Origin of the sequence: Novosphingobium sediminicola, assembly GCF_014196525.1 — a bacterium.
Taxonomy (GTDB): Bacteria; Pseudomonadota; Alphaproteobacteria; order Sphingomonadales; family Sphingomonadaceae; genus Novosphingobium; species Novosphingobium sediminicola.
In genome coordinates this window covers 393,010-448,713 of record NZ_JACIDX010000001.1, presented here as the reverse complement: position 1 = coordinate 448,713, position 55,704 = coordinate 393,010, and the positions used below count along the sequence as shown (strand labels likewise).

Annotated in this window: 52 protein-coding genes and 3 tRNA genes (2 of these 55 cut by a window edge); 33 read left to right on the top strand and 22 right to left on the bottom strand. The window is 63.7% G+C overall.

The window, feature by feature from the left end; all coding sequences use genetic code 11:
* Positions 1-2,638 carry the final stretch of a hypothetical protein gene (locus GGR38_RS02225; RefSeq protein ID WP_183622195.1) on the top strand. It extends 3,557 nt beyond the left edge of the window, so only the last 2,638 of its 6,195 coding nucleotides appear in the window; the start codon falls outside the window, past its left edge; the stop codon is at positions 2,636-2,638.
* Positions 2,639-2,689: 51 nt separating this feature from the next.
* Here GGR38_RS02225 and GGR38_RS02220 read toward each other — a convergent pair whose 3' ends face one another.
* Entirely contained in the window at positions 2,690-2,947 is a 258-nt protein-coding gene (locus GGR38_RS02220; protein WP_183622193.1) for a helix-turn-helix domain-containing protein, read from the bottom strand.
* 202 nt (positions 2,948-3,149) lie between these two features.
* Between GGR38_RS02220 and GGR38_RS02215 the strand changes: the two genes are divergently transcribed.
* Positions 3,150-4,463 carry a glycosyltransferase gene (locus tag GGR38_RS02215; protein ID WP_221226955.1) on the top strand — a complete coding sequence of 438 codons (1,314 nt, stop codon included), beginning with the start codon at positions 3,150-3,152 and terminating at the stop codon, positions 4,461-4,463.
* A gap of 149 nt (positions 4,464-4,612) precedes the next feature.
* Here the strand turns inward: GGR38_RS02215 and GGR38_RS02210 are convergent.
* Positions 4,613-4,687: transfer RNA gene (locus tag GGR38_RS02210), tRNA-Val, on the bottom strand.
* Positions 4,688-4,797: 110 nt separating this feature from the next.
* Between GGR38_RS02210 and GGR38_RS02205 the strand changes: the two genes are divergently transcribed.
* Positions 4,798-5,106, top strand: a complete 309-nt coding sequence (locus tag GGR38_RS02205) for a DUF3297 family protein (RefSeq protein WP_183622192.1) — start codon at positions 4,798-4,800, stop codon at positions 5,104-5,106.
* Between the two features lie 73 nt (positions 5,107-5,179).
* Here GGR38_RS02205 and GGR38_RS02200 read toward each other — a convergent pair whose 3' ends face one another.
* The gene (locus GGR38_RS02200; protein WP_246404173.1) at positions 5,180-5,896 is read right to left on the bottom strand and encodes a CHAP domain-containing protein; all 717 of its coding nucleotides are present in this window, start codon (positions 5,894-5,896) and stop codon (positions 5,180-5,182) included.
* 189 nt (positions 5,897-6,085) lie between these two features.
* On the opposite strand from GGR38_RS02200, the gene der reads away from it, so the two are divergent.
* A complete protein-coding gene (der, locus tag GGR38_RS02195; protein ID WP_183622190.1) occupies positions 6,086-7,471 on the top strand; it encodes a ribosome biogenesis GTPase Der in 1,386 nt (461 codons plus the stop codon).
* Positions 7,472-7,528: 57 nt separating this feature from the next.
* Here the strand turns inward: der and GGR38_RS02190 are convergent, their stop codons facing one another.
* The gene (locus GGR38_RS02190; protein ID WP_183622189.1) at positions 7,529-8,947 is read right to left on the bottom strand and encodes a tetratricopeptide repeat protein; all 1,419 of its coding nucleotides are present in this window, start codon (positions 8,945-8,947) and stop codon (positions 7,529-7,531) included.
* A gap of 289 nt (positions 8,948-9,236) precedes the next feature.
* On the opposite strand from GGR38_RS02190, the gene GGR38_RS02185 reads away from it, so the two are divergent.
* Both GGR38_RS02185 and GGR38_RS02180 read left to right on the top strand, forming a co-directional pair.
* Entirely contained in the window at positions 9,237-10,394 is a 1,158-nt protein-coding gene (locus tag GGR38_RS02185) for an SPOR domain-containing protein (RefSeq protein WP_183622187.1), read from the top strand.
* A gap of 28 nt (positions 10,395-10,422) precedes the next feature.
* The gene (locus GGR38_RS02180; RefSeq protein WP_246404197.1) at positions 10,423-11,682 is read left to right on the top strand and encodes a DUF418 domain-containing protein; all 1,260 of its coding nucleotides are present in this window, start codon (positions 10,423-10,425) and stop codon (positions 11,680-11,682) included.
* Between the two features lie 20 nt (positions 11,683-11,702).
* Here the strand turns inward: GGR38_RS02180 and GGR38_RS02175 are convergent, their stop codons facing one another.
* Positions 11,703-12,518, bottom strand: a complete 816-nt coding sequence (locus tag GGR38_RS02175; protein ID WP_246404172.1) for an EF-hand domain-containing protein — start codon at positions 12,516-12,518, stop codon at positions 11,703-11,705.
* A gap of 145 nt (positions 12,519-12,663) precedes the next feature.
* Here GGR38_RS02175 and recO point away from each other — a divergent pair, with 145 nt between their 5' ends.
* From recO to GGR38_RS02160, 3 genes are all read left to right on the top strand, one after another.
* Positions 12,664-13,290, top strand: coding sequence for a DNA repair protein RecO (gene recO, locus GGR38_RS02170; RefSeq protein WP_183622184.1), 627 nt, complete (start codon positions 12,664-12,666; stop codon positions 13,288-13,290).
* Between the two features lie 13 nt (positions 13,291-13,303).
* Positions 13,304-14,362 carry a 3-isopropylmalate dehydrogenase gene (gene leuB / locus GGR38_RS02165; protein WP_183622183.1) on the top strand — a complete coding sequence of 353 codons (1,059 nt, stop codon included), beginning with the start codon at positions 13,304-13,306 and terminating at the stop codon, positions 14,360-14,362.
* A gap of 148 nt (positions 14,363-14,510) precedes the next feature.
* Positions 14,511-15,653: a glycosyltransferase gene (locus GGR38_RS02160; RefSeq protein ID WP_246404171.1), complete on the top strand. Its 1,143-nt coding sequence runs from the start codon at positions 14,511-14,513 to the stop codon at positions 15,651-15,653.
* A 21-nt stretch (positions 15,654-15,674) separates the two neighbouring features.
* Here GGR38_RS02160 and GGR38_RS02155 read toward each other — a convergent pair whose 3' ends face one another.
* Complete coding sequence (locus GGR38_RS02155) at positions 15,675-16,937, bottom strand: phospholipid carrier-dependent glycosyltransferase (protein WP_183622180.1); 1,263 nt, start codon at positions 16,935-16,937, stop codon at positions 15,675-15,677.
* Between the two features lie 93 nt (positions 16,938-17,030).
* Between GGR38_RS02155 and GGR38_RS02150 the strand changes: the two genes are divergently transcribed.
* A complete protein-coding gene (locus GGR38_RS02150; protein ID WP_183622178.1) occupies positions 17,031-18,239 on the top strand; it encodes a trans-sulfuration enzyme family protein in 1,209 nt (402 codons plus the stop codon).
* A gap of 6 nt (positions 18,240-18,245) precedes the next feature.
* Here GGR38_RS02150 and GGR38_RS02145 read toward each other — a convergent pair whose 3' ends face one another.
* Positions 18,246-18,677 (bottom strand): DUF6628 family protein, encoded by a 432-nt coding sequence (locus tag GGR38_RS02145; RefSeq protein WP_183622176.1) that lies wholly within the window; start codon positions 18,675-18,677, stop codon positions 18,246-18,248.
* A gap of 173 nt (positions 18,678-18,850) precedes the next feature.
* Between GGR38_RS02145 and apaG the strand changes: the two genes are divergently transcribed.
* Together apaG and GGR38_RS02135 are read left to right on the top strand one after the other, a co-directional pair.
* Entirely contained in the window at positions 18,851-19,264 is a 414-nt protein-coding gene (gene apaG, locus GGR38_RS02140; protein WP_183622365.1) for a Co2+/Mg2+ efflux protein ApaG, read from the top strand.
* Between the two features lie 41 nt (positions 19,265-19,305).
* A complete protein-coding gene (locus tag GGR38_RS02135; RefSeq protein ID WP_183622174.1) occupies positions 19,306-20,088 on the top strand; it encodes a LysR family transcriptional regulator in 783 nt (260 codons plus the stop codon).
* Here the strand turns inward: GGR38_RS02135 and GGR38_RS02130 are convergent.
* The 4 genes from GGR38_RS02130 to GGR38_RS02115 form a co-directional block, all read right to left on the bottom strand.
* On the bottom strand, positions 20,085-20,417 hold the full coding sequence (locus tag GGR38_RS02130; RefSeq protein ID WP_183622172.1) for a hypothetical protein: 333 nt from the start codon (positions 20,415-20,417) through the stop codon (positions 20,085-20,087). The two genes, GGR38_RS02135 and GGR38_RS02130, sit on opposite strands and share 4 nt — an antisense overlap.
* A 161-nt stretch (positions 20,418-20,578) precedes the next feature.
* On the bottom strand, positions 20,579-21,361 hold the full coding sequence (locus GGR38_RS02125) for a 3-hydroxybutyrate dehydrogenase (protein ID WP_183622170.1): 783 nt from the start codon (positions 21,359-21,361) through the stop codon (positions 20,579-20,581).
* A 78-nt stretch (positions 21,362-21,439) separates the two neighbouring features.
* Positions 21,440-22,045, bottom strand: a complete 606-nt coding sequence (locus tag GGR38_RS02120; protein WP_183622168.1) for a nucleotidyltransferase family protein — start codon at positions 22,043-22,045, stop codon at positions 21,440-21,442.
* Positions 22,045-23,559 carry a hypothetical protein gene (locus tag GGR38_RS02115; protein ID WP_183622165.1) on the bottom strand — a complete coding sequence of 505 codons (1,515 nt, stop codon included), beginning with the start codon at positions 23,557-23,559 and terminating at the stop codon, positions 22,045-22,047. The genes GGR38_RS02120 and GGR38_RS02115 overlap by 1 nt, the downstream gene beginning before the upstream one ends.
* A 400-nt stretch (positions 23,560-23,959) precedes the next feature.
* Between GGR38_RS02115 and pstS the strand changes: the two genes are divergently transcribed.
* The 4 genes from pstS to pstB are packed head-to-tail and all read left to right on the top strand — an operon-like array spanning position 23,960 to position 27,622.
* Positions 23,960-24,973 carry a phosphate ABC transporter substrate-binding protein PstS gene (gene pstS, locus GGR38_RS02110; RefSeq protein WP_183622163.1) on the top strand — a complete coding sequence of 338 codons (1,014 nt, stop codon included), beginning with the start codon at positions 23,960-23,962 and terminating at the stop codon, positions 24,971-24,973.
* Positions 24,970-25,908, top strand: coding sequence for a phosphate ABC transporter permease subunit PstC (gene pstC, locus GGR38_RS02105; RefSeq protein WP_183622161.1), 939 nt, complete (start codon positions 24,970-24,972; stop codon positions 25,906-25,908). Before pstS ends, pstC begins: the two co-directional genes overlap by 4 nt.
* Positions 25,908-26,768 carry a phosphate ABC transporter permease PstA gene (gene pstA, locus GGR38_RS02100; protein WP_183622159.1) on the top strand — a complete coding sequence of 287 codons (861 nt, stop codon included), beginning with the start codon at positions 25,908-25,910 and terminating at the stop codon, positions 26,766-26,768. The genes pstC and pstA overlap by 1 nt, the downstream gene beginning before the upstream one ends.
* A 50-nt stretch (positions 26,769-26,818) precedes the next feature.
* Complete coding sequence (gene pstB, locus GGR38_RS02095; RefSeq protein WP_183622363.1) at positions 26,819-27,622, top strand: phosphate ABC transporter ATP-binding protein PstB; 804 nt, start codon at positions 26,819-26,821, stop codon at positions 27,620-27,622.
* Between the two features lie 245 nt (positions 27,623-27,867).
* On the opposite strand, the gene hemA is transcribed toward pstB, so the two are convergent.
* Both hemA and murI read right to left on the bottom strand, forming a co-directional pair.
* The gene (gene hemA / locus GGR38_RS02090) at positions 27,868-29,082 is read right to left on the bottom strand and encodes a 5-aminolevulinate synthase (protein WP_183622157.1); all 1,215 of its coding nucleotides are present in this window, start codon (positions 29,080-29,082) and stop codon (positions 27,868-27,870) included.
* Positions 29,083-29,242: 160 nt separating this feature from the next.
* The gene (gene murI, locus GGR38_RS02085; protein WP_183622155.1) at positions 29,243-30,058 is read right to left on the bottom strand and encodes a glutamate racemase; all 816 of its coding nucleotides are present in this window, start codon (positions 30,056-30,058) and stop codon (positions 29,243-29,245) included.
* A 132-nt stretch (positions 30,059-30,190) separates the two neighbouring features.
* Here murI and plsY point away from each other — a divergent pair, with 132 nt between their 5' ends.
* The 3 genes from plsY to topA all read left to right on the top strand — a co-directional run bounded on the left by plsY (position 30,191) and on the right by topA (position 34,952).
* Positions 30,191-30,808, top strand: coding sequence for a glycerol-3-phosphate 1-O-acyltransferase PlsY (gene plsY / locus GGR38_RS02080; RefSeq protein WP_183622153.1), 618 nt, complete (start codon positions 30,191-30,193; stop codon positions 30,806-30,808).
* On the top strand, positions 30,805-32,031 hold the full coding sequence (gene dprA, locus GGR38_RS02075) for a DNA-processing protein DprA (RefSeq protein ID WP_183622151.1): 1,227 nt from the start codon (positions 30,805-30,807) through the stop codon (positions 32,029-32,031). Before plsY ends, dprA begins: the two co-directional genes overlap by 4 nt.
* Before the next feature lie 308 nt (positions 32,032-32,339).
* A complete protein-coding gene (gene topA, locus GGR38_RS02070; protein WP_183622149.1) occupies positions 32,340-34,952 on the top strand; it encodes a type I DNA topoisomerase in 2,613 nt (870 codons plus the stop codon).
* A 79-nt stretch (positions 34,953-35,031) separates the two neighbouring features.
* Here the strand turns inward: topA and GGR38_RS02065 are convergent, their stop codons facing one another.
* The 4 genes from GGR38_RS02065 to lepB form a co-directional block, all read right to left on the bottom strand.
* Positions 35,032-36,615, bottom strand: a complete 1,584-nt coding sequence (locus GGR38_RS02065; protein ID WP_183622147.1) for an ArnT family glycosyltransferase — start codon at positions 36,613-36,615, stop codon at positions 35,032-35,034.
* A 244-nt stretch (positions 36,616-36,859) separates the two neighbouring features.
* The gene (era, locus tag GGR38_RS02060) at positions 36,860-37,765 is read right to left on the bottom strand and encodes a GTPase Era (protein ID WP_425497036.1); all 906 of its coding nucleotides are present in this window, start codon (positions 37,763-37,765) and stop codon (positions 36,860-36,862) included.
* Between the two features lie 5 nt (positions 37,766-37,770).
* Positions 37,771-38,544 (bottom strand): ribonuclease III, encoded by a 774-nt coding sequence (gene rnc / locus GGR38_RS02055; protein ID WP_183622143.1) that lies wholly within the window; start codon positions 38,542-38,544, stop codon positions 37,771-37,773.
* Positions 38,499-39,347, bottom strand: a complete 849-nt coding sequence (gene lepB, locus GGR38_RS02050; RefSeq protein WP_183622141.1) for a signal peptidase I — start codon at positions 39,345-39,347, stop codon at positions 38,499-38,501. Before lepB ends, rnc begins: the two co-directional genes overlap by 46 nt.
* A 240-nt stretch (positions 39,348-39,587) precedes the next feature.
* On the opposite strand from lepB, the gene pgi reads away from it, so the two are divergent.
* From pgi to gorA, 3 genes are all read left to right on the top strand, one after another.
* Complete coding sequence (pgi, locus tag GGR38_RS02045) at positions 39,588-41,117, top strand: glucose-6-phosphate isomerase (protein WP_183622139.1); 1,530 nt, start codon at positions 39,588-39,590, stop codon at positions 41,115-41,117.
* Positions 41,118-41,275: 158 nt separating this feature from the next.
* The gene (locus tag GGR38_RS02040) at positions 41,276-43,312 is read left to right on the top strand and encodes an alpha/beta hydrolase family protein (protein WP_183622137.1); all 2,037 of its coding nucleotides are present in this window, start codon (positions 41,276-41,278) and stop codon (positions 43,310-43,312) included.
* A gap of 90 nt (positions 43,313-43,402) precedes the next feature.
* On the top strand, positions 43,403-44,749 hold the full coding sequence (gene gorA, locus GGR38_RS02035; RefSeq protein WP_183622135.1) for a glutathione-disulfide reductase: 1,347 nt from the start codon (positions 43,403-43,405) through the stop codon (positions 44,747-44,749).
* Between the two features lie 203 nt (positions 44,750-44,952).
* On the opposite strand, the gene aroB is transcribed toward gorA, so the two are convergent.
* Positions 44,953-46,059, bottom strand: a complete 1,107-nt coding sequence (gene aroB, locus GGR38_RS02030; RefSeq protein WP_183622133.1) for a 3-dehydroquinate synthase — start codon at positions 46,057-46,059, stop codon at positions 44,953-44,955.
* A gap of 7 nt (positions 46,060-46,066) precedes the next feature.
* Entirely contained in the window at positions 46,067-46,729 is a 663-nt protein-coding gene (locus tag GGR38_RS02025) for a shikimate kinase (protein ID WP_246404168.1), read from the bottom strand.
* 89 nt (positions 46,730-46,818) lie between these two features.
* Here GGR38_RS02025 and GGR38_RS02020 point away from each other — a divergent pair, with 89 nt between their 5' ends.
* The 4 genes from GGR38_RS02020 to GGR38_RS02005 are packed head-to-tail and all read left to right on the top strand — an operon-like array spanning position 46,819 to position 50,819.
* Positions 46,819-47,040 carry a hypothetical protein gene (locus GGR38_RS02020; RefSeq protein WP_183622129.1) on the top strand — a complete coding sequence of 74 codons (222 nt, stop codon included), beginning with the start codon at positions 46,819-46,821 and terminating at the stop codon, positions 47,038-47,040.
* A complete protein-coding gene (locus GGR38_RS02015; protein WP_183622127.1) occupies positions 47,040-48,926 on the top strand; it encodes a hypothetical protein in 1,887 nt (628 codons plus the stop codon). The genes GGR38_RS02020 and GGR38_RS02015 overlap by 1 nt, the downstream gene beginning before the upstream one ends.
* The gene (locus tag GGR38_RS02010) at positions 48,923-49,822 is read left to right on the top strand and encodes a tyrosine recombinase (protein WP_343058956.1); all 900 of its coding nucleotides are present in this window, start codon (positions 48,923-48,925) and stop codon (positions 49,820-49,822) included. The genes GGR38_RS02015 and GGR38_RS02010 overlap by 4 nt, the downstream gene beginning before the upstream one ends.
* A gap of 49 nt (positions 49,823-49,871) precedes the next feature.
* The gene (locus GGR38_RS02005; RefSeq protein WP_183622125.1) at positions 49,872-50,819 is read left to right on the top strand and encodes an acetyl-CoA carboxylase carboxyltransferase subunit alpha; all 948 of its coding nucleotides are present in this window, start codon (positions 49,872-49,874) and stop codon (positions 50,817-50,819) included.
* A gap of 141 nt (positions 50,820-50,960) precedes the next feature.
* On the opposite strand, the gene GGR38_RS02000 is transcribed toward GGR38_RS02005, so the two are convergent.
* The 3 genes from GGR38_RS02000 to GGR38_RS01990 form a co-directional block, all read right to left on the bottom strand.
* Entirely contained in the window at positions 50,961-51,140 is a 180-nt protein-coding gene (locus GGR38_RS02000) for a Flp family type IVb pilin (protein ID WP_172341544.1), read from the bottom strand.
* A 238-nt stretch (positions 51,141-51,378) separates the two neighbouring features.
* Entirely contained in the window at positions 51,379-51,558 is a 180-nt protein-coding gene (locus tag GGR38_RS01995; protein WP_172341543.1) for a Flp family type IVb pilin, read from the bottom strand.
* Positions 51,559-51,770: 212 nt separating this feature from the next.
* Positions 51,771-51,968, bottom strand: a complete 198-nt coding sequence (locus GGR38_RS01990; RefSeq protein WP_183622123.1) for a Flp family type IVb pilin — start codon at positions 51,966-51,968, stop codon at positions 51,771-51,773.
* Between the two features lie 107 nt (positions 51,969-52,075).
* Here GGR38_RS01990 and GGR38_RS01985 point away from each other — a divergent pair, with 107 nt between their 5' ends.
* The 7 genes from GGR38_RS01985 to GGR38_RS01955 all read left to right on the top strand — a co-directional run.
* On the top strand, positions 52,076-52,507 hold the full coding sequence (locus GGR38_RS01985; protein ID WP_183622121.1) for a (deoxy)nucleoside triphosphate pyrophosphohydrolase: 432 nt from the start codon (positions 52,076-52,078) through the stop codon (positions 52,505-52,507).
* A 69-nt stretch (positions 52,508-52,576) separates the two neighbouring features.
* Positions 52,577-52,653 (top strand) — tRNA-Arg (locus GGR38_RS01980).
* 61 nt (positions 52,654-52,714) lie between these two features.
* A tRNA-Arg gene (locus GGR38_RS01975) sits at positions 52,715-52,791 on the top strand.
* Positions 52,792-53,005: 214 nt separating this feature from the next.
* Positions 53,006-53,629, top strand: coding sequence for a GTP cyclohydrolase I FolE (gene folE / locus GGR38_RS01970; protein ID WP_183622120.1), 624 nt, complete (start codon positions 53,006-53,008; stop codon positions 53,627-53,629).
* A gap of 30 nt (positions 53,630-53,659) precedes the next feature.
* Complete coding sequence (locus GGR38_RS01965) at positions 53,660-54,556, top strand: alpha/beta hydrolase family protein (protein ID WP_183622118.1); 897 nt, start codon at positions 53,660-53,662, stop codon at positions 54,554-54,556.
* A gap of 88 nt (positions 54,557-54,644) precedes the next feature.
* A complete protein-coding gene (locus GGR38_RS01960; protein ID WP_183622116.1) occupies positions 54,645-55,442 on the top strand; it encodes a right-handed parallel beta-helix repeat-containing protein in 798 nt (265 codons plus the stop codon).
* 129 nt (positions 55,443-55,571) lie between these two features.
* Positions 55,572-55,704, top strand: partial view of a ParA family protein gene (locus GGR38_RS01955; protein WP_183622114.1) — the 5' end (the start) only. It continues 611 nt past the right edge of the window; 133 of the gene's 744 nt are visible here — the first part of the coding sequence; the start codon lies at positions 55,572-55,574; its stop codon lies beyond the right edge, outside the window.

Below are 55,704 nucleotides of genomic sequence, written 5' to 3'. Positions count from 1 at the left end.
CGATCCGCCAGACGTGACCGTCACCAGCGCGGGCGATGTCTACGGCGTTTACAGTTCCGGCCAGACCGGCGCGCAGAATGTGACGCTGGGCACGGTTTCGGCCACTTCGACGGGTGCGACGGCCAATGGCGTGTCGCTTTCGGGCAATGGTGCGATCACTCTGATCGATGCGGCCGGGATCACCGCCAATTCGGCCACCGGCGGCAATGGCGTCAACCTGACCCAGACCGGCACCAGCGGGGCGATCAGCGCCACGCTGAACACGGTCGCCACCACCGGGCCCGCCACCATCGGCGTCAATCTGGCCCAGAGCAATGCGGCGGGCACGACCGGCGCGATTGCCGCCACGATCCAGTCGGTGAGCACCACCGGCGCGGGATCGACCGGCATTGCGATCACCGGATCGGAAAGCGGGGCGGCCGCCCTCACGCTGGGTTCGGCGTCGCATACGGGCGGCGTGACCACCACGGGCGCGGGCGCGCATGGCGTGGTCTTGGCCACCACCAATGGCGCGGGCACGATCACCAACAACGCCACCATTGCCGTTTCGGGCAGTGGCAGCGAGGGCATCGTGGCCACCGGCGCGGGGCCGATCACCATTGCCAACTGGAACCTGACCACGGCGGCGGGCAAGGGCATTGACGTGACCGGGGCAGGCGGCGCGGTGGCGATCACCTCGACCACGGTGAGCGCGGCGGGCGGCGATGCGATCAGCGCGGTCAATACCGGGGCTGGGATCATTGGCATCAATGCCACCACCACCGGGGCCACCGGCGGGCGCGGCATCTATGCCAGCAGCGGGACGGGCGCGATCACCATCGCGGCCAAGACCACCACCGCCACGGGCGCGAACGCGATTGCCGTCTCGTCGACGGGCGGCAATGTCACGGTCAATCTGGCCGATGGCGGCGCGACCAGCAGCAGCACCGGGGCGGGTCTGAGCATCAGCACCGGGGGCACGGCCACGATCAATCTGGGCAGCGCGGCGACCTCGGCCACGATCACGGGCGCGACGGCGGGCATCAGTTCGACCGCCGCCGGGGGCCAGAGCGTCACCCTGTCGGGCATTGTGGGCGCGGGCAACAATGCCGCCGTGCTGCTGTCGGGCGGGGCGGTCACGTTGGTCAACAAGGGCACGATCAACGGCTATATGACGCTGTCGAGCGCGGGCAATACCGTGAGCAACAGCGGCACATGGAACGCCTTTGGCGGCGACACCACCTTTGGCGGCACATCGACGCTGAACAATTCGGGCACGATCAACATCAATCCGGCGGCGGTCGCGGCCTCCACCGCGCGTTTCCTCAACCTGACCTCGATCACCAACAGCGGCACGATCTCGCTGGCCAATGGCCATACGGGCGATGTGCTCGATGTTGGCGGGGCGGCGGTGACGGGCGCCTCGGGCAAGCTGGTGCTGGACGCCAATCTGGGCGTGGCGGCCGTGGGCGTCAGCGCTGCGCAAAGCGCCGACATGCTGCGCACCACCGGGGCCAGCGGCGGCACCACCACCATCGTCATCAACGACCTTGGCGCGGCGCAGGCCGGTCAGTTCAACTTCAACGGCATCCGCGTGGTCACCAATGGCGCGTCCTCGTCGGGGGCCTATGTGTTGCAGGGCGGGCCGATCAACAAGGGCTTTGTCCAATATGTGCTGGCCCAGGATTCCGGGTCAAACTGGAACCTTGTGGGCCTGCCCTCGACGGCGGCGTTTGAATTGGTGCGCACCGCATCGCAGGCGCAGAAGTTCTGGCGCCGTTCCGGCGATACCTGGGCCGAACAGGTCCGCGCCACCGATCTTTCGCGCGGTAATTCGATGTGGATGCAGGTCTATGGCGGCGGCCAGACCGACAAGTCCGCGCCGGTCTATAATCTGACGGTGCTGGGCAAATCGGTTGGCTTCAACCCCAATCTGGACATTCGCAACACATGGCAGGGCGTCCAGATCGGCTATCAACTGGGCCGCGAGAACTGGGGCGTGGGTCTGACGGGCGGCTATGGCGAACAGACCGGCAGGTTGAACGCCACGAGCGACCAGATCAAGATCAAGGGCGGCAATGTCGGCGCCTATCTGCGGCTGCTCTCGCAGGAAGGGCTCTATGCCAATGTGCTGGTCAAGGTTGATCGCTTCAGCGTGAATTACAACTTCAACGGCCTTGCCTCGGCGCCTTCGTTCAACGGTACGACCTATGGCGCCAATGTCGAGGTGGGCGCGCATCTGCGTTCGGGCACGATGTTCTTCGAGCCTTCGGCGGGCATTTCGGCCACGCATACTGATCTGGACGGCTTTAGCGGCGGCGCGGGCGGCATGGCGGTGCAGTTCACCAACAACGGCAGCGCCTATGGCCGGGTCGGCCTGCGGGCAGGGGTTGAAACCAAGTCGGCCAACTGGGTGGTGCGCCCCTATGTCGGCGTCGGCTGGGAAGGCGAACTGTCGGGTCAGGGCCATGCGCTCCTGTCCTCGGGCGGGACGGGCGTTGATTTTGCCGATGCATCGGAAGGCGGCCGCGCCCGGATTGAGGCGGGCATTCAGGGCGCCCGCACGAGCGGCCTGTCGATCTTTGCCAAGGTCGATGTGGTGGAAGGCAGCAAGGCCCATGGCGTGGCCGGACGCGCGGGCATCGCGCTGCGCTGGTGATGGATGGCGCATCGGTCGGCCCGGATACAGGGCCGACCGATGCAGCCGGATTTACGAAGCGTCGGGCGCGGGGCCGAAGGCGGCGGTGATGCGCGCCTCGGCCTCGCTCGCCTGCGCGATCATCAGGCTGAGCGCCTTGGCGGTGTCATGCATCAGGCCCGCGCTGATCGGCCTTTCGCCATTGATGAAGCGGCGAAGCGCCCTTTCATCGATCCCCAGCCGCCGCGAGGCCGCCGTGGTGCCGCCCAGCACCTGAATGCAATGGGCGAAATGTTCTTGCGGGTCCGGCATGGTGGATGATGCGGTCATGGTCCCCTCTTTCCTTCAGATGATGCGATGTTGACGCGCGATTGCGGCATGGCGGGCGGGCGCGTCAATCCCGGGATGTGCGAATGGATCTTTTATGGTTCAGTCCATGATTGCCGAAGTCTAAAACAGGCATAATAATCATGGGCTTTGACGTCATGCCCATCGCTCAGGCGCTTCCTTCGGGTGTGCGCGGATATTCGCCATGACGGGCAGGATCGATTCGGAAAGGGCGGTTCAGCCTATGGCCGTACAGGATATTGTCTTCATTCATCAGAATATGCCGGGCCAGTTCCGCCATCTGGCCATGGCTCTGGCAAAGCAGAAGGATCGGTTTCGCGTCTTTTTCATCACCTGTCGCAAGGGGGTGGATATGGCGGGGATCGAAACGCTGCGTTATGAACGGCCCCAGCCCAAGGAACGCTCGTCAGAGCCTTTCGCCCGGTCGTTCGAGGCGGCGGCGGGCTTTGGCCGGGCGGTGGCCGGTGTGGCGCTCGATCTGGCCAGGAAGGGGGTGCGGCCCGCTCTGGTCCTGTATCATCCGGGGTGGGGCGAAGGGCTTTTCCTGCGCGATATCTGGCCGGGGGCGCGGCTCTTGTCCTATGCCGAATATTATTATCAGCCGCGCGGGGGCGATATCGGCTTTGATCCGATCTTTCCGGTCACGCCTGCGGGTTTGTTCAATTCGCGCGCGATGAATGCCAATCTGCTGCTGGCGCATGAACAGGCCGATGTGCTGCTCTCGCCCACGCATTGGCAAAAGAGCCGCCATCCCGCGATCCTGCGCGGCAAGACGGCGGTGATCTTTGACGGGATCGACACCAATCGCGCCAAGCCCGACCCCAAGGCCGGCTTCAAACTGCCCGATGGGCGGGTGCTGACGCGCAAGTTCGAGGTCATCACCTATGTCGCGCGCAATCTGGAGCCGCATCGGGGCTATCATGTCTTTATGCAGGCCCTGCCCAAGCTGCTGGCCGTGCGGCCGCACGCGACCGTGCTGATCGTGGGGGGCAGTGATGTCAGCTATAGCCCGCGTCCGCGCGACGGCCATGCCGACTGGCGCGCCAAATTCGCTGCCGAGATCGATCTGGGGGCCGATGGCGCGCGCGTCCATCATTTGGGCAAGCTGCCTTATTCCGACTATATGGCGCTGCTCCAGATTTCCTCGGCGCATGTCTATCTGACCTATCCTTTCGTGCTCTCGTGGAGCTGTCTTGAGGCGATGGCGGCAGGCTGCATGCTGGTGGCCTCCGATACGGCCCCGGTGCGCGAGGTGATCAGGCATGAGGAAAACGGCCTTCTGGTGCCCTTCTTCGATGGCGATCAACTGGTGGCTGCGGTCTGCCGCGCTCTGGACGACAAGGCGTTGGCCCAGCGGCTGCGCAAGGCGGCGCGCGAGACGGTGGTGGCGCGCTATGAATTGCAGAATTGCGTTAAACAGCAGCTCGCGCTGGTCGAGCAATTGCTGGCCCCGCCGCCGCCCCGGCCCGCGCCCGCCCCGGCGCCTGTGGTGGCGTAGGGAGGTTGGGATTAAGGTAATTGCGCAGGGCAAAACCGCCTGCTGGTCAGGCAAACACAGACCCGCCCAGTGCGATGGCTTCATATCGGATTTTCGGATTGCCCGGGTCAAAATCCATCCATAAATTCCCGATTACTCAAGAGAATTTATGGTGGGCGCGACAGGGATTGAACCTGTGACCCCACCCGTGTGAAGGGTGTGCTCTACCGCTGAGCTACGCGCCCGCTGGCTTCGTATCAGCTTCGTTTCGAAGCGTCTCCGTTGCCGGGAGCCGCGCCTCTAAATGGGTTTGTTTGCGTTGACAAGTGGGTAATGCAATTTATTTCACGCATCCATGACTGACGCTGAAAACACCCTCGCCGAATCGGGCGCCGCTCTGGGCGACACCCCGCCCGATCGCCTTGCCATCAACCCCAAGAGCCCGTTCTTTGACGCGGACAAGCTGCAGCGCGGCATTGGCATCCGTTTCAAGGGCGTGGTGCGCACCAATGTCGAGGAATATTCGATTTCCGAAGGCTGGGTGCGCGTTCAGGCCGGCAAGAGCTTTGACCGCAAGGGACAGCCGCTGACCATCAAGCTGAACGGCCCGGTCGAGGCGTGGTATGAAGATTTGGGCGACAATCCGCCCATCGCTGCCGCCTGAGGCTGAAACGAAAAAGGTCCGGGCGCAAACCCGGACCTTTCCCATCGACTGCTACTTCGAATTCTTACAGGTTTCAGCGGCGCGAATAGGCCGCGATGATCGCTCCGATGGGGTCGCCCAGATAGTGGCTCAGCACCGAGCCGTGATTGGCCCCGGCATAGGCGCGGGTGCCGCCCACAGGCGCGGCGGGCGTGTTATAGATAAAGCCCGAAATCGGCCAATGCGTCGTGCCCAGCCCGCCCAGCGGCTGATACCACACGCGCACCTCGCTCCAATCGCCGCGCGCCGACACGTCGGTTGCCAGCACATTGTCCTCGATCTGTCCGCGCTCGCCGCCCAGCGGGCTCCAGTTGGCATGGCGCAGCAAGACCCGGCGCGAATCGAGGATCCGGCTGACCGTGGCCACATGGCCCAGCACCATCGGCCCATAGGGCTTGAACGCCATCACCGCGCCCACGCGGGGGGTAAAGCCGCGCTGGTAACGCCCGGCGGCCTGATCCCACCATGTATGGGCATCGCCGCGCAATTGAATGCCCGATACCGTGCGCGCATAGGGCACGCATTGCAGGAAAGAGTTGCCCGGCGCGGCCACGACCTGCTGGCTGCGCGGGATGATCCGCCCATTCTGATTCGCCAGATCGACAAAGGCGATGGCAAAGCGCGGAGCGGACTGCGTGCGCCCTGCGGCAAGGGCAGGATGAGCCGTCATCACCGAGACCCCCATCAGCGCGATGGCCAAAGCCTTTGCCGTGATCTTGCCCGGCGATTTGCTGATGAGGGTTCTCGTCATACCGGGAAGATTACGCCCCACAAGTTATGCTGGGGTCGCAAGGTGTGGTTACCAACCCGGCAACCTTTTGCCGGATTAGCCCTTATCGGCCCAAACCGGCGGCAAAAGCGGGTCATTTCGGGGCGGGGCAGGGCGGGGACGCGCCGTTTTGCTTGCCAAATGCGCGTTCTTGTGAGCAGGGCTAATGCCATGTCCCGTCAGATTATCATTATTGGCCGACCCAATGTCGGCAAATCAACCCTGTTCAACCGCCTCGTGGGCAAGAAGCTCGCGCTGGTGGATGACCAGCCGGGCGTGACTCGCGACCGCCGCTTTGGCGAGGCGAGTCTGCTGGGGCTGGATTTCACCATTGTCGACACCGCCGGGTGGGAGGATGACGATCCATCCAGCCTGCCGGGCCGGATGCGCGCCCAGACCGAGGCCAGCCTTGAGGGCGCGGATATCGCGCTGTTCGTGATTGATGCCCGCGCGGGTATCACGCCTTTGGACGAGGAAATCGCCCGCTGGCTGCGCGAACAGACTGTTCCGGTTATCCTTTGCGCCAACAAGGCCGAAGGGCGCGCGGGCGATGGCGGCCTGTATGAGTCCTTCAGCCTTGGCATGGGCGATCCTGTGCCGCTCAGCGCCGAGCATGGCGAGGGCATGGGCGACCTGTTCGAGGCGCTGCTGCCCTTCTTTGAAGGCGACGAGGAAGAGGAGGAGTTCGAACCCTTCGATCCCGATGATGAAGAGGCGATCAACAACGCGCCTTTGAAGCTGGCGATCGTGGGCCGACCTAACGCCGGCAAGTCCACATTGATTAACGCTCTGCTGGGCGAGGATCGGTTGTTGACAGGCCCGGAGGCGGGGATCACCCGCGATTCGATTTCGATCGACTGGGTCTGGATGGACCCGGAAACGCATCTGGAGCGTCCGGTCCGCCTGATCGACACCGCCGGTATGCGCAAAAAGGCGCTGGTGGTCGAAAAGCTGGAGCGCATGTCGGTGGCCGATGCGCGCCGCGCGATCGACTTTGCCGAGGTGGTCGTGCTGGTGCTCGACGCGACTCGCGGGTTGGAGCATCAGGATCTCAAGATCGCCAGCATGGTGCTGGAAGAAGGCCGCGCGTTGATGATCGCCATCAACAAATGGGACGTGGCCGAAGACGCCTCGGGCCTGTTCAACGGCATCAAGGCGGCGCTGGACGATGGTCTGGCGCAGGTGCGCGGTCTGCCGCTGATGAGCGTTTCGGCGCGCACCGGCAAGGGGCTGAACCAGATGATCGCCGCAGCCTTCAAGCTGCGCGCGGCATGGAGCAAGCGCGTGCCCACCGCCGCGCTCAACCGCTGGTTCGACGACGCGCTGGCCGCCAATCCGCCGCCCGCGCCCGGCGGCAAGCGGATCAAGCTGCGCTATATCACCCAGGCCAAGACCCGCCCGCCTGGTTTCGTGCTGTTCGGCACGCGTCTGGACGATCTGCCGATGTCGTATCAGCGCTATCTGATCAACGGCATCCGGCGCGAATTGGGCTTTGATGCGGTGCCGGTGCGTTTGACGCTGCGCATGCCGAAGAATCCCTTCGCGCCCAAGAAGTAACAAAAAGGGCTGCTCCTGACGGGGCAGCCCTTTTCCAATAGCATCAGGTTTGCAGGATCAGCGCCCGCGCTGCGTCCGGGGCGTGGCCATGGCCAGAGCCCGACCTTGCGAGCCTTTGCTCTGTGCGGGCTGGGCCGGGGTCGCCTGAGGCAGATTGCTGGCATGGGCGAAACAGGCGCCGCCGCTCTTGCGGATCGAGGCGCATTTGTTCGTCGCGGCATTGGCGTTGAACCCGCGCACCGACACGCGCCAGAACTGGCGATCCTCGACCGTGGCCTTGGTCACTTCGACATCGGCGGCGGCAAAGGACTTTTCGCGGCTCAAAAAGGCTTTCTTGGCGCGCAGGGCGTTCTGCTCCGACAGGAATGCGCCCAGTTGCACGACATGCGTGCCCGAGGGGCTGCGCGCTTCGGCACTGGCGATGTTGAGCGCAGGAGCCGCCTTGGCCTTCACGCGGGGCGTGCGGACGGCCATGGTCGCCGGGCGCGCCATCGGGGCGGGCATGGCAATGGCGTGAAACACGGGCGCGGGCGGGGCGATCACTTCGTTTTGGGCCAAAGCAGGGGTCTGGGCCAAAGCGGGCAGTTCAGCGGCCGGAGCCGATTCGCTGGCCGCAACCGGAGACGCGGCAACCGGGGCGGTGGGCTCTGCATTGGCGGGTTCTGCCTTGACCGGGGCTTCGACCGGCGCGGCGGCGGCCACCATGGGCGCGGCCATCGGCGCGGGTTCGGCCGAGGCCATCTGCACCGGGCTCTCGCTCTTGTTCAGCGCCAGCTGCATGGGCTGGCCCGCATCAGGTGCCAGATTGACGCCCAACAGGCTGGCCACGCGCTGGCGGCTGGCTTCGGGGCGGGCGGCCTGCGCCCATTCGGTCATGCGCGCGTCCACCTTGTCGGCGGGCAGGTCCATGACCACAATCGTGCGCGACTCGGCCCAGCGGCCCGCCAGCGCATAGGCATAGCCCAGATTGGCGCGAAGCTTCTCGCTCTTGTCGCCCGCGCGCAGCGCATCGGCCAGCAACAGGCTGCCCTTGTCGCCTTCGCCCGCCAGCGCCAGCGCGAGGCCAAGGTCGGCCACGGGGATCACATTGTTGCCATTTTCCAGCGTGGCCAGCGCGGCGTCATTCTGCCCGCTGCCGATCTGGGCCAGCGCCAAAGCCAGCAGGGTCCGGCCCGAGGTGTCGCCCAGCGTCACCGCATCGGAAAGCGCGGTGGTCGCCGACTGAAAACGTCCGTTTTTCAAATAGGCCCGGCCCAGAGTGGCGCGCAGCGCAGCCTCACGCGGGCTTTGCGCCACCGATGCTTCGGCCAGCGAAACGCCGCGTTCGCCATCACCCTTGGCCAGCGCGGCCTCGACCGCCTGCGGCTTGGGTTTGGCGCGGGCCATCGCGGGCTGGGCCAGCGTGGCGGCCGCCAGCGCCAGAGTCAGGGAAAGCGGCACAGCAGCGTTAAGCGAAAAAGAACGGCGCGCGATCATGGTCGGCTCCTGCATCGGTTTACGGGCGCGCAAGGCGGGCGGCCCGGCGCGGCGAAATTGCCAGTTTCATCGGGCCAGCCCCATTTGCGCATCCCGACCCCATGGTGGGATTTCTGGGAAAAACTTCGCAGATCGTTCCTAAATTTAAGTTAACGGGACGGTAGTAACCCGCGTAGTAAACACGGGGGTAGCCAAGGGGCTGAGGGGGCAATCCGGCTCCTGCGGTCTTGGGCAATGGATTACGGGACAGGTATTGGCGGCGCGCTTTGCGTCGCAAGGGGGTCGGACGATGGGTTTCTCTTTGATGCGCAAGGGTTTGGTCGTTGCAGGCTTGCTGGGCGCGGCGGCATCATTGCCCGCGCTGGCCGATGTGAAGGCCGGGGCCGATGCGTGGGGGCGCGGCGATTTCCCCGCCGCCATTCGCGAATGGCAACCCTTGGCCGATAAAGGCGATCCCGATGCCCAGTTTAACATGGCGCAGGCCTATAAGTTGGGGCGCGGCGTGCCCCAGGACCTGACCCGCGCCGAAATGCTTTATGCCAAGGCGGCGGCGCAAGGCCACCTTCAGGCGGGCGACAATTACGGCCTGCTGCTGTTTCAGCGCGGACAACATGCCGCCGCGCTGCCCTATATCCGCGCCGCATCGGATCGGGGCGATCCGCGCTCGCAATATCTGATGGGGCTGGCCTATTTCAACGCCGATGGGGTTAACAAGGATTGGGTGCGCGCCTATGCGCTCGAAAGCCTTGCCGCCCAGCCGTCTTCTGGCGCGCCGGGCCTGCCGCAGGCCAAGGCGGCGCTGGGCGAGATGGACAAATATGTCGCCATCGAGGACCGCCAGCGCGCGATTTCGCTGGCCACCGAACTGGCCGCGCAGGTCGAGGCGAATCGCCAGCGTCAATTGGCCGCTTTCGATCTGGGCACGCCCAATCCGCCGGTGGTGGCCACGCCCGCGCCGGAGCGCCCGATGCCGGTGCGTGCCATGCCCACAGGCATGGCGGGCAATATGCGCCCCGTCACGGTCGCCACGCGTGAGCCTGCGCCGCGTCCGGCGCTGGCGACTCCGACGGGTCTGCCGCCTGCGCCTGCTCCGCGCGTGATGGCGTCCACGCCGCGTCCGGCCCCAATGGCGGTGGCCGTGGCTGCGCCTGTGCCTCAACCGATTCCGGCGCCCAAACCGACCCCCGCGCCCAAACCGGTGCCCCATGCCGCCCCCGTGGGCGGGCCGTGGAAATTGCAGCTTGGCGCCTTTGGCGTGGCGGGCAATGCCGATGCACTGTGGACCAAGGTCAAATCCATGCCCGAAATCGCCGGACATCCGCGCGCCAATGTGCCGGTTGGCAAGGTCACGCGCCTGTTGGCCACAGGATATAGCGAAGAAAGCGCGCAAAGCGCCTGTCGCAAGCTGACGGGGGCGGGTCTGTCCTGTATGGCGGTCAAGGATTGACGGCGTTCGAGGACTGACGATTTTGACCATGGAGGGGCGCGAGCGGATCATTTCGCTTGATTTGGTGCGCGGGTTTGCGGTGCTGGGCATTGTGGCGGTCAATGTGGCGGGCTTTGCCGGGCCGCGTCTGGCCACTTTGACGCCCGCCCATCTGGTCGTGCAGGGGGCCGGTTTTGCCTATGCGCCCGCTGCCCCGCTGGACGAGGCGGTGTTTGCCGCGATCCTCGTCCTGTTTGAAGGCAAGATGCGCGCGCTTTTCACCATGCTGTTCGGCGCCTCGATGCTGCTCTTTATCGAGCGGGCCGAGGCGGCGGGGCGTAATGGCCTTGCGCTCCAGGCGCGGCGGCTGGGCTGGCTGGCGCTGTTTGGCTATCTTCATTACGTGCTGCTGTGGTGGGGGGATATTCTGTTCCTCTATGCCGCCTGCGGCTTTGTCGCGCTGGGGCTTTGCGTGTTTTCCAATCGAGCCTTGGTGATCGGCGCTCTGGCTGGTTATCTGCTCTGGGCGGTGATGGGGGGCTTGGGCGGCCTGCCGCTGGTGCTGGCCGAAGAGCATATGCGCCTTGGCATCGCGGGCGCGAGCGAGGCGGCCAAGCTGAAGGCGGCTTTGGCCGACAGTATGACCATGCTGCGCGGCGATGTGGCGCAGGCGCATCTGGGCTTTGTGGCCATGGCGCATGACAAGTTGGTAAATGCGCCGGGCTGGCCCTTTGTCATGATCTTTGCCAGTTTTGGCGAGACTTTGCCGCTGATGCTGATCGGCATGGTGCTGTATCGTATCGGTTTTGCACAGGGTTTGGCCTCGCGGCGGGTGCTGTGGGGCGTGGCGGCGCTGGGGTTGGGGCTGGGGCTGCCGATGGCGCTGGGCATGGCGTGGTGGGCATGGGCGCGCCATTTCCCCCCGGTGGCGATGGGCGAGTTGATGGCCGATTGGGCCGCGCCCCAGCATTTGCTGCTGGCGCTGGCTTATTATGCGCTGATGCTGCTGGCCGCGCCCTGTCTGCTGCGGGGCAGGCTTGGGGTGCGTCTGGTGGCGGCGGGGCGGATGGCCTTTTCCAATTATATCCTGACCAGCGTGGCGCTTTCGGTGCTGTTCTATCGCGTGGGCCTGTTCGGGCGGATGGGCGATGGCGCGCAGATGCTGGTCGTGCTGGCCGTGTGGATTGCCATGCTGGGGTGGAGCAAGCCGTGGCTGGAGTATTTCCGGCAGGGGCCGCTCGAATGGCTGTGGCGCTCGCTGGTGGAGCGTCGTGCGCTGCCGTTCAAAAAGGTGACGCCGGGAGCTTGAGGCCCCCGGCGCCGTGATGCTTAATTGTCGTCGCCGCCCATCGGCGGCATGCCCGGAGGCGGGCCATCGCCCATACCGCCGCCGCCTTGGCCGCCACCGCCGCCGCGTCGTCCGCCACCCATCGGGGGCATCTGCATACCCCGCCCGCCGCGCATCGCGTTGATCTCTTCTCGGCTCAGGAACAAGTCCTTGTTGGTGTCGGCCTTGTCAAAACGGGCGCGTTCATAGGCCTGCAATTCGGCAAGGCTGATCCCGGCGTCATAATCGACATTGGCCTTGGCAATCGCCACCGGCCCCAGCGGCTCGACCGCCAGACGCAGCGCCATGTCGCGTTCGCCTTCGCCCAGGTCGGGGAAGATCGCGTCCGGCACGATTTCGGCAAATTCGCCGCCATCCTCGGCCATTTCCGCGCTGCTCTTGCGGCTTTCCCAGGCGATGAATTCTGCCTCGTCGATGCGCCCGTCGTGGTTGGCGTCCACATCGACAAAGCGCTTGTGGATCAGCGCATTGCGCCGCGCGGTGATCACGCTTTCAAATTCGGCCAGCGTGACCATGCCGTCCTTGTTGGCGTCGGCCGCGCGAAACATGGATTCCACCGCCGCCTCGTATTTTTTCAGCGGGATGGGCTTCATGTCCTTGGGCGCGCCGCCGCGCGGGGCGCCGCCATCGGGCGGGCCGCCCATATCGCCGCCGCCATGACGGCCACCCATGCCGCCACCGCCGCCCATGCCGCCGCCGCCCATGCCGCCCATTCCTCCCATGCCGCCCATCTGGGCCATGGCAGGCGATGCCGTCACCAAAGGCGCGGCCAGCAGCAAGGCTGTCAAAACTGTCAATCTGTTGCGCATATTACATCCCGGACCAATGCGAAGCCCTCCCCATAGCTGACCTGCCTGCGCAAAGCTTGCGCGCAGATGAACGGCGGCGTTTTTTGCATCCCCCCGTTTTGCATCATCGGCCGAATTGCTCTAGCCGGGGCCGATGCATATTCGCGCCCCCGCCATTTTGTGTTCGGCCCGCCCGCATGGCGAGGTAGGGGTGATCGCGCGCCTGATGACCGCCGATCACGGCATGGTGGCGGCCTATGTCGCGGGGGGGCGAGGGCGCGAATTGCGCCCGGTGCTGATCCCGGGCAATGCGATGGCGGTGGATCTGCGCGCGCGGATCCCCAGCCAGATGCCCGCCGCCAAGGTCGAACTGACCATCAGCCGCGCGCCTTTTCTGACCGAACCCTTGCCCGCGGCGGCGATTGGCTGGGTGACGGCGCTCTCGGCTTGCTCCTTGCCTGAGCGGCAGGCCTATCCGGCGCTTTATGATGCGCTGGGCGCGCTGCTCGATGCGGTGTGTCATGCGCCATCGGCGCGGGGCTGGGCGCCGGCCTTGCTGGCCTATGAGGCGCTCTTGCTGCGCGAACTGGGTTATGGCGAGCGGTTCGGGGCGGGAACTGATGGGCAACGTATGCTCGATGGCGGCGCGTGGGAGGCGGTTCTGGCCCGTTTCGATGCGCTGGGCCTGGCACTTTCGCGCTATCTGCTTGCTGATCGGCGCGGCGATGTTATGGGGGCGCGCGAAATATTGCGCCAGCGTTTGGGGCGCATGGCAGCTTGAAAGAGGTAGAGCCATGAAGATTGCGGTTTTCGCCGGTGACGGCATCGGCCCCGAAGTGACGGCACAGGCCGTTCGCGTGCTGGACAAGCTGGCGATTGCCGGGCTTGAAATGGTTGAAGGCGATGTGGGCGGCGCGGCTTATTACAAGCATGGCCACCCTCTGCCCGAGGCGACCAAGGAAATCGCGCGCGGCGTTGATGGCATCTTGTTTGGCGCGGTGGGCGATTTTTCCTGCGACCATTTGGAGCGCGCGCTGCGCCCGGAACAGGCCATTCTGGGCCTGCGCAAGGAACTCAGCCTGTTCGCCAACCTGCGTCCGGCAACGCTGTTCCCCGGCCTTGAGGGCTTCTCGGCCCTGCGCCCGGAAGTGGCCAGCCAGATCGACCTGCTGATCGTGCGCGAACTGAACGGCGATGTGTATTTCGGCGAAAAGGGCATGCGGACGCTGGAAGACGGCCGCCGTCAGGGCTGGGACATGATGTCCTATGCCGAGGACGAAGTGCGCCGCATCGCCCATGCCGGTTTCAAGGCCGCGCAGGGTCGCAAGGGCAAGCTGTGCAGCGTGGACAAGGCCAATGTGCTGGAAACCAGCCAGCTCTGGCGCGATGTGGTGATCGAGGTTTCGGCCGAATATCCCGATGTTGAACTCTCCCACATGTATGTCGACAATGCCGCGATGCAGCTCGTCAAGTCGCCCGGCCAGTTCGATGTGATCGTCACGGGCAATCTGTTTGGCGACATCCTCTCGGATCAGGCCAGCATGTGCGTGGGTTCGATCGGCCTGCTGGCTTCGGCCTCGCTGGGCACGCGCCAGACCGAATATGGCACCGTGGGCCTGTATGAACCCATCCACGGCAGCGCTCCCGATATCGCGGGCCAGAACAAGGCCAATCCGATGGCCACGATCCTGTCGGCGGCCATGCTGCTGCGCCATTCGCTGGGCCTTGAGGCGCAGGCTGCGCGGATCGAGGCGGCGGTGGCCAAGACGCTGGCCGATGGCATTCGCGGCGGCGATCTGGGCGGCGATGCCTCGACCAGCGCGATTGGCGATGCGGTGCTTGAACGCCTTTGACGCAAGGTTTTGCGCCCCTGCCATGATTTGAACAAGGTTGGGGCGCAAGAACCGCGCGTTTTCCGGGGGGCGATAAACCCGGCAACATGCCGAAGCGGGGAGAGTGTGGGGCTCTTCCCCATGCTTCGGCTTTTAAGCATCAGGAATTATGGTTCAGACTCTGCAACTTGCCATTGTCATGCCCACGCTGAACGAGAGGGGCAACCTGCGCCCGCTCGTGGCGCGGCTCGATGCCGCCTTGGCGGGCATCGCGTGGGAGGCGATCTTCGTCGATGACAACAGCCGCGACGGCACCGCCGATGAGGCGCGCGCCATCGCTTTGGAAGACCCCCGCATCCGCTGTATCCAGCGCATCGGGCGGCGCGGTCTGGCCAGCGCCGCCATTGAGGGCATGTGCGCCACCGCCGCGCCCATTGTCGCGGTGATGGATGCCGATCATCAGCATGATCCCAAATTGCTGCCCGGCATGCTGGCGGCGATTGAATCGGGTGAATACGATCTGGCCTATGCCAGCCGCTTTGCCGAAGGCGCCAGCACCGAGGCATGGGGCCGCCCCGATCGCGTCAAGGCCAGCGGCTTTGCCAATTCCATCGCGCGCAAGGTGACGGGCGTTGACCTGTCCGATCCGATGAGCGGCTATTTCATGCTGCCCACGGCCACGCTGCGTTGCGATGCGCATCGGCTTTCGGGCGTGGGTTTCAAGATCCTGCTCGACATTCTTGCCACAGTTGACGCGCCGATGCGGGTCAAGGAATTTCCCCTCGACTTTGCCGCCCGTGCGGATGGCGAAAGCAAGCTGGATCGGACGGTTGTGTTTGAATTCCTGATCGGTCTTTACGACAAGTGGCTGGGCCGCATCATCCCGACCCGTTTCGCGCTGTTCGGCACGGTGGGGGCGCTGGGTGTGGCGGTGCAATTTGCGATGCTCTGGCTGGTGCTCAGCGTGTTTCTGGGCGAGCGTTTCGTCTATGGCCACTGGTCGAGCGATGAGACGACCTTCAACATTGCCAACACCATTGCCGCACTGATCGCGATGACGTTCAACTTCGTGCTGAACAACGAACTGACCTATGCCGACAAGCGCCTGCGCGGGGTCTGGCCCTTGTGCAAGGGCTGGGCGCAATTCGCGCTGACCTGCTCGCTGGGTCTGCTGACCAACATCGGCGCGACCGCGGCGCTCAAGCGGATGCATATCCATGATGTGATCGCGGTGCTGGTGGGCATCGTGCTGGCCTCGGTGTGGAACTTTGCGCTGTCGAGCAAGTTCGTCTGGGGCAAATACGGGAATTGAGGCTGGGGCCAGTTGGCGTCATCAGCGCCAACTGGCCAGCCACATCCAGTCCTCGAAACTGGCCACACCCTTGGTGAGCGTGGCGGCCGAGAGGATCGGGAAGAACCACGCAAAGACGCCAAGCGACAGCACGAGAACACCAAAGGCCTCGTGCCGCCAGCGCTGCCCGCGCGCAGTCCATAATTCATCCACCATCAGCCCAAGCGCGCCCATCAGAAATGTACCGGGCAGCAGATAGTGGTAATAGAACTGCACCGGCTTGTTGCCCACGATCCACAGGCCCAGCGACGCACCATAAAGCGCGACCAACACCAGCGGCAGCCATGCCCCGCGCCGCATCCCGGTCCAGCCTGCCCAGATCAGCGCGATCAGCCCCGCGATCATCGTGAAGGGATTGCCGATCAGCATCACCCCACGCTGCGCCCCGTCGGTGACTTCATAAAGATACCAGATCGCGCGCCAGTTGATGATCCACTGGCTCCATACGCTTTGATAGGGATGGTGCTTGGTCACGCTGCTTTGCAGGTCGATCATGTGGCGATGCCAGCCCACCGGATCGAGCGCGGGCACTGCATCGCGCGCGGTGAAAAACCCCGGCAGATAGGTTAGCCAATAGGCCCCCAGTGGCAGCACAATCAGGCAAAGCACCAGTTCGAATGCCGATAGCGCGGGCAGGATCTTTCGCGCCCCTTTGGCAAAGGCCCACAGCCGCGCGCCCAGCACCAGAGCCGCCACCATGGCCCAGACCGGCAGCACGCTCCATTTCGCGCCCAGCGACAGGCCCAGCATCAGCCCCGCCGTCACCATTCGCCAGCGTGACCCATCGGCCCTGCTCATCGCCCCCGCGATCAGCCAGAGCGCCACCATCGCCAGCCCCGCCATCACCATATCGAGCATCGCGATCCGGCTTTGCACATACCACGCAAAATCCGTGGCCAGCAGCACCATGCCCGCCACCGAGGCCATCGCTCGCCCGCTGGCCCGCCACATGGCCCGGCCAAAGGCCCACAGGCCGATCACCCCCATCAGCGCCGAAGGCATCCGCCAGCCCAGTGGATTATCGCCAAAGATGCGGATGGACCCGGCGATCATCGCCTTGGCCAGCATCGGGTGTTCAGGATTGGCCGGATGGCCCGCCATCATCGCGCGGGCGGCGGGCACATAATGGATCTCGTCAAAATAAAGATGCGAGGGGATGGTCAGGCGCAGGAAAACCAGCCCGGCAAACAGCAGCGTGACAAGGATCTGGAACGCCCATGGATCGGCCTGATGCTTTGCAAACATTTGAACAGGCTAGATCCACCCCGAAGTCTGCGCAACCGCCCATGCGCCGGATGCGCTTGCTCTTGCGCCGTGCCGGTTATAGAGCAGGGCCCCATGAAAAGGGACACTGGACAGGATCGCAAGATCACCCGCAACTGGCGCAGCGCGACGCAGGCCGTGCGCGGCGGCACATGGCGCAGCGAACAGGGCGAAACCTCCGAGGCTATCTATATGACCTCGGGCTATGCCTATGACTCGGCCGAAACGGTGGCTGACCGTTTCGCGGGCAAGATTCCGGGCATGACCTATTCGCGCACCGCCAACCCCAGCGTGCAGATGCTGGAGGAACGCATCGCCCTGATGGAAGGCGCCGAGGCATGCCGGTGTCAGGCCAGCGGCATGGGTGCGATGTCGAGCGTGCTGCTGTGCCAGCTTTCGGCGGGCGATCATATGGTGATCGCCAAGGCCGCCTTTGGCCCGACGCGCTGGGTGACGGACAATCTGTTGCCGCGTTTCGGCATCGAGGTGACCGCCATCGACGGGCGCGACCTCAATCAGTGGCAGGACGCGATTCGCGACAACACCAAGCTGTTCTTTTTTGAAACCCCGGCCAATCCGACGATGGATCTGGTCGATATTGCCGAGGTTTCCAAGATTGCCCATGCGCGCGGCATTCGCGTGGTGGTGGACAATGCCTTTGCGAGCGTAGCCTTGCAGCGGCCTTTGGATCATGGCGCCGATGTGGTGGCCTATGCCGCGACCAAGCTGATGGACGGTTCGGGCCGGACGCTGGCGGGCGCGGTGGCGGGCGATGCCAATTTCATCAACACCATCCTGCATCCCTATACGCGCAACACGGGCAATGTGCTCTCGCCCTTCAACGCTTGGGTGGTGCTGAAAGGTCTGGAAACGCTGGAATTGCGCGCAAAGGCGCAGAGCGATGCGGCGCTGGATCTGGGCCGCTGGCTTGAGGCGCGTTTGCCGCGCGTGCTGCATCCGGGGCTGGAAAGCCACCCGCAACATGATCTGGTGAAAAAGCAGATGTATGGCGCCGGTTCGATCTTCTCGTTTGAGGTCGATGGCGGGCGCGAGGCGGCGATGAAGCTGCTCAACGCGCTGCAACTGATCGATATTTCGAACAATATCGGTGACACCAAATCGCTGATGACGCACCCGGCCAGCACGACCCATTCCTCGATCTCGCCCGAAACCCGTCAGGCGATGGGGGTGACCGAGGGTATGGTCCGCATCAGCGTGGGGCTTGAGGATCTGGAAGACCTCAAGGAAGACCTCGACGGGGCGCTGAAGGCGATTGGTCTTTAAGGACGTTTAAGCCTCGACCTTGAGTTCCCGCCCGGAATCGCGAAGGGCGCTGGCCAGCACGCGCGTGGTGGCCAGCAGACCCTCGATGGCGGGGGCCTGAGTCAAATCCTGCAAATGTTGCCCTGCCTGCGCCGGATCATGATCGGCGCAGGTCATCGCGCGCAGCAGCGCATTTTCCGCCGGCGTCATGCGCGAGGCGCAGCAGGGCGCGATCTGGATCGGTTTGCGCGTGGTCTGCGACACTTCCATCAACAGCGCACGCATCAGCACCAGCGGCTTGCGAAAATGCAGCCCGAAATGTTCGAACATCAACAGCGACGCGCTGGCATCATACAATCCGTGGATCGCCATGCGGCGCAGTGCCACCAGAAGCGCGCGCGGCGGGCCGTCGAGCGGGGCGGTATGGGGCAGGATGCGGGCCAGATGCGGTTCGTTCATGGGGACACTCCTTGGCGTGGAGTCTCATTTAACGCTATTGCGAGTGAGTATCAATAATGAGTCTGCATTTTTTGCGGTGGACCGTTGACCCTATACCCCCAAAATGCCCCCAAAGGCCCGTTGCGAAGCTCTAAAAGCAGCGCTAACCTATGCCCATGTCTGACCGATCCTTCATCAAGGAACTGTTCCAGCACGCCGCCACCACCAATGGCGTTACCGTGCGGGTGGCTGTTAACTTCCTGCCCGAACAATCGCGGATCGAGGCGGGCAAGTGGTTCTGGGTCTATCATATACGGATCGAGAACGACTCGGATCGCACGCTCCAACTGGTCACGCGCCACTGGCGGATCACAGACGGGCGCGGCGCGGTAAATCTGGTCGAGGGCGAGGGCGTGGTGGGCGAAACCCCGGTGCTTTCGCCGGGCCAAAGCCATGATTACGTGTCGGGTTGCCCGCTGGCCACGCCGCAGGGCAGCATGGAGGGCTATTATACCTTCCGCGAGATTCACCCCGATGGATCGCAGGGCGACTCGGTGCTGGTGCCGATCCCGCATTTCCCGCTGGCCGCGCCCGCCACGGCGGGATGAAGGCTTGACGCAGCGGGCGGCGGCGCGCAACAACCCGGCCCATGAAGCGTACCCATCTTCCCCTCAACGCCCTGCGCGTGTTTGACGCAGCGGCGCGTCACCTGTCCTTCACCCGTGCTGCCGACGAACTGGCCGTGACCCCGGCGGCCGTTGGGCAACAGATCCGCGCGCTTGAGGATCTGTTGGGCGTGGTGCTGTTTCGCCGCACGACCAAGGGGCTGGAGCTGACCGACGAGGCGCAGGCGGGGCTGGAGCCTTTGCGCGCCGGTTTCCTGCAATTTGAGGATGCGGTGCAGGCGATGCAGGCGGGGCAATCCTCGCATGTTTACACGATTGCCGCCCCGCGCGACATTTTCGCCGCATGGCTGGCGCCGCGCCTTGCCGCCTTCCGCGCGGCCAATCCCGACATCCGCGTCGTGCTGGTCGATGGCGACGCCACCGATTTCACCGAGGCCAACCTCGACCTTGCCATGCGCCTGTCCGAAGGTCCGGGCGATCTGGAAGGTGTGGCGATCGGCGAGGCGCAGCAGACAGTGGTGGGCGAAGGCGAGTGGATCGCATGGCCCAGCGACCCCAATCCGGCGGGCGAGGGGATCGAGGCGGGCCTGCATGTGGGCGATGCCGGACAGGCGATTGCCGCAGCCGCTGCGGGCCTTGGCCGCGCGCGCGTACCTTTGCTGCTGGCGCAGGGTTGGCGCGATCTGGGCCGCATCCCCGGCTTTGGTGAGGCGGAACCGGCGCGCAAGGCCTATTGGCTGGTGGCACCTCTGCCGCAATGGCGTCAGAAAAAGGTCAAGGCGCTGGTCGCCCATTTGACCACCTAATCGGATTTTTGCCGCTCCAGCGCCTGCAATTTTTCGCGCAGGCGGCGGTTTTCCGCGCGCAATTGGGTGATCTCGGTGCGTTCGCGCAGCGAGAGCGGCACCTCGCGCTGTTGCCTGACGATAAAACCCGAGACCAGCATCCGCCCCATACTGCCGATCCATGCCCCCATGGCCGCAGTCAGCCCCACCGAGGGCCGGGCGAGCGAGAGATGGCGGGGCAGGGGCCTGTCCTTCACCAGCGGTTCGGGCCGGGATGGCAGAGGCAGGGCAGGCGGACCGCCGGAGCCATGGTTGCGATCAATTTCCTGCACGCCCTGTTCTTGCGCCATCCGATCCCATCCCCCCGGGGATTACCGATACGGACCGGGCGGGAGACTATCCGCCGCGGCCCGCATCGATTGGGCCCTATCCACGCGCCCTGACCGGAGATTGGCAGACAAGCGCCTCGCCGTGAATCGCAATTGAATCGGCTTTGGACCAGACCCGATTCTTATTCCATGAACCACCCGTGGCTGGCGATCAGCGACTGCCCGGTCAGCGCGTTGGTGGGGAAGGAGGCGAAGAACAGTGCGACCTCGGCAATATCCTCGATGGTGGTGAACTCGCCATCGACCGTCTGGCCCAGCATCACCTTCTTGACCACATCCTCTTCGGAAATGTTCAATTCCTTGGCCTGCTGCGGGATCTGCTTTTCCACCAGAGGCGTCAGCACGAAGCCGGGGCAGACGACATTGGCGCGAATGCCCTTGGGGCCATTTTCGCGCGCAATCGTGCGGGCAAGGCCCAGCAAGCCGTGCTTGGCGGTGACATAGGCCGATTTGAGCGGGCTGGCGGTCTTGGAATGGACCGAACCCATCATGATGATCGCGCCCGAACCTTGCGCCTGCATATGCGGCAAGACCGCCTTGCTGGTCAGAAACGCGCCGTCCAGATGGATGGCCAGCATCTTCTTCCAGTCGGCATAGGCGAAATTTTCAACCGGATTGACGATCTGGATGCCCGCATTCGATACCAGCACATCGACCGTGCCCCACTTGGCCACGACCTGCGCCACGCCGGCATTGACCTGATCCTCGCTGGTCACATCCATGGCGATGCCGATGGCCTCGCCGGGGCCTGCCGCGTTCAATTCCGCCGCCGCCGCGCCGGCCGCATCCAGGTTGAGATCGGCCAGCGCCACCAGCGCCCCTTCGGCCACATAGCGCCGCGCGATGCCAAGACCAATGCCGCTGGCCGCGCCAGTGACGATGCAAACCTTCTTGTCGAGTTTCATTGCCGGTTTACTCCTCTTGTCATCTTCATGCGGCGCGTGGGCCGTCGGAGGGCTAACCTAGCCATCCTGAATGATGAATCAACTTTCGTATTGTCGCAGGCGATCCCTGTCCTGCGGTGTATCTATATCGCTGGTAAAACGCGAATGTTCCGCATCGTGCCAGACAATGCGCGAGGCGTGCCGCTCGATCCACGCGCGCGGGCTGACATCCGCAGGCGCCGCGTTCAGCCCAAGCGCCAGATCGCCCGGCATCAGCACCGGATTGCCCCTCACACCATCATGGCGCGGGATGATGACAGCATCGCGATGCTGGGCAAAATCCGCGATCAGCGCGGCAATATCCTCAGGCCTCAGCAAAGGCTGATCGGCCAGCGCAAAGATCACGCCATCCCAGTCCCTCTGGCCCCCGTCCAGCAGGCAGGCCGCCAGCCCGACCCGCGCCGAGGCGCCCTGTTCGCTGCCTTCATCGGAATTGGCCACCAGCCGCAGATCCAGCCCATCGAGCGCCCGCGCCAGCGCCTCATCGCGCGCCCGGCCCACCACCACCACCGGCAGGCCCAGCGCCAGATACAGCTGCGCCGCATGGCGCACCATCGGCGCCCCGCGCCACGGCAGCAGCCTTTTGTCCGCGCCCTCCATCCGCCGCGACCATCCCGCCGCGAGCAATATGACTTCAGGGCGCATCAGAAGCGGATCGCGGTGAACAGCCCCACTTCGTCATAGGTGCCATTGCCCTTGCACAGCGCCGAAGGACCGGAGACCGTGGCAAAGGCATTGGGCGTGGCCACCGTGCCGCAACCCACCACGCCATTGCTGGTGGCCAGCGAGCCGCCATTGACCGTCTCACGCTTATACACCAGAGCCAGATCGACATATTTCAGCGGCGAGAATTGCAGGCCGCCCACAAACAGATCGTCCTGCAATTCGCGCACCGTCATCCGGTTGGGGTGGACCTGATCATAGCGCATAAAGGCCCGCCACTGGCGCGACAGGTTGTAATGGGCAAAGCCCGACCAGCCGCTGGCCGTATCCTGCGACAGGGCAAAGAGCGCGGGATTGACCGCGACATTGTTCCAGTCGCGGGCAAAGAAATATTCGCCGCCGATGCCGATCACCGAATTCTTGTATCCGCCCATAAAGTCGATGCGCGTGGCAGTGCGGAAGGATGAGGCCGTGGTGCCCGCGATGGATTCGATGTCATTGCCCCGCTTGCCGTAATAGCCCCCGGCGGCGGCGTAAAAGCCCTTCCATGTGCCCGACAGGCGCGCCTCGATGTCCATGGATTTGGTCACGCGGGCCTGACGATAGCCCCCGCCGTTGACCACCGCCAGACCATAGGACAGGCTGGTATCGCCCTGACGCAGGAAGTCGCCGGAGAGGTGGACACCCCAGTCGGCCGGATTGCCATAGCCCACCCGTTCGAGCAGCGAGCGTTCGACATGGCGCTGGTTTTCCGCGCCCTCGGCATAGGAAATCCACGGCATTTCCGCCGCGCCCAGCCGGATGGTCAGCGCCGGGTGCAGTTTGACCTCGCCATAGGCATTGCGCACATAGACGCCCTTGCCCACCAGCCCGGAGGCTGAGGTGAGCGGGTTGACCGTGCTGGGCTGGCCGGTGACATTGTCGGCGTCCAGCAGGATTGCGGCCGAAACCTTGCTGCTGAAACGGTGGTTGACCCCCAGAAAGGCGCGCTTGAGATTGACGCCCACGCCGCTGGCCGGATTGTTCGCGCCGCCGCTGTGCTGGGTGATGTTGCTCAGGTTCAGGAACATCTCGCCCGAGATCGAGGTGTTGGCGGCCCATTTGGTGGCGGCCACGGCGCGCTGGGTCAGGGCGATGGCGCCCTGCGCCTTTTCCGCGCTGGCCAACGCCTGCGTGGCGGTGGCATCGGCATGGCGCGCGGTTTCGGCAGCGGCGGCTAGAGTCGGGGTTTCAGGCGCAGATTGCCCTTCGGCCAGCACGGGCGCGTCAGCCGGTTTTGCCGGGGCCAGCGCGGTCAGCTTCTTTTCCAGCGCGTCAATCTGGGCCTGCATGCGGGCCATTTGCGCCTGCGCCTGTTGCAATTGGGCCTGAAGGCTGGGGGAGGGCTTTGCCGTCTTTTGCGAGGATGCCGCCTTTTGCGGGCCCGCCATCGCCGCATCGGGCGCCAAAGCCGTCGATGCGAGAAGGGCCAGAGCAAGGGGCTTGAGCAAATCCATCGAACGAATTCCTTGTGGCATAAGCGTGGCATAAGCCATGTGGGCCGCGAGGCTGGCAGCCATTTCCGTGAACCGGCCGCCCCGATCGGATCGCGCCGGGACCCGGTCAGCGCGTCGATCTGATCGTGCCAGTTTAGGACCGCTGCGCGCATCGGGATAGATAGATAATCGTCGGTGGGGCGATAAAGCGCCGGGGCGCGAGGGGTGTGGTCAGGAAAATGACATTTCTATGACATTGCCTGCCGCATGGGGGCGGAAATGTGGGGCATGGCCTGCAATTCTTGCAGCTTGGGCCAAAATTGCGCGAAGGTGCCGAGGCTTGGCGATTGTCACAAAGTTGTCATATGGAATGTCTAGCGCCCGATGTGGGCGACCTGTGCCCATTGGTGGAGAATCGCCCATGTTTCGCAAAACCGTGCTGGCGTTCGGCCTTGGGCTGGCGATGATTTCGCCCGCCATGGCCGAATCGTTCACCGGCGCGGGGGCCAGCTTTCCTGCCTCACTCTATCAGGCATGGGCCCGCGAATATGCTGCCGCCAGCGGCGATCAGCTGAATTATCAGTCGATTGGCTCGGGCGGCGGGGTGCGCCAGATCATCGCCCATACGGTCGATTTCGGCGCCACCGACAAGCCGTTGAAGCCGGAGGAGTTGAACAAGGCTGGGCTGGTCCAATTTCCCGCCGCGATTGGCGGGGTCGTGCCGGTGTTCAATCTGCCGGGCATCGGGCCGGGGCAATTGCGCCTGTCGGGCGGACTTCTGGGCGAGATTTTTCTGGGCAGGATCAAGCGCTGGAACGATCCGCGCATTGCCGCGCTCAATCCGGGGCTAAAATTGCCGCCTTTCCCGATCACCGTGGTGCATCGCGCCGATGGTTCGGGCACGACTTTCCTGTTCACCACCTATCTGGCCCAGACCTCGCCCGATTGGGCGCGCATTGTGGGCGCCAGCGATGCGGTCAAATGGCCTGCCGGGATCGGGGGCAAGGGCAATGACGGCGTGGCGGCCTTTGTGCGCCAGACTTATGGCGCGCTGGGCTATGTCGAATATATTTACGCCCGCAAGGGCAAGGTCAGCTATGCCCGCGTGGAGAACGCCTCGGGGCAATTCCCGACGCCTGAACCGGCCAGCTTTGCCGCAGCTGCGGCGGCGGCGCCATGGGGCCGGGCGGCAGGCAATTACGTCCTGCTGCTTAACCAGCCCGGCGCCGGGACATGGCCGATTTCGGGCGCGACCTTTATCCTGATGCACCGCGAACAGGAGCGCCCGGAAAAGGGCCGCGCGGTGCTGCGCTTCTTTGACTGGGCTTTTGCGCGCGGCGATGCGACGGCGGCGCGCCTGTCCTATGTGCCGCTGCCCGCCTCGCTCAAAGCCATGGTGCGTCAGCAATGGCGCGCCATCGGAGGCGGCAAATGAGCGTGGAGACCGCTGGCCCCTCGCGCGCGGCGCGGCAGGATGCGTTTTTTCAGGCGCTGTGCTTTTCCGCCGCCATGGTGCTGATGGCCACGCTGGCCGGGCTTCTGATCGCGCTGGTGATCGGGGGCTGGCCCGCGCTGGCGCATTTCGGGCCGAAATTCTTCATCTCCGCCGCATGGGACCCTGTGGCCGAGGATTATGGCGCGGCAGGACCCATTGTCGGCACTCTGGTGACGGCCGGGCTGGCCATGGTGATGGCGCTGCCGCTGGCGGTGGGGATCGCGGTGTTTCTGGTGGAATTCTGCCCCTCGGTGCTGGCCAAATATGTCAGCATGGCGGTTGAGCTGCTGGCGGGCATTCCCTCGATTGTTTACGGCATGTGGGGCCTGTTCGTGCTGGCGCCTTGGTTTGCGCTGCATGTGCAATTGCCGCTGTTCTACGTGGTCGATCCCGACAGTTTTTGGGGCCATCTGTTCGAGGGCATCCCCAATGGCGCGAATATCTTCACCGCCGCGATGATCCTGGCGATCATGGTGCTGCCCTATATCGCCACGGTGCTGCGGGAATTGCTGCTGTCCGTGCCCACCCATGTGCGCGAGGCGGCCTATGGCATGGGCTGCACCCCCTATGAGGTGGTGAGCAAGATCATGCTGCCCTATATCCGGCGCAGCGCGATCGGCGCGGTGATGCTGGGGCTGGGGCGCGCTCTGGGCGAGACGATGGCGGTGACGTTTATCATCGGCAACAGCCATGAATTTCCGCGCAGCCTGTTTGCCAGCGGTTCGACGATTGCCTCCACCATCGCCAATGAATTTGCCGAAGCGAGCAGCGATCTGCATGTCTCGGCGCTGCTGGCGCTGGGACTGGTGCTGTTTGTGATTACCTTTGCCGCGCTGGTGGGCGCGCGGCTGCTGATCGGGCGGGAGAAGGCGTGATGGCATTCAACCGGCATCTTTTCGACCGCCATGCCCGGCGCAAGCTGGTCAATTACGGCTTTGTCGGCCTGACCATGGCGGCCACCGCCGTGGCGGTGATCGCGCTCTTGCTCATCCTGTGGTCGCTGGTGGCCAATGGGCTGGGCGGGATCTCTCTGCATATCTTCACCATGGACCAGCCGCCGCCCGAAATGCCGGGGGGCTTGCGCAACGCCATCCTTGGTTCGCTGGAAATGTGCGCGATCGGCATGGTGATGGCGGTGGTCATCGGCATTCTGGCGGGCACGTGGCTGGCCGAATATGGCGAGGGGAGCAAGCTGGCTGAGGTGGTGCGGTTTTTGAACGACGTGCTCCTGTCGGCGCCCTCGATCCTGATCGGCCTGTTCGTTTATGAACTGTTGGTGCGGCCGCTGCATGGCTTTTCGGCAGGGGCGGGCGCGGTGGCGCTGGCCTTTGTGGCCACGCCCGTGGTGACGCGCACGACCGAGGACATCCTGCGCCTGCAATCGAACCAGTTGCGCGAGGCGGGCATGGCGATGGGCGCGGGCAAGAGCTATGTCATCCGCGCGATCATCTGGCGCGCTTCGCGGCCAGGTCTGGTGACGGGCGCTCTGCTCGGCTTTGCGCGTATTTCGGGCGAAACGGCGCCGCTGCTCTTCACTTCGCTGGGCAATCCCGACCTGTCCTTTGCCCTGACCCAGCCGATGGGCGCCTTGCCCACCACGATCTATCAATTCGCGCTGTCGGCCTTTGACGACTGGCGCGCGCTGGCATGGGTGGGGGCGCTGTTGATTGCCATCACCGTCCTTGCCGCCAACATCATCGGACGCGCTCTGGCGCGCGGGAGCCATCAGTCGTGAATTTTGACGCCAAACAGGCCGATGTCGGCAGCGTGATCCTGCCCCCGCCGATGGAGCAGCGGGTGCTGGATGTGCGCGGGCTCAACTTCTTCTATGGCAAGCATCAGGCGCTGTTCGGCGTTGATCTGCCGGTGGCGCGGGGCAAGATCACCGCGCTGATCGGGCCTTCGGGCTGCGGCAAATCGACGCTGCTGCGCACGCTGAACAAAATCTATGACCTTTATCCGGGCCAACATGCCGAGGGGCAGATCCTGTTCAATGGCGAAAACCTGCTGAACCCGCGTGAAGCGGTCGAGGATGCGCCGCCCGCCGCAGGCCTCGCGATCAACGGCGACAATGCCCGGTTGCGGGCCCGTATCGGCATGGTGTTTCAGCGGCCCACGCCGTTCCCGATGTCGATCTATGAAAACATCGCGTTCGGCGTGCGCCTGCACCGCAATGTCTCGCGCGCGCAGATGGATGAGATCGTCGAAACCTCGCTGACCCGCGCGGCGCTGTGGGACGAGGTCAAGGACAAGCTGGACAAGTCAGGCCTGAGCCTGTCGGGCGGGCAGCAGCAGCGCCTTTGCGTGGCGCGCGGGATCGCGGTGGAGCCGGAAGTGCTGTTGCTCGACGAGCCTGCCTCAGCGCTCGACCCTTTGTCCACGGCGAAGCTGGAAACGGCGCTGATCGAACTCAAGCAGAGCTTCACCATCGTCATCGTCACCCACAACCTGCAGCAGGCGGCGCGGATTTCGGACTACACCGGCTTTATGCTGATGGGCAAAATGGTGGAATTCCGGCCCTCGGGTGAGGCCTTTGTGCGGCCAGCGACGGCGGCGATGCGGGATTATGTGACGGGTAGGTATGGGTAAGAAAAGGGATGATGCGAGGGTCTAGACCCTCGCGCTCCCGTTACTGTCTGCGTTGTGCTATGGGTTCGGCCAAAGTGTGTCGGACGCGAAGTTCCATAATTAAAGCCTGCGGCGCTTTTGAGTCCAAGCTCTCCGCGCCGCAGGCTTTCAAATTTTATTCAATGAACTCCGCCAATCCGGCACCACCCCCTTAACGGGATTGCAAAGGGACAAGTCCCTTTGCCCGCCGGAGGCATAAACTCGCTTTAAGCAGCCAGCTTCAACTCCAGCCGATCCCAGATTTCCACCAACGCCGAGGTCAGATCGCGCATCATCGCCTCGGTATGCTGCGGTCCCGGCGTAAAGCGCAGACGCTCGGTCCCGCGCGGCACGGTGGGAAAGTTGATGGGCTGCACATAGACGCCATATTCGGCCAGCAGGATGTCACTGATCTTCTTGGCCTTGACCGGATCGCCCACCATCAGCGGCACGATATGGGTGGTCGAATTCATCACCGGCAGCCCGGCCTCGCGCATCATGGCCTTGAGGCCCGCCGCCGCCGCCTGCTGGCCATCGCGCTCAACGCTCGACGCCTTCAGATGACGAACCGAGGCCAGCACGCCCGCCACCAGCACCGGCGAGAGCGAGGTGGTGAAGATGAAGCCCGGCGCATAGGAGCGGATCACATCGACGATGCGCTTGTCCGCCGCGATATAGCCGCCCATCACGCCGAATGCCTTGCCCAGCGTGCCTTCGATAATGTCGATGCGGTGGGCGGCATTGTCGCGGTCGGTGATGCCGCCGCCGCGCTGGCCATACATGCCCACGGCATGGACCTCGTCGATATAGGTCAGCGCGTTGTACTTTTCCGCCAGATCGCAGATTTCGTGGATCGGGGCGATATCGCCATCCATCGAATAGACCGATTCAAACGCCACCAGCTTGGGCACGTTGGGATCGGTTTCCTTCAGCAGTTCTTCCAGATGCTCGACATCATTGTGACGGAACACCTTCTTTTCCGCGCCCGAATTGCGGATGCCGGCAATCATGCTGGCATGGTTCAATTCGTCGGAAAAGATCACGCATCCGGGCAGGATCTTGGCCAGCGTGGAGAGCGTGGCATCATTCGACACATAGCCCGAGGTGAAGAGCAGCGCGCCCTGCTTGCCGTGCAGGTCGGCCAGCTCTTCTTCCAACTGGATATGGTAATGGGTGTTGCCGCCGATGTTGCGCGTGCCGCCCGAACCCGCGCCCACGTCATGCAGCGCTTCTTCCATCGCGGCGATCACCTTGGGGTGTTGCCCCATCGCCAGATAGTCGTTGCTGCACCACACCGTGATCGGCTTGGGGCCGTTATGTCCGGCAAAACAGCGCGCGTTGGGATAGGCGCCCTTGTTGCGCAGGATGTCGATAAACACGCGATACCGCCCTTCGGAATGCAGGCGGTCGATAGCTGCGTCGAAAATCTGGTCGTAGTTCACTGGCTCTAATCCTGAACGGCACCGTATGGATCCGGCTTTCCGGCTCTCCCCCCTTAGAACATATGAGGGGATGCATAAAATGACCAGAGTCAAACAGTGAGATAGGGCATTCTGTCCAAAAGTAGTATTCGTCTTTGTCGCAGACCGATCATTAAGGCGATCAGAACACGGCGATCCGCATCAGCCCGCGCTGGTGCAGCGCCGGCTCCAGACCGGCGATGCCATCCCCGCTGGTGAACAGGGCGAGGTCCTCGGTATTGCGGCTAAACTCCTGACCTTGGGTCAAAAAGGCGATGCGGCGTGCGATGCCGTCGGCCCCGTCGATAAAGCGCACGCCCGGACCAAATGCCTCGCCCAACTCCTGCACCAAGAGCGGGAAATGGGTGCAGGCCAGCACCACCGTATCGATGCGATCCCCGCCCTGTTGATCGCGCAGCCCCGCAACCGCCCGCGCAATCAACCGGGAATCGACCGGCAGGCCCCGCAATTTCGCCTCCGCCGCCTCAACCAGTTCGGGCGCACCATGGCGCAACAGCCGTTTACCGGCGGCAAATTCATGCTCCAGTCGATCCACATAGGCCTGCCGGATCGTCGCCTGCGTACCCAGCAGGCCGATCACGCCGGTCTGCGTCATCGCGGCGGCAGGCTTGATCGCGGGCACGGTACCGACAATCGGCACCTCCAGCACCTCGCGCACGCTCGACAGGGCAATCGTGCTGGCCGTGTTGCAGGCGATGCAGACAAGGCGCGGGCGCAAACGCTCGGTCATCCGCCCCAGCAGGCCCGACACGCGCGCCGCGATCTGCGCCTCGCTCTTGGTGCCATAGGGCAGGCCCGCATTGTCCGCGACATAGATCACCGGGGCTTGCGGCAAATGGCGGCGCAGCGCGTCGAGCACGGTCAACCCGCCGACGCCGGAATCGAACAGCAGGATGGGGGCGGAAGGGGCGATCAGTTCGTCGGGAGTCGGGGCCATGTCAGTCCCTCTTTAGGAGGGATTGCGGCAAAAAGGAAAGAGAAGGGGGTTCGACAAAGCCTCCGCTGCGACTAAAGGAGGGGTGAACGCGCCCTTTGGTTAAAACATCGGGCGCCAACAAGGGTGAATGCAATGTCTTTGATGGTGGCCTCGGTGCTGGGTTACGCGCTGGGTTCGGTGCCTTTTGGTCTGCTGTTGACGCGGGCCTTTGGCGCGGGCGATCTGCGCTCGATCGGATCGGGCAATATCGGGGCGACCAATGTGCTGCGCACCGGGCGCAAAGGTCTGGCGGCGGCCACGCTGCTGCTCGACGGCGGCAAGGGCGCGGCGGCGGTGCTGATCGCGGGCATGCTGCCTGCCGGGCAATTTGCCGATGGGGCCGCCGGGGCGACATGGCTGGCGCTGGCGGGCGGGGCCGGGGCGATGGTGGGCCATTGCTTCCCGGTGTGGTTGAAATTCAAAGGCGGCAAGGGCGTGGCCACCATGCTGGGCGTGGCGCTGGGGCTGGCATGGCCGGTCGGGCTGCTGTGCCTGCTGGCATGGGTGGGCATGTTCAAGCTCTCGCGCATTTCCAGCGTGGGCGGCATGAGCGCCGCGTTGGCCGCGCCGATTGGCGCGTTGGCGCTGGGGCATGTGGCGATGGTGCCGGTACTGGCCGCGCTGGCGGCGCTGGTGCTGTATCAGCATCGTGAAAATATCGCCCGCCTGCGCGCCGGGACCGAGCCGAAAGTGGGCGCAAAAAAGGGATGAGCGAGCCGGGCGACGAGGCGCAGTCGGGCGCAGGTTTCACTCTGACGCGCGAGGAAGGGCTGGCGCGCATCCGCCTGATCCGTTCGCCCAACATCGGTCCGGTCACCTTCGGGCAATTGCTGCGCCGTTTTGGCGATGCGCGCCGCGCGCTTGACGCTTTGCCCGATCTGGCCGCCAGAGGGGATGGACGCAGCAGCGCCAAGGGCCGTAAACCCTATCGCGCCATCGACATTGGCGTGGTCGAGGCCGAGATCAAGGCCGTCCGCGCCGCCGGTGCGCGCTATATCTTTCACGATTCGCCCGATTATCCTCCCTTGCTGCGCCAGCTCGATTCGGCTCCGCCTTTATTGATCGCGCGGGGGCGGGCTGATCTGTCGCGGGCCGCGCCCGTGGCCATGGTGGGCGCGCGCAATGCCAGCGCGGGTGCAATGCGTCTGGCCCGTGAAATGGCAGGCGCGCTGGCCGAAGCAGGCTATCCGGTGGTTTCGGGCCTAGCGCGGGGGATTGACGCTGCTGCGCATCAGGGCGCGTTGGCCGGCCGCGGAGAGACCTATACCAGCGGCTGCACGATTGCCGTCATCGGCGGCGGCATCGACGTCGCGTACCCACCCGAACATGCCGCGCTGCAATCGCGCATCGCCGAGGAGGGCCTGCTGTTGACCGAGGCGCCCCCGGGCGTCGAGCCGACACAGCGTCATTTCCCGGCGCGCAATCGCATCATCGCCGGGATTGCGGCGGGCACAGTGGTGGTCGAGGCCGCGTTCAAGTCCGGCTCGCTGATAACCGCGCGGCTGGCGGGCGATTACGGGCGCGAGGTGATGGCGGTGCCCGGCTCTCCGCTCGACCCGCGCAGCCATGGCTGCAACGAAATGATCCGCGAGGGGGCCATCCTGATCCAGCGGGCCGAGGATATTATCGAGCTGATCGCCAGTTTCGACGGCCTGTCGCGTTCGCATTTCCATGAAGAGGATCACGCCCCGCTCGATGGCTTTGGCGGTGATCGCCTGCCAGAGGCGGATGAGGCCGGGGATGAGGCCGAGGAGGGTGGCGCCGATGCCAATGACCGGATCGCCGCGCTGCTTGGCCCGGCGCCGGTGGGGGTGGACGAGATCGTGCGCCAGTCGGGCCTGAGCGCCGGGGGTGTGCAGATGGCGCTGATCGAGCTGGAGCTGGGCGGGGTGATCCAGCGTCATGCCGGGGGGCGGGTCAGCCGCATTGTGTGATTTGTCCATGGCGCGCTCCGTAAATCTGCGTGGGATTTTCGGCCCGGAGCGCCCGCGGGTAAAGTTGCGATAGTTCCGAAACGAACCTGCCGCTGTCTTATGGCTGTCAAAATGCCATGAGAATGGACCCGCCACACGCCCTCTTGACGAAGGCACGCCCGCCCCGCCACCATCGCGCGTATACGTGAGGCCCGGCGCTCTAAGGGGCAATCGGGCTTCACAAGCCTTTCAATTGGGGGCATGGCCGCATTGTCGGCCCTGCGGCCATCGCGGCCAGAGCGTCCCTCTTAGATAGTACAAGAGAAACCATGCAGCTTGTTATTGTCGAATCCCCGGCCAAGGCGAAAACCATCGAGAAGTATCTCGGCAAGGATTATCGGGTGCTGGCCAGCTATGGCCATGTTCGCGACTTGCCGCCCAAGGATGGATCGGTGCGGCCCGATGAAGATTTCGCGATGGACTGGGAACTGTATGGCGACAAGCAGGCCCGCGTGCGCGAGATTGCCGACCTTGCCAAGCAGGCCGACCGACTGATCCTGGCGACTGACCCTGATCGCGAGGGTGAGGCGATTTCGTGGCATGTGCGCGAACTGCTGGCCAAGCGGCGGGCGTTGCCCAAGGAGGTTGAGCGCGTTACCTTCAACGCGATCACCAAGGATGCCGTCACCACGGCGATGAAGCACCCGCGCGAGCTGGATCAGGATCTGATCGATGCCTATCTGGCGCGGCGCGCGCTGGACTATCTGTTCGGGTTCACGCTCTCGCCGGTGCTGTGGCGCAAATTGCCCGGCGCCAAATCGGCGGGCCGCGTGCAGTCGGTGGCGCTGCGCCTGATTGTTCAGCGCGAGCGCGAGATCGAGGTCTTCAAGCCCGAGGAATATTGGCAGGTCATCGCGCGCATGATGCACGACGGCTCGCAATTCCCGGCGCGTCTGGTCAAGTTTGAAGGCAAGAAGCTGGAGAAGCTGAGCCTTGGCGAGGCGGGCATTGCCAATCGCGCCAAGGCGGCGGTGGAGCAGGGCGCCTTCCGCGTGGGGGAGGTGGAAACCAAGCCGGTCCGCCGCAATCCCTATCCGCCATTCACCACATCGACGCTGCAGCAGGAAGCCGCGCGCAAGCTGGGCTTTTCGGCCAGCCACACGATGCGCGTGGCGCAAACGCTGTATGAGGCGGGTGCGATCACCTATATGCGTACCGACGGCGTGCAGATGGACCCCAGCGCCATTTCCGCCGCCCGCCGCGAGATTACCGAGCGTTTCTCGGGCCATTACTGCCCGGAAAAGCCGCGCCACTATGAAACCAAGGCCAAGAATGCGCAGGAGGCCCACGAGGCTATCCGCCCGACCGAGTTTGGCCGCGACCATTACGGCAGCGGCGACGAGGCGCGCCTCTATGACCTGATCTGGAAGCGCGCGCTGGCCAGCCAGATGGCTTCGGCGGCGCTGGAGCGCACCACCGTGACGATGCGCGACGGCACAGGCCAGCATGAGCTGCGCGCGACGGGGCAGGTGGTCAAGTTCCCCGGCTTTATGGCGGTCTATGACGAAAGCCGTGATAACAAGGCCGACGATGATGATGATGCGAACCTGCTGCCTCTGATGAACAAGGGCGATATGCCCTTGAAGCAGGGCGTGGAGGCCACCCAGCATTTCACCCAGCCGCCGCCGCGCTATTCCGAAGCGTCGCTGGTCAAGCGTCTGGAAGAATTGGGCATCGGGCGTCCTTCGACCTATGCGGCCACGCTTCAGGTGTTGAAGGACCGCGCCTATGTGCGCACCGAGAAAAACCGCTTCTTTGCCGAGGAAACCGGGCGTCTCCTCACCTCCTTCCTCGAACGTTTCTTTGACCGCTATGTCGCCTATGAATTTACGGCGGGCATGGAGGATGAGCTGGACGACGTTTCGGGTGGGCGGGCGCAATGGCGCACGGTGCTTGAGGCGTTCTGGAAGGATTTCAAGCCCAAGTCCGACGAGGTGATGGAGAAGAAGCCCTCGGAAGTGACCGAGGCGCTCGATGAGTTCCTCTCCGATTATCTGTTCCCCCCGCGTGAGGATGGGACGGACCCGCGCAAATGTCCGCAATGCGAGGCGGGGCGTCTGTCCCTGCGCGGCGGCAAGTATGGTGCGTTTGTCGCCTGTTCGAACTATCCGGAATGCAAATTCACCCGCAAATTCGCGCAGCCGGGCGGCAGCGCCGATGCGGGCGAGGAAGGCGAACTGGGCAAGCACCCGGAAACTGGCGAGCCGATCATGCGCAAAGCGGGCCGCTTTGGCCCCTATATCCAGATGGGCGAGGGCGACACGCGCAAGATGGCGTCGATCCCCAAGGATATTGGCGAGATGACGCTGGACTGGGCGGTCAAGCTGTTGTCCTTGCCGCGCACCATCGGGCCGCATCCCGAAAGCGGCGAGCCGATCACCGCGAGCATTGGCCGCTATGGCCCTTATCTGGCGCATAATGGCAAATATGCGCGGTTGCGGGCCACTGCCGAAGTGTTCGAAACGGGCATGAATCTGGCCGTGACCAAGCTGGCCGAGGCGGCGGCGGGCGGCGGGCGCAGCCGCAATGCCCCTGCCGAGCCGCTCAAGGTGTTTGGCGCCCACCCCACCACCGGGGGCGAGATCAAGCTGCTGGCGGGACGATACGGCGCCTATGTGACCGATGGCACGACCAATGCCACGCTGCCCAAGGCGGTTGAGCAGGACAAGCTGACGCTGGAACAGGCGATCGCGCTGATCGACGAAAAGGCGGCCAAGGGGCCGAGCACCAAGGGCAAGAAGAAGGCCCCCGCGAAAAAAACCGCGCCCAAGAAGGCAGCGGCCAAGAAAGATGATGGCGAAGCGCCTGCCGCCAAGAAGCTTGCCGCCAAGAAGGCTCCGGCCAAGAAGGCAGCCCCGAAGAAAGCTGCGGCCAAGGCCTGATTATCGGCAGTCTGAGTTTTGCAGACAAAGAAAAGGGCCGCGCCGGACATCTCCGGCGCGGCCCTTTTCGTTTTGCCCCTTATGGCCGGTTGTTCAGCCGATAGATCAACAGATCGCGCCATCCGACATGCACCAGACCGGCCAGTTGATAATCCCGCCTGAGATGCTGGAACATCACATTGCGCGTGTGCCAGTTCACCGGCAGCGACGAGGGCTCAACCGTCATCACCACCACCTGCGGGCGCTTGGCCAGAATGTTGCGCACCTCTTGCCCCGCATCGACGCCCAGCGCGTTGACATCGACCATGCCGTTGAGATGGTTGGGGAATATATAGCGCGTGACAAAGCAGGCATTGGCCATGTGATAGAGGATCGGATCGCCCTCGTTGATATAGACGCAGCCCTGCCCGGTGGGCGTTGCCGCCGCGTTGCGGATGATGTCGGCGGCCACCTCGACCTCTTCGGAGGTGCCATGGTGACGCGTGTTATAGATCGTCACCACGGCGGCTGCGACCATGCCGATGCCCAGCATGAAATGCGTGTACCAGCGGAACGGCCGGGCGCGCCCCAGCGCAGGCGCGGCCAGCGCCATCAGAGGCACCAGCAGCGGTGCGACATAATGGTCATACCACGTGCCAAAGATCAGGAACCCGGCCACCGCCACCCCGGCCCAGATCCGCAGGAAACCCTGTGCCGGGCGCGCGGCAAAGCGCAGCGGCGGCATCTTGCGCGGCGCCCAAAAGATCGCCGCCCAGACCGGCGACAGCGCCAGCGTTTCCTTGAACAGGCGGAACAGCGAACCGTCGAGATCCTCATGCCGGCCAAAGATCGAGAGGAAATTGGCCTGCGCAAAGGCCATGCCATGGCCCATCGCAATATAGACGCCCCATGCCGCCAGCGTGGGCAACAGCGCCACGCCCGCCCAGCCGGTGGCCGCTGCCATCACCCGCCCATGCGACCAGCCCAGCGCCCGCGCGCGGAACATCAGCATCAGCCCAAAGGCCAGACCTTCGAACACGACCGTGTATTTGATCTGAAGCGAGACGCCGACCACCGCCATGATCGCCAGACCATGCAGGAACAGGCGTCGGTCGGTCTTGGCCGTCCACACGCCCATCATGCCAAGGCCCGCCAGAGCCATCAGTAGATTGTAGAAAACCGGCGCCTGTCCGCCAAAGCAGAAGAAGGCCGAGAGGAACATCTGATAGGCAACACCGGCCCACCACGCGCCCATCGGCGAGGCGATTTCGCGCGCCATGCGATAGATGACCAGCGACGTTCCCGCCACGCAGGCCAGCGCCACCAGTTGATATTGCAGGATTCCGTCGCCCCCCAGCAACCGAATCGCAGCATAGAGCAGGAACAGGCCAACCGGCTTGCGGTCCCAGATGTCCACAAAGGGCACCGCGCCATGCAGCATGCGGTCGCCCACGAGCAGATAGAATTGCTCGTCGATATGGATAACAGGAAAGCCCAGCGTGGCGCCGCGCAGCACCAGTCCCACCGCCAGATAGGCAAAGCCCATTAGCAGCAGATTGACTCCGCGCACCGCGCCCAGCCCGGCCCTTTCGGCCACGCCCTGCAAGGGCTGGCTGATCTTGGGAGCTTCCGCTCTGGCTGCACCCCGCAGCCGCGCCGGAAGTTCTGCGATATATTCGACCATCAAACACTCCGTCCGTCTGATCGCCTTTACAAACCGCAACAGACCCCCATCTGCATTGCGGTCAGGCCATCAACCCCCGATGCCCAGTTTCGATTCTGTGCTTTCACTTCATGGTTTCGAACCAAACTGTCTTGTCGCAGCTTTCAGCCGATTTGCCATAACCTTTGCCATAATCTTTGTACGCCTGTCTCACAATAGATCAGGCAAGGTGCTTGAGCACACCTGATAGGTTGCCGGGCGCGCCTCAGCGCACCCATTCCAGCCCGATCTCCTCGTAGATTTCGCGCGCATCGGCCCAGTTTTCGTCAACCTTGACGTGCAGGAACAGGTGAACCTTGACCCCCAGCAGTTGCGCCAGCTCGGTCCGCGCCGCCTCGCCGATCGCTTTCAGGCGCGCGCCGCGCTTGCCCAGCACGATGGATTTCTGGCTTTCGCGGGCGATCACGATCTGCTGGCGAACCTCGACGCTGCCATCCTTGCGGTGGGTATAGCTTTCGGGGCGCACGGTGCTGTCATAGGGCAGCTCGTCATGCAGTTGGCGATAGAGCTGTTCGCGGGTGATTTCGCAGGCCATCAGCCGTTCCGAGGCGTCGGAAACCTGATCCTCGGGGAAATTCCAGGGGCCTGCGGGCATCAGGTCCGCCAGACGGGCCTTCAACTGTGCCACGCCATCGCCGGTCGAGGCCGAGATGAAGAAGACCTCGGCAAAATCGACCGCTTGCGTCAGTTCCTGCGCCAGAACCAGCAGCGGCTCCTTGGGGCACAGATCGACCTTGTTGAGCGCGAGCAGCTTGCGCTCCGGGCGGCCCTTGAGCGATTCGAGGATTTCTTCCAGCCCCTGCCGGTTCTTCTTGGCGGCATCGACGACCAGCAGGATGGCATCGGCCTCGCTGGCGCCTTCCCATGCGGCGGCGACCATTGCGCGGTCCAGACGGCGGCGCGGGGTGAAAATGCCGGGCGTGTCGGCCAGAATGATCTGGCTGTTATGCTTGTCGGTCTGTTCCAGCGCGATGCCCATCAGGCGCGCGCGGGTGGTCTGCGCCTTTTGCGAGACAATCGCCACCTTTTGCCCGACCAGCGCGTTAACCAGCGTGGACTTGCCCGCATTGGGGGCGCCGAGCACGGCCACGAGGCCACAAGATTCTGCGATTTCACTCATCCAAATTGCCTTAAAAATGCGGCGGCCGCCTGGGTTTCGGCCTCCTGTTTGCTGTTGGCCACGGCTTCGACCTCGCCCACGCCCTTGACTGCCACGGCGACGGTAAAGCGCGCGGCATGATCGGGACCTGAACGATCGACCAGTCGATATTCGGGCGGCTTGCGGCGATTGCCGGCGGCCCATTCCTGAAGCGCGGATTTGGGATGCTTGGCTTGCCCCGCCCGCCCGCCGACCTCTTCGGCCCACAGGCTGCGAATGAGGGCGCGGGTGGGTTCAAAGCCGCGCGTGACAAAGGATGCGCCGATCAGCGCCTCCATCACATCGCCAAGAATGTTCTCGCTGTCGGACCCGCCATCATCGCGCGCCTGTTTGCCAAGGCGGATATGTTCGCCAAGCCCGATCCCGCGCGCGATGGTCGCGCACATCTGGCGGCTGACCAGCACGTTCAAACGCTGCGAGAGGCGACCCTCGGCCGCGCCCTCGCTTTGATACAGCCATTCGGCAATCGTCAGGCCCAGCACCCGGTCGCCCAGAAATTCGAGTCGCTGATAATCTTCAAGACCTTTGCCGCGCGCGCCGTTCTGGGCCGAAAAACTGCCATGGGTCAGCGCGGCGGTCCATTCGGGCGCGCCATCGGGGTCAACGCCGATCACGCGGGTCAGAAACGCACGCGTGGCATCAGGAAGCGCCGGATTGTTGACAGGCCTTGTCGTAAGGGTCTTGCTCAAAAGGTGCCCCCGATCCGGTTCCAGCGCGCGGCGGTCAGCCATGTCCAGGGCTTGTACCACGAAACCGATCCGTCGGTCGACCACATCACGATGGTGGCGCGGCCCACCAGATTGCCCTGCGGAACATAGCCGATGCCGCCCACTTCGACGGGGAAACGGCTGTCCTGCGAATTGTCGCGGTCATCACCCATCAGGAACAGCGCGCCCTCGGGCACGATATAGGGCAGGGTATTGTCCTGCGGCGTGACCTCCATGTCGAGCACGTTATACGACTTGCCCGGCTTGCCGTTGTCGGACGGCAGCGTTTCGCGATATTGCGGATAGTGGCAGATGGTTTTGCCATCCTTCACCGTCTCGTAATTCACGCTCATGCCATAGCGCGGCTGATAGCAGGAGGTGTTGGGCGAGACAGCGATCTCGAAATCCTCGATTCTTTGCTTGGGCACGGCATTGCCGTTGATATGCAAAACGCCTCCCTTCATCTGGATCGTATCGCCCGGCAGGCCGATCACGCGCTTGATCCAGTCATCCTGATTGGTCGGCGGGGCCTTGAAGATCACCACATCGCCGCGCTTGGGCTGGGTGGCCAGAATGCGGCCCGGCAACAGCGGCAGGCTGAAAGGCATCGAATAGCGGGAGTAACCATAAGGCCATTTTGCGGCCAGCAAATAGTCGCCATTGACCAGACGCGGCAGCATCGATTCGCTGGGGATGTTAAAGGGCGAGAAGATGAAGCTGCGGAACACAGCAACGATCACCACCAGCTTGATAAGGAAAACGAAAAAGTTCTCCTCCTGTTTTTCCGGTTTGGCGCCGGGCTTGGTGGCGGGTTCGGCTTGGCTCATCTTTGCTCATCCTTGAATCTGGCCGTGCTGCCATGTTGGCCAAGAAGCGCTGCGTCAAGCCATGGTTTGGCTGAGCAGGGGATGAACCGTGCATGTTTGGGCCATCCTTGCGTCACAAAACGTATTCAGCGGCGCGATAGAGGTAAAAATGCTGCGGCGCACCCTTGGCCAATCCTTGCGCAAAGGGCATAGGTTCGAGCCAATTATTGATCGCATCTGCAAGACGGGAGTGAAGCGAACGTGTCCACCAACCAATCGGTCAAGGCTGCATGGGATCATCTGGCGGGCCTGCCTCGCCCCACGCTGGCGGAATTGTTCGCCGGCGATGCTGATCGTCTGAGCAAGCTGTCCACCCGTTTTGAACTGGGCGAAGGGCTGGGGGGCATCCGCTTCGACTGGTCGAAAATGCATCTCGATGATGCGCATATCGCCGGTTTCGAGGCTTTGGCCGCGGCGCAGGATTTCGATGGCCGCCGTGCACAATTGTTTGGCGGTGAAAAGATCAACAACACCGAAGGCCGCGCCGCCGAACACACCGCCCAGCGCGGCATCGGCAAGGACAGCTCGGTGGAAGAAGCGCAGGCGCTGCATCAGCGCACCGCCTCGCTGGTGGCCGCGATTCATGAAGGCGCGCTGGGCGAGGTCAAGCACCTGATCCACATCGGCATCGGCGGTTCGGCGCTTGGCCCGGCGCTGGCGATTGACGCGCTGACCCGCGACGGCTGCGTGGTTGAGGTGCATGTGGTCGCCAATATTGACGGCTGCGCGCTGGAGGCCGCCTTTGCCAAGGCAGACCCGGCCACCACGATGATCGCGGTCGCCTCCAAGACCTTCACCACCATCGAGACGATGACCAACGCCAAATCGGCTCTGAACTGGCTGAAGGAAAACGGCGTCGATGATCCCTATGGCCGCGTGGTGGCGTTGACCGCCGCGCCGGAAAAGGCGGTGGAATGGGGCGTTGATGAAACCCGTATCCTGCCTTTCCCCGAAAGCGTGGGCGGGCGTTATTCGCTGTGGTCGTCGATCGGCTTCCCGGTGGCGCTGGCGCTGGGCTTTGAGGAATTCGCCGAATTTCTTAGCGGTGCGGCGGTGATTGACGAGCATTTCGCCAATACGTCGGGCGCGGACAATCTGCCGCTGCGCGCGGCCTTTGCCGACCAGCTCTACACCCATCTGCGCGGTTGCCAGACGCGCGCCTGCTTTGCCTATGACGAACGCCTCGCGCTGCTGCCCGACTATCTGCAACAGCTCGAAATGGAATCGAACGGCAAGAGTGTGACCTTTGACGGCGCGCCTCTGGACGGCCCTTCCGCGCCGATCACCTGGGGCGGCGTGGGCACGGATGCGCAACATGCCGTGTTCCAGCTTCTCCATCAGGGCACGATCACCGTGCCGGTCGATTTCATCGCCAGCATCGCGCCGGGCGACCAGCTTGACCCGGCCCATCACCGCATCCTGCTGATGAACTGCTTTGCGCAGGGCGCCGCTTTGATGGCGGGCAAGGATTCGGCGGATAAATCGCGCTCCTATCCGGGCAACCGTCCCTCGGCCACGATCCTTGTCGACGATCTCTCGCCCGCCAGCCTTGGCGCACTGATCGCGTTCCATGAACATCGCACCTTTGCCAATGCGGTGCTGCTGGGCATCAACCCGTTTGACCAGTTCGGCGTGGAATTGGGCAAGCAAATTGCCAATGCCATCGATCAGGGCGAGGCCGTGTTCGATGCCAGCACCACCGCGCTGCTGGCCGAGGCCGGTTTGGCCTGAAGCATTAGTTAAACGTAAATATCAATGGAAATCGCGCCGTTTCTGTCAAGAGATGGCGCGATTTTTGCGTAAAAATTCATTGAGTCATCGTCTTTTTCCCGGCTATTCTTGGGTCAGATCCGATATCGGACCCAAATATAGTCGAAAGCGGGGGCTTCATGACGAATTACTGGCGTGGCCGGGGTGTTGGCCATGCGTTGTCGCTGGCCATGGTTTGCAGCATGGCGGGGCAGGGTTTTGCCCAGACGACGCCATCGGCCCAATCGGCGCAGGTCCAACCTGTGCAGGCCCAACCTGTGCAGGCCGAAGCGGCGGCCGCCGCCCGGCCCGCCTTGATTCCTACCGAAGTTTTTGCCGAACGTCCGTTTATGACGCGGCCCCGCCTTTCGCCCGACGGGATGCATATTGCGGCGCGGATGAATGTAAAAGGGGTGGAAAATCTGGCCATCCTTTCGGTCAAGGGCGATGCGCCGCTCATGATCCCGATCGGTCAGAAAAAGACCGATCCCGATTTGCGCTGGTATCGCTGGGCCGGCGACAACACGCTGTTGATCAGTGTGGGCAAGCTGGTGCCGTGGGATGGCGATGAGGCCTTGCTGACCCGGCTTATCGCTTATGATATCGTGACGAAAAAGATGATGTTTCTTGGCAGTTCGACCGAGGGGCTGACGGGCGATGATGTGCTGTGGGTCGATCCCGAGGGCAAGAGCGCGCTGATGGCCTATCAGGCCACGATCTATGAATATCCCAGCATCTATCGTGTCGATATCGCCACCAACAAGCGCAAGCTGGTGCAAGCGGCCGAGGATCGCGTGTGGGACTGGTATGCCGATAATGCGGGCGTGGTGCGCGTGGGATACCGGATGAAGGATGGCGGCAAGTGGGACATGCTCTATCGCGCCAAGGATGGCGATCCCTTTCGCACGGTGGTGCGCGCCAAGAGCCTTGAGGATGAAGATGCGCAGATGAGCGCGGTGCATTTGTGGAGCGGCACCGACCTTGGCTATCGCATATTGAAGAATGAGAAGACCGGGCGCGATGCGCTCTATCGCTATGATTTCGCCAAGCGCGAGAAGGGCGAACTGGTCTATGAAAGCGCGAAGAACGACATTGAGGATTTCGACCTGAGCGAGGATAAGGGCGAACTGGTCAGCGTTTCCTATACTGACGATCAGTATCGCACGCATTGGTTCGACAAGGATCTGGCCGAGTTGCAGTCCAGTCTGGACAAATCGGTGGGCAATCGCCGGGCGTGGGTGGCCACGAAAAACCGCGATCGTTCGATGATGATCGTTCATGTCGGCTCGGCCTCGGATCTGGGCAGCTACTATCTCTATCAGGTGGCCGATGGGGTGATGCACCGGCTGGCCTATGTGAATGACAAGCTGCCCTCGGCCAGTCTGGCCGCGCCGCGCTATGTTTCCTATAAGGCGCGCGACGGGCTGGAGATCCCGGCCTATCTGACGCTGCCGGTGGGGCGCGAGCCTAAGAATTTGCCGCTGATCATCCTGCCGCATGGCGGCCCCTATGGCGTGCGCGATGATGGCGATTATGATGACGATGTGCAGTTTCTGGCCAACCGCGGCTATGCCGTGCTTCAGCCGCAATATCGCGGGTCGAGCAGCTATGGCGATGATTTTTATCAAAAAGGTCGTGGGCAATGGGGCCGCGCGATGCAGGACGATCTAGACGATGGCATGGATTGGCTGGCCAAAGACGGGGTGATTGATCCCAAGCGGGTTTGCATCGTGGGTTCGTCCTATGGCGGCTATGCGGCGCAGTGGGGGGCGATCCGCAACCCGGAACGCTATCGCTGCGCGGTCAGTTTTGCGGGCGTTTCCGATATGCCGCGCAATCTCAAGTTCCAGTTGAGCGACATGAGCAATCTGAAGCGCGGGGCGGCCGAGTGGAAGAAGACCGTGATGGGGCCGGAGGATTTCGACCTCAAGACGATCTCGCCGCTCGTCTTTGCCGACAAGCTGAAAGTGCCGCTGATGTTGCTGCATGGCGACAAGGATCAGCGCGTGCAATACAAGCAATCCACCCTGATGGCCGATGCGCTGAAGGCGGCGGGCAAGGACTATGAGTTCTATGGCATACCGGGCGAGGGGCACGGCTTTTCCAAAAGCGTGAATGCCAAGCTTTGGTATGACAAGTTGGATGTGTTTTTGAAGAAGAACAATCCGGCGGATTAATATTGTCAGTGTTACATACTATCTATTGGCAAAATGTGTGGCTGGCCCCATATCGGCGCGCAATGACATGTCCCCCGGTGGAGTTTGAAAATGGCCGAATTTGACTACGATCTGTTTGTGATTGGCGCCGGGTCGGGGGGCGTGCGCGCCAGCAGGATCGCGGCCGGCCATGGCGCGCGCGTGGCCGTGGCCGAGGAATTCCGCGTTGGCGGCACCTGCGTGATCCGGGGCTGCGTGCCCAAGAAACTGCTGGTTTACGCCAGCCAGTTTGCCGAGGAACTGCACGATACGGCCAAGCTGGGCTGGACGCTGGGCGAGAAGAGCTTCGACTGGGCGGCGCTGCGCGATTTCGTGGCCAGCGATGTGGATCGGCTGGAGCGGGCCTACACCTCCACGCTGGACAACAATAAGGTCGAGCATTTCCACGAACGCGCCACCATCGCCGGGCCGAACACGGTGCGGCTGGCCAGCGGGCGCGAGATCAGCGCGAAATTCATTCTGGTGGCCGTGGGCGCGTGGCCGGTAATGCCCGAATTTCCGGGCAATGAACATGCGATCACCAGTAATGAAGTGTTCCATCTGGAGAGCTTCCCCAAGCGGGTGGTGATTCAGGGGGCGGGCTATATTGCGCTGGAATTTGCAGGTATATTCAACGCTCTGGGCGCACATGTCACGGTGGTGAACCGGTCGGACAAGATCCTGCGCTCCTATGATTCGAGCCTGACCGACCGCCTGCTGACGATGATGCGCGCGCGCGGGATCGAGTTCCGCTTTGATGCGCCGATTGAGAGCATCATCAAACAGGCCGATGGCTCGCTCTGCGTCAACACCAAGGGTTTCCTGCCCATTGAGGCGGACGCGGTGCTGGTTGCCACCGGGCGCAAGCCCAAGACGCCGGGGCTGGGGCTGGAAAATGCCGGGGTCGAACTGGGCGCGAACGGACAGATCCCGGTGGATGAATATAATGCCACCTCCTGCCCCTCGATCTATGCCGTGGGCGATGTGACCGACCGGGTGCAATTGACCCCCGTGGCCATCCGCGAAGGCCATGCCTTTGCCGACACCGTGTTTGGCGGTAAGCCCCGCACCATCGCCTATGACCATATCCCCAGCGCGGTGTTTAGCCAGCCTCCGCTGGGGGGCGTGGGCCTGACCGAGGCGGCGGCACGCGCGGCGGGGCATGAGATCAAGATTTATACCAGCGATTTCCGTCCGATGAAAAACATGTTCCACGCGCGGGCGGAGCGCGGTTTCTATAAGCTGATCGTCGATGTGGCCACCGACAAGGTGCTGGGCGTCCATATGATCGGGCCGGATGCGCCGGAGATCCTGCAGGCCGTCGCCATCGCGGTGAAGGCTGGCCTGACCAAGGCCGATTTCGACGACACGGTGGCGTTGCATCCCTCGATGGCCGAGGAATTGGTGTTGATGCGGTAAGAAGTAGGAAGGGATTATATCACGAGGGGCTAGCCCCTCGTGGCTCCCCGATACTGTCTTTGTTGCGCCATGAGTTCAACCCCGCGCGAGATTTCACCGCCGGAGGCTATTCATTGCCTGCGGCGCTTCCACCTTGAGCCTTGGGATAGGTTGAGCGCAACGCAGACAGTAATGGGAGCGTGAGGGTTATGACCCTCGCATTTTTACCCTTCCAATTCTTCCGTCAAAAACGCCGAAACTTCCTCCAGCGTCACATCCTTGGTCAGGAAAGTCCCGCCGATTCCGCGCATCAAGAGGAACGCTAACCGCCCCGCATCGACCTTTTTGTCATGCAGCATATGGGCGGCAAGCTGCGCGCCCGACACATTCAGCCCCAGTGAACGCACATCCGCAGGCAGGCCGACCGCCGCAATATGGGCCGCCACGCGCGCGGCCTCATCCGCGCCCATCAGCCCGCGCCGGGCCGAAAAACGCGCCGCCAGCACGCAGCCCAGCGCTACCGCCTCGCCATGGAGCAGGCGGTCGGAAAAGCCGGTTTCGGCCTCCAGCGCATGGCCGAACGTGTGGCCAAGATTGAGCAGGGCGCGCAGACCCGTGGTCTCGAACTCGTCCTGCGCCACGATGCGGGCTTTGGCCGCGACCGAATAGGCCACCGCATATTCGCGCGCCGCCCGGTCGCCCGAGAGCATGGCCTCGCCATTGGCCTCGCACCATGCGAAAAATTCCGGGTCGTTGATCAGCCCGTATTTTACCACCTCGGCATAGCCCGCCGCCAACTCGCGCCGGGGCAGCGTGTCCAGCGCATCCAGATCGGCCAGTACCAGCGAGGGCTGGTGAAAGGCGCCGACCAGATTCTTGCCGGCGGGCGTGTTGATCGCGGTTTTGCCGCCCACGCTCGAATCGACCTGCGCCAGCAGCGACGTCGGCACCTGAATGAAATGGCACCCGCGCTTGAGCATACTGGCCGCAAAGCCGGTCAGGTCCCCGATCACCCCGCCGCCCAGCGCGATAATATGGTCGCCCCGCTCCACTTCCAGCGCCAGCAGTCCATCGACCACCGCCACCAGATTGGCCCAGCTTTTGGTGCTCTCGCCCGCAGGCAGGATATGCCATGCCGCGCTCTTGCCCGCCGTCGCCAAGGAGGCATCGACCGCAGCGCCCCAAGCCTTATGCACATTCACGTCCGTAATGATCGGCACCACGGGTTTGCGCAAACGCGCCCCCGCCTCTTCGGCCAGACGCGCGATCAGCCCGGCGCCCACGCGCACTTCATAGGGGCGGCCCGCAATATCGACAGGAATAATCGGCATCGTTCAATCAGCCTTTCGCGCCATGGGCATCAAGCCATTCGTCCAGCGAGACCATCAGACTGGCCAAGGTGCGCGAATGGGGCACGTTGCCGCTCATCACCTTGATCGGGGCCTGCGAATAGAAAGGTTCACGGCTGGACTTGAGATTGGAGAGAATTTCGCGCGGGTTTCCGGTTTTCAGCAAAGGTCGGTTGCCCTTGCGCGCGGTGCGGTCAACCAGCGTTTCCAGCTCCGCATCCAGCCACACGGCAATCCCGCGCGCGAGAATCAGTTCGCGCGTGGCGTCATTCACAAAGGCCCCGCCGCCGGTCGACAAAACCTTCAGCCCAGCTTTGCCATTGCCCGCGTGAGGCAGCTTCAGCCCCTTGATCGCATCGCCCGGCGTGTTTTCGCCCAGCAGCCGCGCGATCACCCGCCGCTCGCCCTCGCGAAAGAAAGCCTCGCCGTAAGTGGCGAAAATATCGGGAATCGGCATATGCGCCGCCTTCTCGATCTCATCATCGGCATCGACAAAAGGCACGCCCAACAGTGCGGCCAGACGCCGCCCAAGGCTGGTCTTGCCCACGCCCATCATGCCCACCAAAACGATGGGGCGGTCGATATGCGCCAGAACGGCGGCCAGATGAACGGCCTCGGCTGCGCTTTCGGAAAGAGTGTGATCTTCATCCATTGCCGGGTTGCCTATACTTTTGCTAACCGGCGGCGCAAGCATAGCATGATGTTGGCCCGCTTCGGGGCGCTGTTTCGAGGATTTTGACGTTGAGTATCACGATCCGGCGCGATGGCGGCAAGAGTGCGGGCAGGAACAGAGCGGCCAAATCGCATCGCGGGCGGTGGCTGTTCTGGTGGCTGGTGCTGGCCTTGATGGCGGCGGGCGGCGTTGCGGCGCTGGCGTGGATCAAGGGCGGGCCGGTGCAGATGCGCGAAGTGGCGGTGGAACTTTCGGCCAGACAGGTCGGCGTGAACGGACAGGTGAAGTGATGAAACGGATTGCCAGACCTCTCCTTGTTTGCTCCGCGCTGGCCCTGTTGGGGGCGGGCGGCGCATGGGCGCAGGGCGGCCCCGAATCGCTGCTGCCCCCCGGTTTCGACCGGCCCGCGCCGCGCCCCAGCCGCGCGCCGGTTGCGGCCGCCGCCCCGGTTCGCCCCGGCCAACCGCGCGTTGACATCGCGCCCACGCCCGAACCCACCATCGCCGCGCAGCCCGTGGTCGAGGCCTCATCGGGCATTGCCGCCATCGGCGTGGCAACGGCAAGCGGGCCGGTGGTGCTGCCCCAAGGGATCAGCTCGTTCGAACAATTGATCGCGCTGTCGCCTGATAAGCTTGACCGGCTGCTGGGCCTCATTCCCAAATATGACATTCCCCCCGGCGCCCAGCGCGCGATGAAAGAGGTCGGGTTGCTCGATGCGGGCGAGGGCGGCATGGCGCCGCAATCGCTGGCGGGGCAGAATGCGGGCCTCGTGCGCGCGGTGATGGCGGGCAACAATGGCCAGATGGTGTCGCGCTGGGGCCATATTCTGGTGCGCCGGGCGCTGGCCTCGCGGCTGGATGCGCCCGCCGAGATGGCGCCTGCCGAATTTGCCGCCCTGCGCGCCGCCCTGCTGCTGCGTATGGGCGAAGGTGTGGCGGCGCGCGCGCTGGTGCAGGATGTCGATCCGGTCAATTACGACGCTTCGCTGACGCAGGCGGCGATGGATGCCTATATTGCGACGGGCGATTTCACCGGCTTTTGCCCGGTTCTGCAGCTCAATGCCTCGGCGCGCGATGATGTGCCGTGGCAGGTAATGCGCAGCATTTGCCAGACCTATGGCGGGGCCACCGCCACCGGCCAGTCCGAACTCGACCGTCTGGGCAAGGCCAAGGCGCTTTCGGGCATGGATATGGAGCTGGCGCAGAAATATGCAGGCGCCGTTGGCGGCGCGCGGGCGCGTGCGGTCAAGATCGAGTGGGACAATGTCAATGACCTGACCCCGATGCGCCATGGGCTGACGCTGGCGGTGGGGCTGGCCCCGCCCGATGCGCTGCTGGCCAAAGCCGGGCCGATCTATGCCGATATGACCGCGCTTTCGCCGATGGCGGGGCTGGGGCTGCGCGCCGATGCCGCCGATGTGGCGGGCGCGATGGGCGTGCTGTCGGGCGCGGCGATGGTCGATCTCTACAGCCAGATTTACAGTAATGACGACATCACCGGCGGACCGGCGGAGCGCGCGCTGTTGCTGCGCGATGCCTATGTGGGCGTGGCCCCGGCCGACCGCGTGGCCGCGATGCAGCAATTGTGGGATGGGGCGGCCAACCCTTATTCGCGCTATGCCCGGATGGTGCTGACGGCCTATGCGGCGGCGCGTCTGGCGCCCTCGGCGGATCTCAATGCGCAATCGGGCGATCTGATCGCCTCGATGCTGTCCGCCGGGCTGGATGGCAATGCGGCGCTGTGGCGGCCGGTGGTCGAGGCCGGATCGCCGGGCTGGGCGCAACTGGCGCTGGGTCTGCCGATGTCGGGCGAGGCAGATACGGGGGCGATTGAGAGCTTTATCGGCAATGACAAATCCGATGGCCAGCATCGCAGCGCCATGCTGATCGCGGCGCTGTCGGGGTTGGGGCGGATCAAGGACAGCACGCGCGATTCGCTGTTGGGCAAGGTCAAGGGCAGCGTGGCGGGCCAGACCCGCTGGACCGGTGCGATCGACACGGCGGCGGGCGTCAACAATCCCGCGCTGGTGGCGCTGTTGGCCGGATTGGGCATGCAGGGCGACAGTTGGGCCAAGATGACGCCGCGCTATCTCTATCACATCACCTCGGCGCTCAATCGCGTGGGGATGGGCGCCGAGGCGCGGATGATCGCGGCCGAAGCGGTGGCGCGCGGGTGACCCGGGCGCCATCGGTTGCGGTGGCGGCGTTTCTGGCCATGCTGGCGGCGGAGCGCGGCGCGGCGGCCAATACGCTGGCGGCCTATGAGCGCGATTTGCGCGGGGCCGAGGATGTGCTGGGGGATATCGAAACCGCCGATGTGGCCGCGCTGGAAAGGCTGGCGGCCACATGGGGGCATCTCTCGCCCGCCAGCGTAGCGCGTAAATCCTCGGCTTTGCGGCAATTCTACGGTTTCCTGATCGACGAGGGCTGGCGCGAGGACGATCCCAGCCCGGCCCTGCCGCGCGTGGCCCAGCGCCGACCTTTGCCGCGCATTCTGGGGCATGAGGATATCGCCATCCTGTTCGCCCGCGCCGAGGAAGAGGCCACAGGCGACAGGCGCGAGCCCTTGCGCACGCTGGCCTGTCTGGAATTGCTCTATGGTTCGGGCCTGCGCGCGACCGAGCTGGTATCCCTGCCGATCCGTTCCGCGCCGCGCGATGCGCCCTTGCTGACCATCACCGGCAAGGGCGGGGTGCAGCGCATGGTGCCGATCAGCGCGCGCGCGGGCCATGTGCTGCGCCGCTGGATCGCGATCAGGGGCGCGGGAGCGGATTCGCGCTTCCTGTTTCCCTCCACCGGCAAGGATGGGCATCTGACGCGGGTGCGCCTGTTTCAATTGCTGCGCGAATTGGGCGCGCGGGCAGGGTTGGACCCCACGCGGCTTTCTCCCCACGTGCTGCGCCATGCCTTTGCCACCCATCTGCTCGAAGGGGGCGCGGATCTGCGCGTGGTGCAGACGCTGCTGGGCCATGCCGACATCGGCACGACCCAGATCTATACCCATGTCGATGCCGCCCGTCTGGTCGAATTGGTGAACCAGCGGCACCCTTTGGCGGCCAGAACGGTTGGCTGACGGCTGAAAGGCTTGCCCAAACCTGCGCGGCGCACTAGGGCCATGCCCCATGGTTTCCTATCTCGAATTTGAAAAGCCGGTGGCCGCGCTTGAGGCGCGCATCAAGGAATTGCGCGCAACGGCGGCCGAGGGCGACCTCGACATTTCCGCCGAGGTGGGGCGGTTGGAGCGCAAGAGCGCCGACCTGCTGGCCAGCACCTATCGCGCGTTGACCCCGTGGCAGAAGACGCAGGTGGCGCGCCATCCGATGCGCCCGCATTTCGTCGATTATGTCGAAAAGATCTTCACTGATTTCGTGCCTCTGGGCGGCGATCGCCTGTATGGCGAGGATCATGCGATCATCGGCGGTTTTGCAACGCTCAATGGCCGCAAGGTGATGCTGATCGGCCATGAAAAGGGCCATGATACCGCCACGCGCATCAAGCATAATTTCGGCATGGGCAAGCCGGAGGGCTATCGCAAGGCGATTCGCCTGATGGAACTGGCGGGCCGATTCGGGCTGCCGGTGGTCACGCTGGTCGATACGTCGGGCGCGTTTCCCGGCGTTGAGGCCGAGGAGCGCGGTCAGGCCGAAGCCATTGCCCGTTCGACTGAGGCCTGCCTTGCGCTGCGCGTGCCGATGGTGGCCGTGATCGTGGGCGAGGGCGGCTCGGGCGGCGCGGTGGCTCTGGCCAGCGCCGAGCGCGTGCTGATGCTCGAACATGCGGTCTATTCGGTGATTTCGCCCGAAGGCTGCGCCTCGATCCTTTGGCGCACCGCGGAAAAGGCGGCTGATGCGGCTGAGGCGATGAAGGTGACGGCGCAAGACCTTCTGGGCCTCAAGGTTATCGACCGGATCGTGCCCGAACCGGTGGGCGGGGCGCATCGCGATCCTGATGCAGCGGCCAAGGCGCTGGGCAAGGCGATTGGCGAGGAGCTGGACAAGCTGCTCAAGATGGATGCCAAGCAATTGCTGGCGATGCGCGAAGAGCGTTTTCTGGCGATCGGCGCCGAATAAGGCGCAGCTCCTTAAGCGGGATACAGAAAAAGGGCGCGGCCTTCGCAGGCTGCGCCCTTTTTGCTGGTCATGAGCGTCTGCCGGTCACAGCGCTCATATGGGGCGGGCGGCAAATGGCTCAGCCGCCCTTGATTACCCCCATCAGGCAGCGGCGTTGGCGGCCGACATCTGCGACGAAGTGGTGTTGAAGGTGGTCGAGAGCTGATTGCCCATGCCGTTCATGGCGGTGATCGCGGCAACGGCGATCAGAGCGGCGATCAGGCCATATTCGATGGCGGTGGCGCCGGCTTCGTCACGGATCAGTTTGCTGAAGAATTTCATGGTCGGTCTCCGGTCTCGTCGAGCAACTTGTTTCTGCCGACCCCCGGAGGAATACTGATAAGGTGTTGATAAAGCGATACCAAAAAGATAGTTTTACTTATGGTAACCTTAAAAATGTTCGTCGTATTTTTGAGATGATCAGGCCGATATTGCGCGCACGCAAGAAGGGCGACAGGTTGCCCTGTCGCCCTTCTCATTACCTCATAAATCGCGCCCGACCCCGTAGTCAGGCCGGCGATTAGGCAGCGGCGTTGGCGGCCGACATCTGCGACGAGGTGGTGTTGAACGTGGTCTTGAGCTGGTTGCCCAGGCCGTTCATGGCGGTGATCGCGGCAACGGCGATCAGAGCGGCAATCAGGCCATACTCGATAGCGGTCGCACCAGCTTCGTCGCGGATCAGCTTGTTGATGAACTTCATGGTCAGTCTCCTGTAGCAGTCTTTCCGCCCTGCCAGTTTTCCCGTCTCAGCCCGGCGGTCCCATCGTCCTAGTCGAGATGTCTTAACAATCCGTCAGCGCCCCGGATTCCTCTGCGGAGAATGCGGATGGCGCGGGTAAGTCTTGCGCAAGGCGCCGAAAGGGGGAGCGGGGCGGCCTGGCAAAATGCAAAATGAGGAGAAGCGAAGTGGCCCTAGCCGCCCGTCGATTGCTGAACCGCGGTCTGGGCCTCGGAGCTGACGTGATTCCATGTCTGGCCGATCACATTGGCCATGCCGTTGAGCGAGGCGATCATCACCAGCACAACCAGTCCGCACAGCAGCGCATATTCCACCGCCGCCAGCCCGCTTTTGTCCCGATGGAGCCGGGCCAGGATTTCTGTAATAGACATGACCTTGCCCGCCCAATTTCGTTGCGGTGTTATTGTGCAGGCGTTCGGTTAATAAGATCTTGAACGGGAATGGTGGAATTTCCCAGACGGTTAGGAAAGGTCGTAGAATGATTCTGCCCGTGGTGGCCGTGGCGCTGTTGCGCGAGGACGGGCATATATTGATGCAGCGCCGTCCGGAGGGAAAACAGCACGGCGGCCTTTGGGAATTTCCCGGCGGCAAGATTGATCCGGGCGAGGGGCCGATTGAGGCTGCCCTGCGCGAGATGGATGAGGAGCTGGGCGTAGGGCTGGAGGCGCGCGCGCTGATGCCGGTCAGCTTTGCCCATAGCGATGAGGTCCATAGTGATGAGAGGCACCGGGTGCTGCTGTTGCTTTATATGGCGCGGGCGTGGAGCGGCGATCCTGTGGCGCGGGAAGGCCAGCAATTTGCGTGGGTTGCGCCTGATGCGTTGCCGGATCTGGATATGCCGCCGCTCGATATCCCGCTGGTGCGCGACCTGTTGCGCTGGATCGGGGCGGGGGCAACGCAGGGAAAATAATTAGTTTTTACAAAATGTCATTTTCCTCTTGCCAAGCCGGTGCTGTCCCCTTAGAGGCGCGGCTCCAAGGCACCCGTAGCTCAGCTGGATAGAGCATCAGACTACGAATCTGAGGGCCGGGCGTTCGAATCGCTCCGGGTGCACCACTCCCCTTTTTGGGGGAATGGTCGGTCTTTTACAAGGCCGTTTGGGATATTGTGTTAGTGTGCACCCGTAGCTCAGCTGGATAGAGCATCAGACTACGAATCTGAGGGCCGGGCGTTCGAATCGCTCCGGGTGCACCAACACATGATCCCATGAATGCCCCTTCGGGCTATCCTTCTTAAAAGCGCGAATTGTTCTTGCTTTGGCCGGCATATGGGCCGAAAGCGAGCGCCGTATCGGGGCATAAGCTCCCGTAAACCATGCTGGCCCGAAGCCGCGCTGACGATGCCGCGAGAGGACTCCTCCTTGACGCCCCGACAGCCGGTGTGGCGCAGGATGCCGGAGTAGCGCAGAATGAACGAGATCAGCGAAAATTTCGACCTGCATGACCACGATCATGCCGATGACGGCAAGCTGCCGGTTCCCAACGAGGTTCAGGAGGCGATTCGCACGCTGCTGCGTTGGTCGGGCGATGATCCGGCGCGCGAAGGGCTGATCGACACGCCCGCGCGCGTGGCCCGCGCGTGGAAGGAATATTGTCAGGGCTATAATGAGGACCCGGCGGTCCACCTCTCGCGCCAGTTTGAGGAAGTTGGCGGTTATAACGAGATCGTCCTGCTCAAAGACATTCCGTTTCAGAGCCATTGCGAACATCACATGGCCCCGATCACCGGCAAGGCCAGCATCGCCTATCTCCCGCGTGAGCGCGTGGTGGGAATTTCAAAGCTGGCCCGCGTTTTGCACGGTTTTGCCCGCCGTCTGCAGATTCAGGAGCGCCTGACCGCGCAGGTGGCCCAGTGCATCTGGGACAATCTGGACCCCTTCGGCGTGGCCGTCGTGATCGAGGCGCAGCATGGCTGCATGACCGGGCGCGGGGTGAAAACGCCGGGCGTGGGCATGGTGACCAGCCGGATGATGGGCGCGTTCCTGTCCGACCCGCGCAGCCGCAAGGAAGTGCTGAGCCTGATGGGCTATTGATCCGGCGCGATCCGGGTGAGAGGGTGGGGCATGACCGCTCCCGCTCTTGCCCGCCGCGCCCTCTGGGCTGCCTGTCTCCTTGCACCTTTGGCATCGGCGGCAGCCAAGCCATTGCCTGTGCCGCCCGCGATTTACACTGATCCGGCCCATGATGCGGCCCATCCCGCGCGGATGGAGGTGCTGCACATTCCCTCCGGCGGGGTGGAGATCAATGGCGTTGCCTATCTGGCCTCGGGCGCCGCGCCCCGGTCCACGGTGGTTATCTGCCACGGTTTTCCGGGCAATGAGAAGAACCTCGATCTGGCGCAGGCGCTGCGCCGCGCCGGGTGGCACGCCATCACCTTCAACTATCGCGGATCATGGGGCAGCCCCGGCACCTTCCGCTTTGCCCAGAACCCGCAGGATTTGCAGGCGGTGCTGGCCTATCTGCGCGATCCGGCCCACGCCAAGGCTTTGGGCATCGACACCGCGCATATGGCCGTGGTGGGCCACAGCATGGGCGGATGGGTGACCGCCATGGCGGGGGCGCAGGACAAGGGACTGGTCGCGCTGGGCCTGATTTCGGCGGCCAATTTCGGACAGATCGGCCAAATGGCGCCCGAACCGCGCGTGAAGATGATGACCGAAAACATGGAAACGCTGGCCAGCACGCCTCAGGCCCTGTCCGAGGAACTGGGCGCGCATGTGACGGACTATGATTTCACCTCGCGCGCCGCCGCGCTGGCGGACAAGCCTTTGCTGGTGCTGACGTCCGATGACGGGCTGGCCGGTGAAGTTGCGCCGCTGGTGGCCGCGATTCGTAAGGCGGGGGGCAAAAAGCTGCAAACCGGGCATGGGGCCACTGATCACAGTTGGTCGGACCGCCGCATTGATCTTGAGGCGCGAATCATCCGGTTTCTTACGCCCTATTTGCGCAGCGGGGCCTGATTCGGGAGACGATTCGGGCCGGGAATAGATTCGGAATTGAACCGAGTTTCCTTCGACGAAAACCGTCATGGACCGCAAACTTGGCCCCATGACGATACGCAACGCAAACGAAACCCTCGCCCGCTGGTTCCGCATGGCGGTCTGCCTGCTGCTGGCCCTGTTGTTTCAGGCGCCCCCGGCCCATGCGCTGGTGGATCAGACCTGGATCTCTTCCGAAGGGCTGGACAGCGGGGGCTGCCTTGCGCTCGCCCCCTGCGCCACGCTGGCCTATGCGATCCGCCAGACATCGGCGGGGGGGACGATCTCGGTGATGGACAGCGGCATCTATGGCACGGCCACGATCGACCGCAGCCTGACCATCCGTTCCGAATATGGCCAGATGTCGATGGTCGCCTCGATCACGGTCAATGCGGCCAGCACGGATAAGGTGATGTTCGACAATGTGGCGCTGGAATGCATCGCCCCGGCGCGCAGCATCGCCTATGGCTATGGGGTGCAGGTGCTCAAGGCGGGGGATGTCCTGTTCAACCGCGTTTCGATCAAGGATTGTCTGGCCAGCAGCACCGTTGGGGCGGGGGTCTATATCTATTCCACCACCAATTGCCGGGTGACGCTCAATGATTCGGTGATGTTCAACAATCGCGTCGGCGTTCTTGTGTCCAGCACCGACGGCATGGCCCATGCCAAGATCTATCGCACGCTGTTTCTGGCCAACAGCGAATCGGGCGTGCGCGTGATCGGCACCGGCAATGATGCGATCATGGCCGATAACAATATGCTGGGCAGCACCAAGTCGATGGACCTGCAATCGGGCGGGGCATCGCGCAGCTTTGGCAATAATTCGATGACCAGCGGCGATACGCCCATCCTCATGTCGCAATATTGAAGTAGCATTCGGGGCCGGTTCGATCCCATTTTGGACCAGCCCCGATTCCTCCCTTGCGCAATCCGCCACCATGCGAGAGGTCGAACATAGGGCTTAAGAGTCCTTTAACCACTTCGAGCATGCAGGATCATGGCGGTCATCGCGGTTTACAGTTCCAAGGGCGGCGTGGGAAAGACGACGCTGGCGGTCGATCTGGCCTGGCGGTCGGCTGCCTTGGGCGGGCATCGCACGCTGCTGTGGGATCTGGACGTGCAGGGCGGGG

What these genes read in the sequence shown, in the direction of transcription:
- recO (WP_183622184.1), top strand. Translation starts at nt 12,664, where the DNA reads ATGCATATTCGCGCCCCCGCCATTTTGTGTTCGGCCCGCCCGCATGGC.
- lepB (WP_183622141.1), bottom strand. Translation starts at nt 39,347, where the DNA reads ATGAGCCAAGCCGAACCCGCCACCAAGCCCGGCGCCAAACCGGAAAAA.
- dprA (WP_183622151.1), top strand. Translation starts at nt 30,805, where the DNA reads ATGAGCGAGCCGGGCGACGAGGCGCAGTCGGGCGCAGGTTTCACTCTG.
- GGR38_RS01965 (WP_183622118.1), top strand. Translation starts at nt 53,660, where the DNA reads ATGACCGCTCCCGCTCTTGCCCGCCGCGCCCTCTGGGCTGCCTGTCTC.
- GGR38_RS02145 (WP_183622176.1), bottom strand. Translation starts at nt 18,677, where the DNA reads ATGAACGAACCGCATCTGGCCCGCATCCTGCCCCATACCGCCCCGCTC.
- leuB (WP_183622183.1), top strand. Translation starts at nt 13,304, where the DNA reads ATGAAGATTGCGGTTTTCGCCGGTGACGGCATCGGCCCCGAAGTGACG.
- GGR38_RS02200 (WP_246404173.1), bottom strand. Translation starts at nt 5,896, where the DNA reads ATGACGAGAACCCTCATCAGCAAATCGCCGGGCAAGATCACGGCAAAG.
- der (WP_183622190.1), top strand. Translation starts at nt 6,086, where the DNA reads ATGTCCCGTCAGATTATCATTATTGGCCGACCCAATGTCGGCAAATCA.
- gorA (WP_183622135.1), top strand. Translation starts at nt 43,403, where the DNA reads ATGGCCGAATTTGACTACGATCTGTTTGTGATTGGCGCCGGGTCGGGG.
- folE (WP_183622120.1), top strand. Translation starts at nt 53,006, where the DNA reads ATGAACGAGATCAGCGAAAATTTCGACCTGCATGACCACGATCATGCC.
- GGR38_RS02135 (WP_183622174.1), top strand. Translation starts at nt 19,306, where the DNA reads ATGAAGCGTACCCATCTTCCCCTCAACGCCCTGCGCGTGTTTGACGCA.
- murI (WP_183622155.1), bottom strand. Translation starts at nt 30,058, where the DNA reads ATGGCCCCGACTCCCGACGAACTGATCGCCCCTTCCGCCCCCATCCTG.
- GGR38_RS02115 (WP_183622165.1), bottom strand. Translation starts at nt 23,559, where the DNA reads ATGGATTTGCTCAAGCCCCTTGCTCTGGCCCTTCTCGCATCGACGGCT.
- GGR38_RS02125 (WP_183622170.1), bottom strand. Translation starts at nt 21,361, where the DNA reads ATGAAACTCGACAAGAAGGTTTGCATCGTCACTGGCGCGGCCAGCGGC.
- pstS (WP_183622163.1), top strand. Translation starts at nt 23,960, where the DNA reads ATGTTTCGCAAAACCGTGCTGGCGTTCGGCCTTGGGCTGGCGATGATT.
- GGR38_RS02040 (WP_183622137.1), top strand. Translation starts at nt 41,276, where the DNA reads ATGACGAATTACTGGCGTGGCCGGGGTGTTGGCCATGCGTTGTCGCTG.
- GGR38_RS02180 (WP_246404197.1), top strand. Translation starts at nt 10,423, where the DNA reads ATGGAGGGGCGCGAGCGGATCATTTCGCTTGATTTGGTGCGCGGGTTT.
- GGR38_RS02220 (WP_183622193.1), bottom strand. Translation starts at nt 2,947, where the DNA reads ATGACCGCATCATCCACCATGCCGGACCCGCAAGAACATTTCGCCCAT.
- GGR38_RS01985 (WP_183622121.1), top strand. Translation starts at nt 52,076, where the DNA reads ATGATTCTGCCCGTGGTGGCCGTGGCGCTGTTGCGCGAGGACGGGCAT.
- GGR38_RS02130 (WP_183622172.1), bottom strand. Translation starts at nt 20,417, where the DNA reads ATGGCGCAAGAACAGGGCGTGCAGGAAATTGATCGCAACCATGGCTCC.
- GGR38_RS02065 (WP_183622147.1), bottom strand. Translation starts at nt 36,615, where the DNA reads ATGGTCGAATATATCGCAGAACTTCCGGCGCGGCTGCGGGGTGCAGCC.
- GGR38_RS01990 (WP_183622123.1), bottom strand. Translation starts at nt 51,968, where the DNA reads ATGTCTATTACAGAAATCCTGGCCCGGCTCCATCGGGACAAAAGCGGG.
- GGR38_RS02120 (WP_183622168.1), bottom strand. Translation starts at nt 22,045, where the DNA reads ATGCGCCCTGAAGTCATATTGCTCGCGGCGGGATGGTCGCGGCGGATG.
- GGR38_RS02015 (WP_183622127.1), top strand. Translation starts at nt 47,040, where the DNA reads ATGAAACGGATTGCCAGACCTCTCCTTGTTTGCTCCGCGCTGGCCCTG.
- GGR38_RS01960 (WP_183622116.1), top strand. Translation starts at nt 54,645, where the DNA reads ATGACGATACGCAACGCAAACGAAACCCTCGCCCGCTGGTTCCGCATG.
- GGR38_RS02005 (WP_183622125.1), top strand. Translation starts at nt 49,872, where the DNA reads ATGGTTTCCTATCTCGAATTTGAAAAGCCGGTGGCCGCGCTTGAGGCG.
- plsY (WP_183622153.1), top strand. Translation starts at nt 30,191, where the DNA reads ATGTCTTTGATGGTGGCCTCGGTGCTGGGTTACGCGCTGGGTTCGGTG.
- pstA (WP_183622159.1), top strand. Translation starts at nt 25,908, where the DNA reads ATGGCATTCAACCGGCATCTTTTCGACCGCCATGCCCGGCGCAAGCTG.
- GGR38_RS02150 (WP_183622178.1), top strand. Translation starts at nt 17,031, where the DNA reads ATGAAAAGGGACACTGGACAGGATCGCAAGATCACCCGCAACTGGCGC.
- GGR38_RS02155 (WP_183622180.1), bottom strand. Translation starts at nt 16,937, where the DNA reads ATGTTTGCAAAGCATCAGGCCGATCCATGGGCGTTCCAGATCCTTGTC.
- GGR38_RS02185 (WP_183622187.1), top strand. Translation starts at nt 9,237, where the DNA reads ATGGGTTTCTCTTTGATGCGCAAGGGTTTGGTCGTTGCAGGCTTGCTG.
- GGR38_RS02205 (WP_183622192.1), top strand. Translation starts at nt 4,798, where the DNA reads ATGACTGACGCTGAAAACACCCTCGCCGAATCGGGCGCCGCTCTGGGC.
- GGR38_RS02000 (WP_172341544.1), bottom strand. Translation starts at nt 51,140, where the DNA reads ATGAAATTCTTCAGCAAACTGATCCGTGACGAAGCCGGCGCCACCGCC.
- pstC (WP_183622161.1), top strand. Translation starts at nt 24,970, where the DNA reads ATGAGCGTGGAGACCGCTGGCCCCTCGCGCGCGGCGCGGCAGGATGCG.
- GGR38_RS02190 (WP_183622189.1), bottom strand. Translation starts at nt 8,947, where the DNA reads ATGATCGCGCGCCGTTCTTTTTCGCTTAACGCTGCTGTGCCGCTTTCC.
- GGR38_RS01995 (WP_172341543.1), bottom strand. Translation starts at nt 51,558, where the DNA reads ATGAAGTTCATCAACAAGCTGATCCGCGACGAAGCTGGTGCGACCGCT.
- rnc (WP_183622143.1), bottom strand. Translation starts at nt 38,544, where the DNA reads ATGGCTGACCGCCGCGCGCTGGAACCGGATCGGGGGCACCTTTTGAGC.
- aroB (WP_183622133.1), bottom strand. Translation starts at nt 46,059, where the DNA reads ATGCCGATTATTCCTGTCGATATTGCGGGCCGCCCCTATGAAGTGCGC.
- GGR38_RS02025 (WP_246404168.1), bottom strand. Translation starts at nt 46,729, where the DNA reads ATGGATGAAGATCACACTCTTTCCGAAAGCGCAGCCGAGGCCGTTCAT.
- GGR38_RS02160 (WP_246404171.1), top strand. Translation starts at nt 14,511, where the DNA reads ATGGTTCAGACTCTGCAACTTGCCATTGTCATGCCCACGCTGAACGAG.
- GGR38_RS02215 (WP_221226955.1), top strand. Translation starts at nt 3,150, where the DNA reads ATGACGGGCAGGATCGATTCGGAAAGGGCGGTTCAGCCTATGGCCGTA.
- topA (WP_183622149.1), top strand. Translation starts at nt 32,340, where the DNA reads ATGCAGCTTGTTATTGTCGAATCCCCGGCCAAGGCGAAAACCATCGAG.
- pstB (WP_183622363.1), top strand. Translation starts at nt 26,819, where the DNA reads ATGGAGCAGCGGGTGCTGGATGTGCGCGGGCTCAACTTCTTCTATGGC.